47 protein-coding genes and 1 tRNA gene (1 of these 48 running past the window's edge) are annotated in these 57,671 nt (G+C 65.7%); 24 read left to right on the plus strand and 24 right to left on the minus strand.

Annotated features, from left to right (window positions below; genetic code table 11):
- The 7 genes from CBY09_RS20550 to CBY09_RS20580 form a co-directional block, all read right to left on the minus strand.
- Nucleotides 1–1,118: the 5' portion of a Yip1 family protein gene (locus CBY09_RS20550; RefSeq protein ID WP_094291422.1), read on the minus strand. It extends 115 nt beyond the left edge of the window; the window shows 1,118 of its 1,233 coding nt (coding positions 1–1,118); its start codon is at nucleotides 1,116–1,118; its stop codon lies off the left edge, out of view.
- 205 nt (nucleotides 1,119–1,323) lie between these two features.
- Nucleotides 1,324–2,061, minus strand: a complete 738-nt coding sequence (locus tag CBY09_RS20555) for a lysophospholipid acyltransferase family protein (protein ID WP_094291423.1) — start codon at nucleotides 2,059–2,061, stop codon at nucleotides 1,324–1,326.
- 27 nt (nucleotides 2,062–2,088) lie between these two features.
- Nucleotides 2,089–3,384 (minus strand): dihydroorotase, encoded by a 1,296-nt coding sequence (locus tag CBY09_RS20560; RefSeq protein ID WP_094291424.1) that lies wholly within the window; start codon nucleotides 3,382–3,384, stop codon nucleotides 2,089–2,091.
- A 79-nt stretch (nucleotides 3,385–3,463) separates the two neighbouring features.
- Nucleotides 3,464–4,426, minus strand: coding sequence for an aspartate carbamoyltransferase catalytic subunit (locus tag CBY09_RS20565; protein ID WP_094291425.1), 963 nt, complete (start codon nucleotides 4,424–4,426; stop codon nucleotides 3,464–3,466).
- 2 nt (nucleotides 4,427–4,428) lie between these two features.
- Nucleotides 4,429–4,950 (minus strand): bifunctional pyr operon transcriptional regulator/uracil phosphoribosyltransferase PyrR, encoded by a 522-nt coding sequence (gene pyrR / locus CBY09_RS20570; protein WP_094291426.1) that lies wholly within the window; start codon nucleotides 4,948–4,950, stop codon nucleotides 4,429–4,431.
- Entirely contained in the window at nucleotides 4,947–5,378 is a 432-nt protein-coding gene (gene ruvX / locus CBY09_RS20575) for a Holliday junction resolvase RuvX (RefSeq protein WP_094291427.1), read from the minus strand. Before ruvX ends, pyrR begins: the two co-directional genes overlap by 4 nt.
- The gene (locus CBY09_RS20580) at nucleotides 5,375–5,974 is read right to left on the minus strand and encodes a YqgE/AlgH family protein (RefSeq protein ID WP_094291428.1); all 600 of its coding nucleotides are present in this window, start codon (nucleotides 5,972–5,974) and stop codon (nucleotides 5,375–5,377) included. The genes ruvX and CBY09_RS20580 overlap by 4 nt, the downstream gene beginning before the upstream one ends.
- Before the next feature lie 21 nt (nucleotides 5,975–5,995).
- On the opposite strand from CBY09_RS20580, the gene CBY09_RS20585 reads away from it, so the two are divergent.
- A complete protein-coding gene (locus CBY09_RS20585; protein WP_094291429.1) occupies nucleotides 5,996–7,498 on the plus strand; it encodes a cryptochrome/photolyase family protein in 1,503 nt (500 codons plus the stop codon).
- Nucleotides 7,499–7,540: 42 nt separating this feature from the next.
- Here the strand turns inward: CBY09_RS20585 and CBY09_RS20590 are convergent, their stop codons facing one another.
- From CBY09_RS20590 to CBY09_RS20620, 7 genes are all read right to left on the minus strand, one after another.
- Nucleotides 7,541–8,713, minus strand: coding sequence for a PilT/PilU family type 4a pilus ATPase (locus CBY09_RS20590; protein WP_205734181.1), 1,173 nt, complete (start codon nucleotides 8,711–8,713; stop codon nucleotides 7,541–7,543).
- A gap of 158 nt (nucleotides 8,714–8,871) precedes the next feature.
- Nucleotides 8,872–15,135, minus strand: a complete 6,264-nt coding sequence (locus CBY09_RS20595) for a hybrid sensor histidine kinase/response regulator (RefSeq protein ID WP_094291430.1) — start codon at nucleotides 15,133–15,135, stop codon at nucleotides 8,872–8,874.
- Nucleotides 15,136–15,183: 48 nt separating this feature from the next.
- Nucleotides 15,184–17,475 carry a methyl-accepting chemotaxis protein gene (locus tag CBY09_RS20600; RefSeq protein ID WP_094291431.1) on the minus strand — a complete coding sequence of 764 codons (2,292 nt, stop codon included), beginning with the start codon at nucleotides 17,473–17,475 and terminating at the stop codon, nucleotides 15,184–15,186.
- 21 nt (nucleotides 17,476–17,496) lie between these two features.
- Nucleotides 17,497–18,024, minus strand: a complete 528-nt coding sequence (locus CBY09_RS20605) for a chemotaxis protein CheW (RefSeq protein WP_094291432.1) — start codon at nucleotides 18,022–18,024, stop codon at nucleotides 17,497–17,499.
- Nucleotides 18,025–18,039: 15 nt separating this feature from the next.
- The gene (locus CBY09_RS20610; RefSeq protein WP_010459520.1) at nucleotides 18,040–18,405 is read right to left on the minus strand and encodes a response regulator; all 366 of its coding nucleotides are present in this window, start codon (nucleotides 18,403–18,405) and stop codon (nucleotides 18,040–18,042) included.
- A complete protein-coding gene (locus CBY09_RS20615; RefSeq protein ID WP_005796099.1) occupies nucleotides 18,405–18,803 on the minus strand; it encodes a response regulator in 399 nt (132 codons plus the stop codon). The genes CBY09_RS20610 and CBY09_RS20615 overlap by 1 nt, the downstream gene beginning before the upstream one ends.
- Nucleotides 18,804–18,862: 59 nt before the next feature.
- Complete coding sequence (locus CBY09_RS20620; RefSeq protein WP_082836248.1) at nucleotides 18,863–19,036, minus strand: rubredoxin; 174 nt, start codon at nucleotides 19,034–19,036, stop codon at nucleotides 18,863–18,865.
- Between the two features lie 93 nt (nucleotides 19,037–19,129).
- Between CBY09_RS20620 and thiD the strand changes: the two genes are divergently transcribed.
- Both thiD and hemL read left to right on the plus strand, forming a co-directional pair.
- Nucleotides 19,130–20,092, plus strand: coding sequence for a bifunctional hydroxymethylpyrimidine kinase/phosphomethylpyrimidine kinase (thiD, locus tag CBY09_RS20625; protein ID WP_094291433.1), 963 nt, complete (start codon nucleotides 19,130–19,132; stop codon nucleotides 20,090–20,092).
- On the plus strand, nucleotides 20,076–21,380 hold the full coding sequence (hemL, locus tag CBY09_RS20630; protein WP_094291434.1) for a glutamate-1-semialdehyde 2,1-aminomutase: 1,305 nt from the start codon (nucleotides 20,076–20,078) through the stop codon (nucleotides 21,378–21,380). The genes thiD and hemL overlap by 17 nt, the downstream gene beginning before the upstream one ends.
- A 73-nt stretch (nucleotides 21,381–21,453) precedes the next feature.
- Here the strand turns inward: hemL and CBY09_RS20635 are convergent, their stop codons facing one another.
- Complete coding sequence (locus CBY09_RS20635) at nucleotides 21,454–22,245, minus strand: IclR family transcriptional regulator domain-containing protein (RefSeq protein ID WP_094291435.1); 792 nt, start codon at nucleotides 22,243–22,245, stop codon at nucleotides 21,454–21,456.
- Nucleotides 22,246–22,361: 116 nt separating this feature from the next.
- Between CBY09_RS20635 and pobA the strand changes: the two genes are divergently transcribed.
- Nucleotides 22,362–23,546, plus strand: coding sequence for a 4-hydroxybenzoate 3-monooxygenase (gene pobA, locus CBY09_RS20640; protein ID WP_094291436.1), 1,185 nt, complete (start codon nucleotides 22,362–22,364; stop codon nucleotides 23,544–23,546).
- A gap of 84 nt (nucleotides 23,547–23,630) precedes the next feature.
- Here the strand turns inward: pobA and purH are convergent, their stop codons facing one another.
- The 4 genes from purH to CBY09_RS20660 form a co-directional block, all read right to left on the minus strand.
- On the minus strand, nucleotides 23,631–25,232 hold the full coding sequence (gene purH, locus CBY09_RS20645) for a bifunctional phosphoribosylaminoimidazolecarboxamide formyltransferase/IMP cyclohydrolase (protein ID WP_094291437.1): 1,602 nt from the start codon (nucleotides 25,230–25,232) through the stop codon (nucleotides 23,631–23,633).
- A 98-nt stretch (nucleotides 25,233–25,330) separates the two neighbouring features.
- Entirely contained in the window at nucleotides 25,331–25,564 is a 234-nt protein-coding gene (locus CBY09_RS20650; RefSeq protein ID WP_063458953.1) for a Fis family transcriptional regulator, read from the minus strand.
- Nucleotides 25,561–26,607 carry a tRNA dihydrouridine synthase DusB gene (dusB, locus tag CBY09_RS20655; RefSeq protein WP_094291438.1) on the minus strand — a complete coding sequence of 349 codons (1,047 nt, stop codon included), beginning with the start codon at nucleotides 26,605–26,607 and terminating at the stop codon, nucleotides 25,561–25,563. Before dusB ends, CBY09_RS20650 begins: the two co-directional genes overlap by 4 nt.
- Nucleotides 26,608–26,759: 152 nt before the next feature.
- Nucleotides 26,760–27,371: a M15 family metallopeptidase gene (locus CBY09_RS20660; RefSeq protein ID WP_094291439.1), complete on the minus strand. Its 612-nt coding sequence runs from the start codon at nucleotides 27,369–27,371 to the stop codon at nucleotides 26,760–26,762.
- Nucleotides 27,372–27,526: 155 nt separating this feature from the next.
- Between CBY09_RS20660 and CBY09_RS20665 the strand changes: the two genes are divergently transcribed.
- On the plus strand, nucleotides 27,527–28,009 hold the full coding sequence (locus CBY09_RS20665; protein ID WP_094291440.1) for a YqaA family protein: 483 nt from the start codon (nucleotides 27,527–27,529) through the stop codon (nucleotides 28,007–28,009).
- Between the two features lie 30 nt (nucleotides 28,010–28,039).
- Here CBY09_RS20665 and CBY09_RS20670 read toward each other — a convergent pair whose 3' ends face one another.
- The 4 genes from CBY09_RS20670 to CBY09_RS20685 all read right to left on the minus strand — a co-directional run bounded on the left by CBY09_RS20670 (nucleotide 28,040) and on the right by CBY09_RS20685 (nucleotide 32,517).
- Nucleotides 28,040–29,281: a GGDEF domain-containing protein gene (locus tag CBY09_RS20670; RefSeq protein WP_094291441.1), complete on the minus strand. Its 1,242-nt coding sequence runs from the start codon at nucleotides 29,279–29,281 to the stop codon at nucleotides 28,040–28,042.
- A gap of 178 nt (nucleotides 29,282–29,459) precedes the next feature.
- On the minus strand, nucleotides 29,460–30,338 hold the full coding sequence (gene rarD / locus CBY09_RS20675; RefSeq protein WP_094291442.1) for an EamA family transporter RarD: 879 nt from the start codon (nucleotides 30,336–30,338) through the stop codon (nucleotides 29,460–29,462).
- A 128-nt stretch (nucleotides 30,339–30,466) separates the two neighbouring features.
- The gene (gene ychF / locus CBY09_RS20680; protein WP_094291443.1) at nucleotides 30,467–31,561 is read right to left on the minus strand and encodes a redox-regulated ATPase YchF; all 1,095 of its coding nucleotides are present in this window, start codon (nucleotides 31,559–31,561) and stop codon (nucleotides 30,467–30,469) included.
- Nucleotides 31,562–31,644: 83 nt separating this feature from the next.
- The gene (locus tag CBY09_RS20685) at nucleotides 31,645–32,517 is read right to left on the minus strand and encodes an MOSC domain-containing protein (protein WP_094291444.1); all 873 of its coding nucleotides are present in this window, start codon (nucleotides 32,515–32,517) and stop codon (nucleotides 31,645–31,647) included.
- Between the two features lie 94 nt (nucleotides 32,518–32,611).
- Here CBY09_RS20685 and CBY09_RS20690 point away from each other — a divergent pair, with 94 nt between their 5' ends.
- The 13 genes from CBY09_RS20690 to CBY09_RS20750 all read left to right on the plus strand — a co-directional run bounded on the left by CBY09_RS20690 (nucleotide 32,612) and on the right by CBY09_RS20750 (nucleotide 47,827).
- Nucleotides 32,612–33,751, plus strand: coding sequence for an FAD-dependent monooxygenase (locus tag CBY09_RS20690; RefSeq protein ID WP_094291502.1), 1,140 nt, complete (start codon nucleotides 32,612–32,614; stop codon nucleotides 33,749–33,751).
- Between the two features lie 56 nt (nucleotides 33,752–33,807).
- Complete coding sequence (locus tag CBY09_RS20695; protein ID WP_094291445.1) at nucleotides 33,808–34,539, plus strand: DsbC family protein; 732 nt, start codon at nucleotides 33,808–33,810, stop codon at nucleotides 34,537–34,539.
- Nucleotides 34,540–34,565: 26 nt separating this feature from the next.
- Nucleotides 34,566–36,398 (plus strand): M61 family metallopeptidase, encoded by a 1,833-nt coding sequence (locus CBY09_RS20700; RefSeq protein WP_094291446.1) that lies wholly within the window; start codon nucleotides 34,566–34,568, stop codon nucleotides 36,396–36,398.
- A 62-nt stretch (nucleotides 36,399–36,460) separates the two neighbouring features.
- On the plus strand, nucleotides 36,461–37,240 hold the full coding sequence (locus CBY09_RS20705) for an enoyl-CoA hydratase (protein ID WP_094291447.1): 780 nt from the start codon (nucleotides 36,461–36,463) through the stop codon (nucleotides 37,238–37,240).
- 26 nt (nucleotides 37,241–37,266) lie between these two features.
- Nucleotides 37,267–37,343: transfer RNA gene (locus tag CBY09_RS20710), tRNA-Met, on the plus strand.
- Nucleotides 37,344–37,481: 138 nt separating this feature from the next.
- Nucleotides 37,482–37,922: a hypothetical protein gene (locus CBY09_RS20715; protein WP_094291448.1), complete on the plus strand. Its 441-nt coding sequence runs from the start codon at nucleotides 37,482–37,484 to the stop codon at nucleotides 37,920–37,922.
- Between the two features lie 101 nt (nucleotides 37,923–38,023).
- Nucleotides 38,024–39,370: a tRNA (N6-isopentenyl adenosine(37)-C2)-methylthiotransferase MiaB gene (gene miaB, locus CBY09_RS20720; RefSeq protein WP_094291449.1), complete on the plus strand. Its 1,347-nt coding sequence runs from the start codon at nucleotides 38,024–38,026 to the stop codon at nucleotides 39,368–39,370.
- An 11-nt stretch (nucleotides 39,371–39,381) separates the two neighbouring features.
- On the plus strand, nucleotides 39,382–40,839 hold the full coding sequence (locus CBY09_RS20725; RefSeq protein ID WP_094291450.1) for a sensor histidine kinase: 1,458 nt from the start codon (nucleotides 39,382–39,384) through the stop codon (nucleotides 40,837–40,839).
- Between the two features lie 130 nt (nucleotides 40,840–40,969).
- Nucleotides 40,970–41,539 carry a hypothetical protein gene (locus CBY09_RS20730; protein ID WP_240515800.1) on the plus strand — a complete coding sequence of 190 codons (570 nt, stop codon included), beginning with the start codon at nucleotides 40,970–40,972 and terminating at the stop codon, nucleotides 41,537–41,539.
- An 11-nt stretch (nucleotides 41,540–41,550) separates the two neighbouring features.
- The gene (locus CBY09_RS20735; protein ID WP_094291452.1) at nucleotides 41,551–42,969 is read left to right on the plus strand and encodes a sigma 54-interacting transcriptional regulator; all 1,419 of its coding nucleotides are present in this window, start codon (nucleotides 41,551–41,553) and stop codon (nucleotides 42,967–42,969) included.
- Between the two features lie 238 nt (nucleotides 42,970–43,207).
- Nucleotides 43,208–44,743 (plus strand): glucan biosynthesis protein G, encoded by a 1,536-nt coding sequence (locus CBY09_RS20740; protein ID WP_094291503.1) that lies wholly within the window; start codon nucleotides 43,208–43,210, stop codon nucleotides 44,741–44,743.
- Nucleotides 44,716–46,728: a glucans biosynthesis glucosyltransferase MdoH gene (mdoH, locus tag CBY09_RS20745; protein ID WP_094291453.1), complete on the plus strand. Its 2,013-nt coding sequence runs from the start codon at nucleotides 44,716–44,718 to the stop codon at nucleotides 46,726–46,728. Before CBY09_RS20740 ends, mdoH begins: the two co-directional genes overlap by 28 nt.
- 265 nt (nucleotides 46,729–46,993) lie before the next feature.
- Nucleotides 46,994–47,827: a C13 family peptidase gene (locus CBY09_RS20750; RefSeq protein ID WP_240515801.1), complete on the plus strand. Its 834-nt coding sequence runs from the start codon at nucleotides 46,994–46,996 to the stop codon at nucleotides 47,825–47,827.
- 119 nt (nucleotides 47,828–47,946) lie between these two features.
- On the opposite strand, the gene ffh is transcribed toward CBY09_RS20750, so the two are convergent.
- A complete protein-coding gene (ffh, locus tag CBY09_RS20755) occupies nucleotides 47,947–49,326 on the minus strand; it encodes a signal recognition particle protein (protein ID WP_094291455.1) in 1,380 nt (459 codons plus the stop codon).
- A 101-nt stretch (nucleotides 49,327–49,427) separates the two neighbouring features.
- Between ffh and CBY09_RS20760 the strand changes: the two genes are divergently transcribed.
- From CBY09_RS20760 to CBY09_RS20785, 6 genes are all read left to right on the plus strand, one after another.
- A complete protein-coding gene (locus CBY09_RS20760; protein ID WP_094291456.1) occupies nucleotides 49,428–50,225 on the plus strand; it encodes a cytochrome C assembly family protein in 798 nt (265 codons plus the stop codon).
- Nucleotides 50,222–50,452 (plus strand): PP0621 family protein, encoded by a 231-nt coding sequence (locus tag CBY09_RS20765; RefSeq protein WP_094291457.1) that lies wholly within the window; start codon nucleotides 50,222–50,224, stop codon nucleotides 50,450–50,452. The genes CBY09_RS20760 and CBY09_RS20765 overlap by 4 nt, the downstream gene beginning before the upstream one ends.
- 3 nt (nucleotides 50,453–50,455) lie before the next feature.
- Nucleotides 50,456–52,159, plus strand: coding sequence for an ATP-binding protein (locus tag CBY09_RS20770; protein WP_094291458.1), 1,704 nt, complete (start codon nucleotides 50,456–50,458; stop codon nucleotides 52,157–52,159).
- Between the two features lie 11 nt (nucleotides 52,160–52,170).
- Nucleotides 52,171–53,679 (plus strand): sigma-54-dependent transcriptional regulator, encoded by a 1,509-nt coding sequence (locus CBY09_RS20775; protein WP_094291459.1) that lies wholly within the window; start codon nucleotides 52,171–52,173, stop codon nucleotides 53,677–53,679.
- Complete coding sequence (ampD, locus tag CBY09_RS20780; RefSeq protein WP_094291460.1) at nucleotides 53,663–54,274, plus strand: 1,6-anhydro-N-acetylmuramyl-L-alanine amidase AmpD; 612 nt, start codon at nucleotides 53,663–53,665, stop codon at nucleotides 54,272–54,274. The genes CBY09_RS20775 and ampD overlap by 17 nt, the downstream gene beginning before the upstream one ends.
- A 380-nt stretch (nucleotides 54,275–54,654) precedes the next feature.
- Nucleotides 54,655–57,600 carry a ribonucleoside-diphosphate reductase subunit alpha gene (locus CBY09_RS20785; RefSeq protein ID WP_094291461.1) on the plus strand — a complete coding sequence of 982 codons (2,946 nt, stop codon included), beginning with the start codon at nucleotides 54,655–54,657 and terminating at the stop codon, nucleotides 57,598–57,600.
- Nucleotides 57,601–57,671 lie beyond the last annotated feature (71 nt).

Consider the following 57,671-nt stretch of genomic DNA (forward strand, 5'->3'; position numbering starts at 1 on the left):
TTCTTCAGGATGGTCTTGAACTCGGCATGGCTGCCGTCCTTCTCGTAGCGGGTGTGCAGCGTGCGGCCGCCCTCCTGCCAGGTCTTCTCGGCGCTGGTCTGGTCTTCTTTTTCGCCCTGGGCCATGCCCATGGCCATCGCGGCCATCTGGCCCAGGCCGCCAATGTCCACGATCTCCAGGCGCAGCTGCTTGTCGTCGTTGCCATATTGCGCGCTGGCCTGGCTGGTGGGCAGGCCCTGGGCCGCGCCGTCCTGCACGTCAAAGCCGGTGCGCGGCAGGCCCGCCAGCTTCTCGGGCAGGGCCGCCTTGAGCGCCTGCGCCGCAATGGCCTGGCCGCCGCCCAGCATGCCCGCAGCGGCCTTGGCGGCGTCGCCCGTGGCAGCTGCGATGGCGGCAGGGTCCTGGCTCTTCTGGGCCTCTTCCATCTTGCGGGCGGCTTCTTCCATCTTCTTGCCCGCAGCTTCCAGGCCCGCCGTGTCGATGGACACCTTGCCGCCGGGCGTGTTCATGGTGATGGCCGGGGCCCCGGCACCGCCAAACAGCGCACCGCTGCGCGGCATGAACAGCGCGCTGACGGCACCGATGACCACGCCCATCACGATGGCGGCAACGATGACCACCACGGTGTAGCCCACCGACTTCTCGGGCGCGCTGCGCATGAGCACGGGCAGGCCCGTATAGAGCAGGTAGATGGAATACAGCGCCGCCAGCAGCCCCAGCATGGACAGCGCGGGCAGCAGGCTGAAGATGCCGCCCAGCAGGGCCGCCGTGCTGGCGTACACCGCCACCTTCACCGCCTGGATCTGGTTCTTCTGGCCGCCAAAGGTGGGCGCCAGCGCATCGATGATCAGGCCCAGCACGAAGATGCCGACGAGACTGAGCACGTACGAAATGACCATGTTCATCAGGCCCGAGACAAAGGGCACACGGATGGTGACGCCAAAGCCCCCAAAGCCGATCAGCGACATGCCGATGAAACCGCACACGGCGGGAATGGCCGCGAGGACCATCGCATAGCGCGTGAACAGCGTGGCCACATCGGTGCTCTCGCCATCGATGGTGGCCCAAGTGTCCTTGGGTTGCAGAAGAATGCTCTTGGTGCGTTCGATCAGGTTCATGGTGCCCTCCCGGCAATGTGGATGGGCCTGCCAATGCGTTTGCATGCGCTGGCAGGCCGAAAGTCGCGGACGATACGGGAAATTGCGCGGCGTTGGCGTGGGATGCGCGGCCCACGCAGCCACAAACGTGCAATATGCACGCTTTTGCGCACCGAAACCAGCGTGGACAGGAACCCGCTGGCGCACAGCGCCTCAGCGAAGTGGCTCAGGCCTTGCGCAGTTGGTCCACGGTGTCGTGCAGGTGCTGCGTCCAGGTGCGCCGGTCGCGCTCACCCGCCAGCTCGGGCAGGCCGTAGTGCACCACGGCCTCGATGGGCGGGGCGCTGAGCGTGCGCCAGATGGACCCCACCAGGGTTTCGTCGCCGATGTAGCTGGGCGCAAAGCTGGTCGCGCCCGTGGCCTGGTCGGCAAAGCGCAGGCCCACGGGCTGCACCGGCGCCTGCGCGGCCACGGCGGCCTGCAGCAGGTTGGCGTGGAAAGGCAGCATCTCGCGGCCATCGCCCGTGGTGCCTTCGGGGAACACGGCCAGCACCTCGCCGCGCTCCAGCGCCTCCTGCATGGACCGCACCATGCGCAGCGCGTCGCGGCGCGAGCTGCGTTCGATGTAGAGCGTGCCTGCGGCCGTGGCCAGGGTGCCGATCAGCGGCCAGCCCTGCACGTCGGACTTGGAGACAAAGCGGCAGTGGCGCGCCGCGTGCATCACCGGGATGTCGAGCCAGGAGATGTGGTTGGCCACCAGCATCACCGGCCCGGCGACGGGCGGCTGGCCCAGGATGCGCAGGCGGATGCCGGCGTGTGCGAGCAGCTCCAGCGACCACGCCTGCACGCGGGCGTGCTGCTGGTCGGGCGACAGCGCAGGAAAACGCAGCGCCACGATGGCCAGCCCTTTGACGATGTGGCCCAGCAGGCGCAGCAAACGCCAGCTGGCACGTAAAGACTTCACCGCAGGGCCTCGCAGCGTCGCACCACCTCAGCCTCGGTCAAAGGCGATCTGGCCACCCACCAGCGTCATGCGCACGCGGCCGGGCAGTTCGTAGCCCGAGAAGGGTGTGTGTTTGCCCTGGCTGCGCAGCGCATCGTCCTGCACGGTCCACGCGGCCTGCGGGTCGAAGATGCACAGGTCACCCACGCCGCCTTCCACGATCTGGCCCACGCTGGCCTGCAAGGTGCCCAGCGCGTTGCCCAGCACGCGTGCGGGCTCGGCTGTGACCACTGCCAGCGCGCGCTGCAGGGGCACGCCGCTGTCCCGCGACCACTTGAGCGCGAGCGACAGCAGCAGTTCCAGCCCCGTGGCGCCGGGCTCGGCCTCGGCAAACGGCAGGGTCTTGGCGTCTTCATCCACCGGGGTGTGGTCGGACACCAGCGCGTCGATGGTGCCATCGAGCAGCGCTGCGCTCAGGGCGTCGCGGTCGCGCTGCTGGCGCAGCGGCGGCGTCAGGCGCGCGCGGCTGTCGAAGAAGCCGATGTCCACATCGGTGAGGTGCAGCGAGTTGATGCTCACATCGGCCGTGACCTTCAGGCCCTCGGCCTTGGCGCGGCGCACCAGCTCCACGCCCGCAGCGCTGGAGAGGCGGCACAGGTGCACGCGGGCGCCGGTGGTCTTGAGCAGCTCGAAGATGGTGTGCAGCGCAATGGTCTCGGCCGCCACGGGCACGCCCGAGAGGCCCAGGCGCGTGGCCAGCGGGCCGCTGGCCGCGACACCCTTGCCCAGGTGCATCTCCTGCGGGCGCAGCCACACGGTGTAGCCATACGTGGCGGCGTACTGCAGCGCGCGCTGCAGCACCTGCGTGCTGGCCAGCGGCACCTCGGCCTGGCCGAACCCCACGCAGCCGGACTCGGTGAGCTCGGCCATCTCGGTCAGCACCTCGCCCGCGAGGCCGCGGGTGAGTGCGCCCAGCGGGAACAGGCGCGACTGGTGCAGCTTCTCGGCGCGGAACTTGAGCATCTCGACCAGACCGGGCTCGTCGAGCACGGGGTCGGTGTCGGGCGGGCACACCAGGCTGGTCACGCCACCGGCCACGGCGGCGGCCATTTCGGACTCGAGCATGCCTTCGTGTTCGTGGCCGGGCTCACGCAGGCGCGCGGCCAGGTCCACCAGGCCGGGCAGCACGATGCAGCCGGTGGCGTCCACCACGCGCTTGGGCGCGAAGTCGGGCGGCACGCGGTTGACCCCCACGATGCGGCCCGCCGCCAGCGCGATGTCGCAGGTCTGGTCAAGGCCCGAGGCGGGGTCGATCACACGGCCGTTCTGGATCAGTATCTTCATGATTTCAAGCCAAATTGGCTGCTAGCGCTTGATTTATAAGCACGAGCAGCTATGAAAACAGGAGTATTCATCCTCAAGGTCACGCCTCGTTCCCTGCGACGATGGACATGACAGCCATGCGTACCGCGATGCCGAAGGTCACCTGCGGCAGGATCACGCTCTGCTTGCCATCGACCACGGCGGAGTCGATCTCCACGCCACGGTTGATGGGGCCGGGGTGCATCACGATGGCGTCGGGCTTGGCCAGCTGCAGCTTCTCCTGCGTGAGGCCGAAGCTCTTGAAATACTCCTGGCTGGACGGCAGCAGTGCGCCGCTCATGCGCTCGTTCTGCAGGCGCAGCATGATGACCACGTCGGCATCCTTGATGCCCTCTTCGAGCGTGTGGCACACGCGCACACCCATCTGCGCCATGTCGCCCGGCACCAGCGTGCGGGGCCCCACCACGCGCACCTCGGCGCAGCCCAGGGTGGTGAGTCCGTGGATGTCCGAGCGCGCCACGCGCGAATGCAGCACGTCGCCCACGATGGCCACGGTGAGGTTGCTGAAGTCCTTCTTGTAGTGGCGGATGGTGTACATGTCCAGCAGCCCCTGCGTGGGGTGGGCATGCCGGCCATCGCCCGCGTTGATCACATGCACATGGGGCGCCACATGCTGGGCAATCAGGTAGGGTGCGCCGGACTCGCTGTGCCGCACCACGAACAGGTCGGCGGCCATCGCGCTCAGATTGGCGATGGTGTCCAGCAGCGACTCGCCCTTGCTCGCGGAGCTGCGCGCGATGTCGAGGTTGATCACGTCGGCCGACAGGCGCTTGGCCGCGATCTCGAACGTGGTGCGTGTGCGCGTGCTGTTCTCGAAGAACAGGTTGAACACGCTCTTGCCGCGCAAGAGCGGGACCTTCTTCACCTCGCGGTCGTTCACGCTCACGAAGTTGGCCGCCGTGTCCAGGATGTGCGTGACGATGTCGCGCGGCAGCCCTTCGATGGACAGCAGGTGGATCAGCTCGCCATTCTTGTTGAGTTGGGGGTTGCGCTTGTGCAGCACGGTCAGGCCTCTTTGACTTGGAATTGGAAATTGCCGCTGTCGTCACGCGCCAGGGCCAGCGACTGGGCAACCGGCAGGGCCACGCGGGCGGCGGCAAAGTCGGCCTGCACGGGCAATTCGCGGCCTCCCCGGTCCACCAGCACGGCCAAGCGCACGCTGGCAGGGCGGCCATAGTCGAACAGCTCATTGAGCACGGCGCGGATGGTGCGTCCGGTGTAGAGCACGTCGTCGAGCACCAGCACATCGGCGCCGTTCACATCGAAAGGCAATGCAGTCTGCGCGCTGGTAGACAGGCCGCGCTGGGCAAAGTCGTCGCGGTGCATCACCGACGAGAGCACGCCCGCCGGGCCTTCCAGGCCCAGGTCTTTTTGCAGGCGCTCGGCCAGCCAGGCGCCGCCGGAGGCAATGCCTGCCAGGCGCGTGGTGGGGGTGAGCATGCTGCGCACGCCGCGCAGCAGTTCGCGGTACAGCGCCTCGGCGTCAAGCACCAGGCTGCCGGACATTCCGGGGGATGGGGTGGTCATGGGAGATTCCTCAAAAACTGTTCCAGGATGATGCAGGCCGAGGCGGCATCGGCATCCTTGGCACCACCGGCGATGGCTTCGGTGGTGCTGTAGCGCTCATCCACCTCGAACACCTGCAACCCGAATCGGCCGCGCAGCTGGCGGCCGAATTTGAGAGCCCGCGCAGTGTTCTCGTGGCTCGCGCCGTCGGGGTGGTAGGGCACGCCGATCACCAGCGCGTCGGGCTGCCATTCTTTGATGCGCTCGGCCACCTGGGCAAAACGGGCATCGCCCTCGGCCTGGATGGTGCGTTGCGGCGTGGCGCTGCGCAGCATGCGGTTGCCCGACGCCACGCCTGTGCGCTTGAGGCCAAAGTCAAAAGCGAGAAAGGTCTGGAAATGCGCAGGAACGGCTGGCGGCTGGATCGACTGAACGGGCGAACCGGTCATGCGTGCCCCGCCTCGGGCGACAGCATCCAGGCCTTCAGGCCCAGCAGCGACAAGGCCCGGTCGTAACGCTCGGGCACAGGGGTGTCGAAGATCACCGACAAATCCGCCGCCACGGTGAGCCATGCGTTCTCGGCCAGCTCCGATTCGAGCTGCCCCTCGCCCCAGGACGAGTAGCCCAGCGTGATGAGCACGCGGCGCGGCCCGGCGCCGGTGGACAGGGCTTCAAGCACGTCCTTGGAGGTGGTCATCTCCAGCCCGCCGGGGATGGTCATGGTGGATGCATAAGCCGACTCGTCGGTCTCGGCCTTGTCCATGAGCATGGGTTCATGCAGCACAAAGCCACGCTCGGTCTGCACCGGGCCGCCCTGGAAGACGGGCTCCCGGGTGAGGTCTTCGCGCCGCAGCGACAAATCGACTTTGTCGAACAGGCTTTTGAGGGTGATGTCGGAGGGCTTGTTGATGATGAGCCCGAGTGCGCCACGTTCGCTGTGCTCGCACAGGTAGACCACACTGCGCGCAAAAGACTCATCTTCCAGGCCGGGCATCGCAATCAGGAAGTGATGCGTCAGGTTGATGGGCGCAGAATCGAAAGACATTCCTCAATTTTAACGGTGAACATGGCGCCCTCTTCCAGGCCTTGCGGACCTTCCGAGTCTTCTTACCTCAGCGGCCTTGTCTGGTTCCGCCGCGACCTGCGCACAGCGGACCACGCCGCCCTGTACCGGGCGCTGACGCAGTGCGAGCAGGTGCACTGCGCCTTCGTGCTGGACCGGGAGATTCTGGACGGCCTGCCCCGCAGGGACCGGCGGGTGGAGTTCATCCTCGCGTCGCTGGAGGAACTGGATGCCTCGCTGCGCGCCCTGTGTGGCCACCCGCAGGGCGGGCTCATCGTGCTGCATGCCGTGGCCAGCGAGGCGATCCCGGCCCTGGCGCACAGCCTGGGCGTGCAAGCGGTGTTTGCCAACCACGATGACGAGCCCCAGGCGCTGGCACGCGACAGCCTGGTGCGCACCCGTCTGGCGGTTGCGGGCAAGGCGTTCCACACCTTCAAGGACCACACGATTTTTGAACGCAGCGAGGTGCTGACGCAGACCGGCAACCCCTACAGCGTGTTCACGCCCTACAAAAACGCCTGGCTCAAGAAAATCGACGCATTCCAGCTCCAAAGCTACCCGGTAGAGCGCCACGCACACCGCCTGGCGCCGCGCCCCCAGGAGCACTGCCAACCCGTGCCCGCGCTGGCCTCACTCGGGTTCGAGGCCAGTGTGTCACCAGCCCCCGGGCTGCCCACCGGCGCCCGTGGCGCGCAGCAGCTGTTCGACGACTTTCTGGGCCGCATCGAGCGCTACGACCACGCGCGCGATTTTCCTGCCGTCAAAGGCCCCAGCTACCTCAGCGTGCATCTGCGCTTTGGCACCATCTCGCCACGCGTGCTGGCACGCACCGCAAACGGGCTGGCCCAGGCAGGCAACCCCGGCGCCGCGACATGGCTCAGCGAGCTGATCTGGCGAGACTTTTACTTTCAGATCCTGCACCACCACCCCCATGTGGTGGGCCACAGCTTCAAACCCGCCTACGACGCCATCCAGTGGGAAACCGGCCCCGAAGCCGACGCCCTGTTTGCCGCGTGGTGCAAGGGCAGCACCGGCTACCCGCTGGTGGATGCCGCCATGGCGCAAATCAACCAGACGGGCTACATGCACAACCGCCTGCGCATGGTGGTGGCGAGTTTTCTGGTGAAGGATCTGGGCATCGACTGGCGCCGGGGCGAGGCCTACTTTGCCACCCACCTCAATGACTTCGACCTGGCCGCCAACAATGGCGGCTGGCAGTGGGCCAGCTCCAGTGGGTGCGATGCCCAGCCCTACTTCCGCATCTTCAACCCGGTGAGCCAGAGCGAGAAGTTCGACCCCGAGGGCAAATTCATCCGCCGCTACCTGCCTCAGCTCGCAGCGCTCCCGACCAAGGCACTCCACGCCCCCTGGCTGGCGCGCCCGCTGGAGCTGCAGGAAGCGGGTGTGCGCCTGGGAGCCACCTACCCCTTGCCTGTGGTGGAGCACGATGCCGCACGGCAACGCACGCTGGAGCGGTATGCCGTGGTGAAAACGGCTGCAGGGTAGCGACACACGGCTCTGCGGATTGAAGCAGGCCGCCGCCGTGCATTAGCGATGCGCCATGGGCGGTGGGTCGCCCTGTGGTGGTTCCTCAGGCGACATCTGCATGCCCTCGCCACCCAGCGAGGCACCGGCTGCGAGCCGCAGGCGCAGACGCACATCGGTGCGGTTGTCGGCATTGGCTATCGCTTCTGCGGGTGAGATGACACCCAGTTCGACCATGGACAACAGGGACTGGTCGAAGCTCCACATGCCCTGCTCCCCGCTGCGGGTGATGGCTGTCTTGAGTTCGTCAATCTGGCCTTTCTGGATCAGTTCGGCCACGTAGGGGGTCAGCAACATGATCTCTGTGGCGGGCACCAGGCTCCCGGCCAGCCCTGCGACGAGCCTCAAGGCCACCACCGCGCGCAGATTGAGCGACAGGTCCATGAGCAGCTGGCGGTGGGCATCCTCGGGGAAAAAATTCAGGATGCGCTGCACCGCCTGGTTGGCATTGTTGGCGTGCAGGGTGGACACGCACAGGTGCCCGGACTCGGCATAGTGCAGCGCGTGCTGCATGGTGGCCCGGTCGCGGATCTCGCCGATCAGGATCACATTGGGGGCCTCGCGCATGGCCCGCCGCAGGGCCTCGTCATAGGACAGCGTATCAAGCCCTACTTCGCGCTGGGTGACCAGCGACTTCTTGTGGGTGTGCAGATACTCAATCGGGTCTTCCACGGTCAGGATATGCCCGCCCGCGTGGGTGTTGCGGTGGTCCAGCAATGCGGCCAGCGTGGTGGTCTTGCCCGAACCCGCAGCCCCTACCGTCAGCACCAGACCGCCTTTGAGAAACGCCAGTTGTTGCAGCACCGGGGGCAGGCCCAGCGTCTGCAGGTCGGGTATCTGCGCAATCACATGCCGTATCACCATGCCCACCTGTCCACGCTGGCGGTGCACATTGACGCGAAAACGCTCGCCCTCGGGGGTCTGGAACGACAGGTCGCACTCCATGGTGGTCTCGAACTCCTGCCGTTGGGCATCGCGCAAGATGGAGTAAGCCATCTGCCGCACGTCGTCCGCCGACAGCACCTGCTGGGCAATCGGCGCGAACGCGCCCTGCCGCTTGATGGTGGGCGGGGCACCCGCCAGCAGAAAAAGATCGGAGGCACGCTCCCTGGCCGCAAAGGCCAGGCACGCCAGCAAGCGAGGATCGGCAGTGTGCGACAGCGCTGCCGGGTCCATCAGCACACCTGCCATCTGCGAAAGGCGGGCTGCGGCGAATCAGCCCATGGACGCGCTTCACCACCTGCCATAGCGCCACCCATCACGGAAACATGGCACCCCAAAAAACCACAGCCCCGCCGGTGAAGGACGGGGCTGTGGGTGCTGCACATGGTCTTTCAGGCCTCGGCCGCTGCCGCGATGCGGGCGTAGTGCTGAATCAGGCTCAGCAGCTCCTCATCCGAGTACGGCTTGCCCAGGTAGTGGTTCACACCCAGCTCCATCGCATGCTCACGGTGCTTCTCGGCGATGCGCGAGGTGATCATGATGATCGGCAGGTCGCGCAACGCACCGTCCGCACGGATGTTGCGCGCCAGGTCGAAGCCGTCCATGCGGGGCATTTCGATGTCGGACAGCACCACGGTCGGGCGCTCCTCCTGCAGCCGCTCCAGGGCCTGCAGGCCGTCGGCCGCCAGGGCCACCCGGTAACCTTCGCGCTGCAGCAGGCGCTGCGTGACACGGCGCACGGTGATGGAGTCGTCCACCACCAGCACCAGCGGCACCTGGCTGGTGCCCGCCAACTGGGGCGAGACCACCTGCTTGCCACCACCAGCGCCACCTTCCACCGCTTCCGGGGCAGGCGCCATGCCCACACTGGCAGCGCGCACCTGGTCGCCGTACACCGTGGCCAGCGCCACCGGGTTGTAGATCAGCACCACGGCACCCGAGGCCAGCACCGACATGCCGGCCAGGCCTGGCAGGCGGGACAGCTGGGGGCCGAGGTTCTTCACCACGACTTCCTGGTTGCCCAGCACTTCGTCCACGTGCATGGCCACACGCTGCGCCGCGCTGCGGAAGATCACCACGGGGCGGGTCTTGCCTGCGGGCTCATGGCTGCGCGCAGACGCCTGCAGCAAGGCACCGGACCAGAAGAAGGGCACCTTCTCCATCCCGTCGTCAAACACGCCGGTGCGGTAGGCTTCCTCCAGGTCGGCCGCAGAGGTGCGGCGCACGATTTCCACCACGTTGGCAGGCACGCCCACCGCCAGATCGCCAGTGCGCAGCATCACCACCTGCGTTACCGCCGTCGTCAAAGGCAGCACCATGCGGAACGCCGCGCCCTTGCCAGCCTCGGTCGAGGTCTCGATGCGCCCCCCCAGGGCGTTGATTTCGGCACGCACCACGTCCATGCCGATGCCGCGTCCAGCCAGGCCGGTCACTTCGGATGCCGTCGAGAAGCCCGGCATGAAGATCAGATTGGCGGCCTCGGCATCGCTGAGTTCCACACCGGGTTCCACGATGCCCTGGGACAGGGCCTTTTCGCGGATGCGCGGCAGGTTCAGGCCCGCGCCATCGTCGCGGAACTCCACCGACACGTCGTTACCTTCGTGGTGCAGATCCACGGTGATCGTGCCGGAGGCAGGCTTGCCCGCCGCCACCCGCACTTCGGGGTCCTCGATGCCATGGGCCACGCAGTTGCGCAGCAAGTGTTCGAACGCCGGAGTCATGCGGTCCAGCACGCCACGGTCCATTTCGATGGAACCGCCGGTGATGTCCAGCTTGATCTGCTTGCCGGTCTCCTTGGAAGCCTGGCGCACCACGGCGTAGAGGCGTTCGGCAATGCCTTCGAACTCCACCATGCGGGTGCGCAGCAGGTCGCGCTGCAGCTCACGCGCCTGACGACCCTGGGCGATCAAATCGTCTTCCGCGCCTTCCATGGCGCGTTGCAGATTGCGCTGCACCGTGGCCACGTCGTTGACCGACTCGGCCATCATGCGGGTGAGTTCCTGCACACGGGTGAAGCGGTCGAACTCCAGCGGGTCGAAACCGGCGGCCGAATCCTTGGACAAGGCCAGACGCGACTGCATCTGGGACTCTGCCTGCACCTCGATGTCGCGCAATTGCTGGCGCAAGCGATCCAGGTTGCCCGAAAGGTCGGAAAGCGAGCTGCGGAACTGCCCCAGGCGCACATCCAGGCGCGAACGGCTGATCATCACCTCGCCCGCCTGGTTCACCAGGCGGTCCAGCAACTGGGCTCGCACACGCACCGACTGGCTGGCGGCCACACGCAAGGGCGCCAGTTGCGACGGGCCTGGCAGCCGGACTGCCGGAGCGGCTGGTGCGGCCGCAGCGGCACCCGCCACAGCTGCAGCAGGCGCCGTGGCCTGTTCTGCGACATCCGGACGGCCATGGGCGGCTTCGACGGGCAGTGTGACCACCGTGTCGGCAGGCGTCTGGCCAATGGCACGCAGGGCGTCGAAGTTTGCCTGCAGACCGTCAAAACTGCCCTGCAAGGGGTCGATCTGGTCGGCAGTGACGGTCTCGGCATCGAGCTGCTCGATGGCCGACTCCAGCCGGTGGGCCATTTCGCCCAGGCGCATGGCACCAGCCAGTCGCGAGCTGCCCTTGAGCGTGTGCAAGGCGCGCAGCACTTCGCTGCGGGCACCCAGGTTGTCGGGCCGTGCAGCCCATTGGCGCAGGGCGCCCCCCAGTTGGGGCAACAGCTCGGCAGCCTCTTCCTCGAAGATCGGGAAAAGGTCGGGGTCGATGACGTCAATCGCATCGATGTCGTCATCCACATCCGGAGACAGCGCCACGGCGTGGGCGATCGCGTCGTCGATCAGTTGGTCCTGATCGTGGGCCACCACCGACAGCGCGGGCGCCACATGGCCCTGCGGGATGATGAGCGGTGCAGGCTCCAGCGTCGCCTCGGCAAACGCCTCGGGTTCGTCGGCTGGTTCCATGGCGGGCGCGGGTTCCGACACCGACACTGGCTCGGTGGCCACAGGCTCCACCATCTCGATCGGGAAGGCTTCGGCAGCATCCTCTTCGGGCGGCGACAGGGTGGGAACCACCTCGGCTTCCAGGATCTGGCGCAGCTGCTCCAGAACCTCCTCGTTGGGCTCCTTGAGGAAACCCGCAGCAAATTGGTGCAGAAGGCGGCGGATGTCTTCGGCCGCACCCATGAAGGCCTGGGCCTGCTCCTGCGTGCCACCGGATTGCAGCTGCACATGCTGCATCGCGTGTTCCAGTGCCCGAGCCAACTCCGACAGGGCGGTGAAACCGACCGTGGCAGAACTTCCCGCCAGCGAATGTGCCAGCGCCACCGCCACGTCGGGCAGGGGCTCATGCAGCTCCAGCGACCACTCCTGGAGACAGGTCACCAGGCGGCGCGACCATTCGTCGGCCTCGTTCAGATAGACGTTGTACAGCGGGATGCTGATGCGCAGGGTATCAATCACCTTGACCGCATCGTCACTGGCGCCGCTGTCCTCTTGCGGCAGGGCGTCCAGAAGCTCGGCCATTTCAGAGTCCAGCTCGACATCGGCAGGTGCAGCCGCCTCATGGGCCTCAGCCACCACCGGCGCCTCCGCAGCAGCCGCTGCGGACTCTGCTTCCAGCAACCGTTCCAGGGCTTCGACATCCAGCGACGCCAGAGCATCCGATGCCTCTGGCACTTCAGCGTCGATGTCTGCGGGTACGGCGGTTTCTGGGGCTGCGCTCACTTCAGCTTCAGGCACAGCGGACGCTTCGACCGGAGCGTCCAGCAGCGGCTCCGGTGCGGCGGCCACGGCCGCAACCTCGGCAACAGGCGCCACATCGGGCAGGTCCAGATCGGGCAACTCCAGGTCGAGCACAAAATCTGCGCTGGACGGATCCACCACGGGCGCTGGGGCCGAGTCTGCATTCAGGGCGGCAGTGAAGACGGAGAAATCAATGTCCTCAGCCACCTCTGCCACGCCCGGTGCAGCGGCCAGTTCAGGCGCAACGGGCGCCTCAGCGGCTGCAGGCGGTTCAGGAACATGCTCCGAAATCTCGGTCGCCTGGAAGTCCATCAGACCCAAATCGTCATCAGGGGCCTCGGCCACTTCGGCCACCACGGCACCGGCAGGCACGCTGGCCGTTTCGGGCTCCAGCTCCACCAGGGCATCGATCTCCGAAACAACCGCCAGGGGCTCACCGCTCTCGGAGGGCACCACCAGAGGCAGCAGCGTGCCATCCAGGCGCATGGCATCTGCGGATTTGCGGAAGGACTCGGGGTCCCAGCCAGTTGCACGGCCTGCCGCAATGTCGTCGGCCCATCGGCCAAAGGCCCGCAAGGCGTCCGAGGACAGTGTCAACAAACCCGGTTGCATGGGCTTCTGTTCAGCCAGCCAGGCGTTGAGGATCTGTTCCATCGACCAGGCGGCCTCGCCAAAGTCGTTGAGGCCCACCATGCGAGAACTGCCCTTGAGCGTATGGAAGGCACGGCGCAAGGTGGTCTGTTCGCTCAGATTGCCAGGCTCTTCCTGCAGCAGGTCGGTGGCGGCCAATCCGTTGACCACCACTTCGCGTGCTTCTTCCAGGAAAACTTCCAGCAGCTCGTCTTCCACATCGGGCACGGCCGCCTTGGCCGTGGAGGCGGGGGCCTCCGCAGCAGTGACAGCCGACGCAGGTGTAGCAGGTGCAGCCACATCAAAGGAAATGTCCGGAGCGAGGCTTTCAGGCTCTGCCGGAGCCACGGGCTCGCTGGCTGGGGCAGCCCCCAGATCCAGGATAGGGGCAAAGTCCGTGGGTTCGCTGACCGGCTCTGGCACAGGGAAACGCGGCAACACGTCAGGCACCAGCGTGTCGGTGCGCTCCTCCAGTTTGGCGGGCGCTTCCTCCATGGCATCCGATGCGCGCGCACGGGTCTTGCCCATGAGGATGCGCAACTCGCCGAGGTTCTCGTCATAGACAAAGAGCTTGCGCGCCATCGTGCGCTGGTAGCTCAGCATGTCGATCAGGAAACCCAGCGCACCCAGGCTGTTGCCGAGCTTCTCGAAAACAGCCTGGCGACCTTCTTCGGGCACTTCATTGATAAGCAGGCGCTCCACCGTGTCGCGCATGCGCACCACCGCCAGGGAAGCTTGGTCCAACCCGAGAACCGACAACACGCCGCGCATCTGGGCCAAGTGCCCGGGCACCGTGGCCAATACGGCCGTGTCCTGCGAATTGCGGAAAAACTGGTCCAGTGCCTTCTCGGCCTCGCCCAAGGTCAAACGCAACTCGTCCACCACACTGCCCATGGTCTGGTTGTCGCTGACCCTGCGGTACAGCTCTTCCATCCAGGGCTCCAGAGGCTCGGGTTCGGCTCCCGCAGTCACCGCATCCAGGCGCTCCGCCAGTCGGGTGGCCCGCACCTCCATCTGGTCGTCCGCCGCATCCAGCTCCTCAAACGCTGCCTGCAGGTACAACACCGAGGTCGCTACCTCCATCGCCAAGGCGGCCGAGGGCGGCTCACCCGAGCGGGTGGTGAACTCCATCGCCCGCGTCAGCGCCTGGGCCAGGTTTTCGCTACCGGGGTGCAACTTTCTCAGCGAATCACACACCAGACTGAACTGGTCTGCCGCCGGTTTGAGTTTGTTGCGATCACCGCCAGCCAGCGCTGACCAGGTCTCGGTAGCCGACGCGATGCGCTTGCGCGCCTGCGCCAGCACTGCTGGATCAAAACGCCCGAAGCGGGCGGTTTCGTAATCAACGGGCTTGAAACGGTCCAGGGAAAACGCCTGGCGCACCGCGCGCAGCGAAGGCGCTGCCTCAGCAGGCAGCTCAGACACCTTGGCCTGAGAGCAGAAAAAGAGCAGATCCTGCACCAGGCGGTCGGCGATGGTGGGATCCCCCTTGGCCAGGGTCGCGTACTGCATCAGCACCCGCGAGGCCACACGCTTGACGTACACGTCAGGCGCCAGCAAACCGGAACCAAATGCCTCGAAGAAGCCCGCGCAGATCTTCCAGAAGGCGCGTGCCTGGCGGTCCGTCTGGGCCGCCACAAAGCCAAGACAGGTGTCGCGCAGGTTCAGCGCAGCCCGGAGATCGCCGGACTTGACGATGCGCAGCACGGCCGCATCCAGCCGCGCCCGCGCCTCGGGGCCATAAGGCAATGGCGCAAGGGTCACCGTTCCTTCGGGCTCGCGGAAACGACGCTCCACAGGCCATAGGTCTGCGGGGTGTACACGGTCAGCACCCGCCAGGGCCTGGGCATCACGGTACTGGGGGAACAGGGCGACCGGAGACACCGACTTGCCTGCCAGCACGGTCTCCAGGTACTCAATCAGTGCAAAGCTTGCGCGCTCGATCACGGCCGCAGCATCGTCGCTGCAGGTTTCAGGCCGTTGCACAAACTTCTGGACGGCCGACTCCATGGAGCGCAGCACCAGCGCTGGCGGGCCCATGCCCACCATCTCCAGTGCACCACAGGCCTGGTGCAATTGCTGGCGCGCAATGCGCAGAGCCCCCGCATCCAGGGCCGCCAGATCGGATTCCCGCGCGACTTCCGCATCGCGCACAAAGCGGCGCATGGCCTTGACCGCACCGTCGAGTGACTTACGCAGTTCGTCAAGCACCCAAGCCAAAGGACCCAGGTCCTGATCTCCCTGGGTCCCTTCTGCGGCCGGTGCATTGTTGGCATCAATAGATGACATGGATTTGTCCCCGGCTGCAATGAGCCAGCTGGTTGATGACTACTGCTGTCAGGCGATCTTGAAACGTGCCACCGATTGGCGCAGTTCTTCGGCCATGTGCGACAACTCACGCACCTGTTGTGCCGTGGTGCGGGTACCTTCACCCGTTTGCTCGGTCACCGCAAAAATGTGCTGGATGTTGTCGGCCACTTCGTTGGCCAGAACGGCTTCGCGGGAAGTCGAAGACGAAATCTGCTCAATCAGTTCAGCAAGGCGGCGCGACACGCGGTCAATTTCGGTCAGTGCGGTGCCGGCTGAGTCGGAGAGGCGGGCCCCTTCCACCACACCCTGCGTGGAGCGCTCCATAGCGGCCACGGCATCCTGGGTGTCGGTCTGAATGGCCTTCACGAGTGCCGAGATCTGGCGCGTAGCGTCTGCGGAACGTTCAGCAAGGCGCTGCACTTCTTCCGCCACCACCGAGAAGCCGCGACCGGCTTCACCAGCGGATGCTGCCTGGATGGCTGCGTTCAGCGCCAGCACGTTCGTCTGCTCGGTAATGTCGGAAATCAGCTCGGTGATTTCACCGATCTCCTGCGACGACTCGCCCAGGCGCTTGATCCGCTTGGAGGTGTCCTGGATCTGGTCGCGGATGGAGTTCATACCACCGATGGCGTTCTGCACGGCCTGCAGACCCGAGTCGGCAGCTTGCAGCGATTGGCGGGCCACCGTGGCGGACTCTTGCGCCTGGGTGGACACCTCGTTGATTCGGGTTGCCATGTCCAGAACGGAGCGACCAGTTTCGCGAATTTCGCGCAGCTGCTCGGTCGATGCGGCCAGCAGCTCGGTGGAGGTGTTGTCCACCTGCGCCGTCGTCTGCGCCACACGGGTTGCCGTGTTCTGCACGCTGCCCACCAGCTGGCGCAGCTCTTCCACCGTGTAGTTCACCGAGTCGGCAATGGCGCCCGTGATGTCCTCGGTCACCGTGGCTTCCTGGGTCAAGTCACCTTCAGCAACCGACTGCAGTTCGTTCATCAAACGCAAAATGGCAGCTTGGTTGGCGTCGTTGACGCGCTTGGCTTCCTGCTCCTGGCGCTTGGCGTCCTTTTGCTGCGTTTCGGCAGCCGCCTGACGGCCCCGGCTGTCCAGCAGCTGAACGCGCGAAATGCCGATACCGCACAGCAGCACGAACAGACCTGCCAGTGCCAGGGCGGCAAACTGGCCAGCACCCAGACCGGTCTGGGCAGACAGCTTGCTCTGCAGGCCTTCCAACTGGCGGCGCAGCGGTTCGCTGTCGGCAATGATGGCGGATTGCGCTTCACGGGCAGACACCAGGCCTTGCAGGTTGCCCAGAATGGCGCTGGCCTGGGTACGCGTCTGTTCGTAGAGCTTGACCAGGGCTTCGAGTTGTTCGCGGGTCTGGGCGTCCTTGGTGGCGGCCAGGCGCAGTTCCGGGCTGCCGTCCAGCAGGCCCTGGGCGATTTCCTTGAACGAGTTCAAGTCCTTGCCCAGCAGGAACACGGCCTCGGGGCTCACGCCTTCCATGGTCTGGAATTCGTTGGCCGACTTGCCGATACGCTGGGTCAACATCACGAGCTGACCAGCGGCAGAAATTTCAGCTGCCGGGGCATTCTGCTGGAGCTTCAGCGAGGACACGGTTTCGGCGATTTCCAGCAGGTCGGAGGACTGGCGGTTGATGGTGCGCAGAGCGTCACCCACCTGGGTCAGGATCTTCTGCTGGCCCATCACCACACTGGCGTTGCGCTCGGCGCGCTCCATCAAGGGATTGACGGCATCCAGATCGGGCTTGAACGGCTCGCCCAGCGACTGCACACCCAGCTCGCTGTCACCCGCATTCAGGGCGCGCACGTTGCGCGCCAGCACGCCCGAGCTTTCCACCACATCCGGAAAGGCCTGGGGGCTGCCCACCAGAGCCTGCGACACCGACTTGGCCAGACGCTGCGACTGCATCAGCGATTGACCGGTAGCGGCAAGCTGCTGCGCGGAGCGGTCCGCCTGCTGCAGCACCCAGAACGCAATCGCACCCAGCACCAACACACCCACCAGCAGCAGGGCCAGCAGACGGCGTTGGTGGCCTGCGGCCGTAGACCGGCCCAGCAAGGGCAGGGAGATCAGCTCCTCGTCCGTTTCCGAAGCTGCCAGCTCGGAGGGATAACCACCATCCGGGTCCCCCTGAACGCTGTTCATGGCCTCTGCCTGATAGGCATCACGCAACTGCGCGCCATCCAGGGCGCCCGTGGCCAGGACATCCTGTCCATCGTCCGCCGTGCCAGCGGCTGCGCCTGCATCCGGCGTAGCGGGTTTCCGGTTGAACAGTTTTCCAAATTGATTGACGACGGACATGGTGCAGCCTTACAGAAAAACTCAAGCACTGATGCTCAGGAATGCGGGATGTTGGGACAGGATCTGCAGGTTCAGCTCCTGCCAGCGTGTGCCGCTGGAATCGATATAGGTGGTGCCGAAGAAGCTGGGCGCATCTTCAGCCGGCGGCTCGGACGACACAAAGGCGTCGGTTCCGCGCAGACCCGCCAGGCGGTCCACCAGCAATGCCGCGTTGACATCCAGCGCGGCATTGAAGGCCAGCAGGCTGGACTCGGCCAGGGCCTGTTCGGTGCGGGGCGCTGCCGATCCCAGCAGGCCCGCCAGGTCCACAACACCCACCAGCCCACCACGCAGGTTGGCAACGCCCAGAAACCAGCTTTGGGTATAGGGCACTGCCTGGACGGAGGCCCAGGGAAAAATCTCCCCGGACTGCCCCAGGGGCAACAAGTAGAAACTCCCGGCGGACTCGACAGCCAGCCAGGATGACACAGAGGTCCCTTCGGTTCTTGCAGCCTGCAGGCGGCTGGCAAGTCGGGTCTGCAGCTCTCGCAGGGCTTCGCGGTTGGCCATGAGCGCGCCGCAGCCTCAGTTCAGAGCGTCGATTTTTGCCTGCAATTCGGCGGGATCCACCGGCTTGGTGATATAGCCGCGCGCGCCCTGACGCATGCCCCAGACACGGTCGGTTTCCTGGTTCTTGCTGGTGCACATGATGATCGGCACATCGGCATACAGCGGGTCGCGGGTAATGGCACGCGTGAGCTGAAAACCATTCTGGCCGGGCATGACCACGTCCATCAAAATCAGGTCGGGCTTTTCTTCAGCGAGGCGGCGGAAGGCTTCGTCGGCATTTTCTGCAGTACGGACTTGCATGCCTTTTTTCTGAAGCAGGTCCGTCAAAAACATCAACTCGGTCTTCGAGTCGTCGACGACCAATACTTTCTGAATGGGCATTACATGGCTCCTTGTTGGGAATTGCCAAACTGTTGAACTGCCTGCAACAGCTGGTCTTTGGTAAATGGCTTGGTGAGATATTCCTGGCAGCCGACCATGCGCCCGCGCGCCTTGTCGAACACGCCGTCCTTGGAGGACAGCATCACCACCGGAGTATCTGCAAAACGGGCGTTGCGCTTGATGATGGCGCAGGTCTGGTACCCGTCGAGCTTGGGCATGAGGATGTCGCAGAAAATCAGCTGAGGCTGGTAATCGTTGACTTTGGCCAAAGCATCAAAGCCGTCGTCTGCCAACAAGACTTCGTGCCCCCCCTGCTTGAGAAAAATCTCGGCGCTTCGACGGATGGTGTTGCTGTCATCCACCACGAGCACTTTGAAAGATGCGCCTGTTGTAGTCAATTGTCACTGCTCCCGATGGAGAAAATAAACAACGCCGCAGCAAGTAGTGCCGGGGCGTCTCAGATCTGAACCATCTCGAAATCTTCCTTGCGGGCGCCACATTCAGGGCAGGTCCAATTCATGGGGACCTGATCCCAGGGCGTGTTGGGTGCAATGCCGTGCTCAGGGGACCCCTCTGCCTCGTCATAAATCCAGCCGCAAATCAAACACATCCAAGTTTTAGAGTCGGTCACAGCTTAAAGGGCCTTCACATAGAATGCAACGATTGTATCTAGTCATCTCCATGGGCTGCGGCTTCGGTGCCCCCCTCAAGCAGGATCTGGTCCATGACCATCAAAGCGTCTCCTCCCCCCTCAGAAATCACAGAGATCGACGATGACGGTGCGGAGGAAGCAAGCCCTGCCTGTGTGCTTGTCTTCAATGCCAGCGACCCCAGCGGCGCAGGCGGGCTGACCGCCGACATCACCACCATTGCGTCCGTCGGCGGGCACCCGATTGCCGTGGTCACAGGCGCTTACGCCCGCGACACGGCAGAGATTTTTGACCACTTCGGCTTTGACGACGAGGCCGTGGCCGAGCAGGCCCGGGCCGTGCTGGAGGACCTCCCGGTCCAGGCCATCAAGGTCGGCTTCGTGGGCAGCCCCGAGAACATCAGCACCATCGCCGAAATAACTACGGACTATGACGAAGTCCCGGTGATAGCTTACATGCCCAACCTTTCCTGGTGGCGCGACGAGCTGATCGACGAGTACCTGGACGCCTTCCGCGAATTGTTGTTGCCCCAGACCTCAGTGTTGGTTGGAAACCACAGCACCCTGTGGCGCTGGCTGCTGCCCGACTGGAGCGGTGAGCGCAACCCCACGGCCCGCGACATCGCCCGGGCTGCGTCCGAAATGGGTGTGCCCTACACCCTGGTCACCGGCATCCCCCTGCCAGAGCAGTTTGTCGAGAACGTGCTGGCCTCTCCCCAGACTGTGCTGGGCAGCGGCAAGTTCGAGCTGTTTGACGCCACGTTTGCAGGCGCGGGCGACACCCTCTCGGCCGCACTCACCGCCCTGGTGGCGGCAGGCAACGACCTGGGCGAAGCCACCAGCGAGGCGCTGAGCTACCTGGACCGCTGCCTGGACGCCGGTTTTCGCCCCGGCATGGGACACATCGTGCCCGACCGCATGTTCTGGGCCCAGCCCGAAGACGGCGAGCCCGGCGTGGACGAAGAAGAAGAGACTCCGATCGACGAAGCACAGGCCCTGGAAGGCTTTGTGATGCCCCCCCATGACACCAAGCACTGATCTCAACATCCCCCTCTTCGAACGCGCCAAGGCGCTCATCCCCGGCGGCGTGAACTCGCCAGTGCGGGCCTTCAAGGCCGTGGGCGGCACGCCCCGCTTTGTGAAGCGCGCGCAAGGCGCCTACTTCTGGGACGCCAACGACCAGCGCTTCATTGATTACATCGGCTCCTGGGGCCCGATGATCCTGGGCCACGGCCACCCAGCCGTGCTCGAAGCCGTGCAGAGCGCCGCGCTGGAAGGCTTCAGCTTTGGCGCCCCCACCGAGCGAGAGGTGGAGCTGGCCGAAGAAATCCTGAGCCTAGTCCCCTCCATGGAGATGATCCGCCTTGTCAGCTCGGGCACCGAGGCGGGCATGAGCGCCATCCGCCTGGCACGTGGCGCCACGGGCCGCAGCAAGCTCATCAAGTTCGAGGGCTGCTACCACGGCCACGCCGACTCGCTGCTGGTCAAGGCTGGCTCAGGCCTGGCCACCTTCGGCAACGCCACCAGTGCAGGCGTGCCACCCGAGGTGGTGCAACACACCATCGTGCTCGAATACAACAACGTCGCCCAGCTCGAAGAAGCCTTTGCCCTGCACGGCAAGGAACTGGCCTGCGTGATGATCGAGCCCATCGCGGGCAACATGAACTTGGTGCGCGCAAGCGTGCCTTTCATGAAGCGCTGCCGCGAGCTGTGTACCGAATATGGCGCGCTGCTGGTGCTCGACGAGGTCATGACGGGCTTCCGCGTGGCGCTGGGCAGCGCCCAGAGCGTATACGCCAAGAGCATCCCGGGCTTCAAGCCGGACCTTACCGTGCTGGGCAAGGTGATTGGCGGCGGTATGCCCCTGGCAGCCTTTGGCGGGCCACGCGCCATCATGGAGAACCTCGCACCGCTGGGCGCCGTGTACCAGGCCGGAACGCTGTCGGGCAATCCCGTGGCCACCGCCTGCGGGCTGGCCACGCTGCGCGAGATCAAGAAGCCGGGCTTCTTCGACGCACTGTCGGCCACCACACGCTCCCTGGTTGATGGCCTCGCCGCTGCGGCGGCGGCTGAAGGCGTGCCCTTCAGCACCGACAGCGAAGGCGGCATGTTCGGCTTCTTCCTGATGCCCGAGCTGCCCCAGAACTACGCCCAGGTGCTCCAAACCGACAGCGCGCGCTTCAACCAGCTCTTCCACGGCCTGCTGGACCGGGGTATCTACATTGCCCCGGCCCTGTACGAAGCGGGTTTTGTGAGCGCCGCCCACACGGCCGACGACATTGCCGCCACCGTGGCGGCCGCCCGCGAAGTGTTCAAAACACTATAAAAACAATAGCCAACAGCGCTTAACCATAGCGCGGTAGCTGCCTTTTTTGTTCATATTTTCGACGGTAGGGTGGTCACAACAGCCCGCGCAGCTCCCGGGCCGCGTCCTGCAACAGCGGCAGCATGTCGCGCTGCAGGCTGCCTTCATCGATCTGCTTGGGCGACGCCACCACGTTGAGCGCCGCCACTGTGTGCCCCTGCAGGTTGCGCAGCGGCACGGCCAGTGCGTGCACACCCAGCTCGTGCTCCTCCACCGCCAGACAGTAGTCATCGCGGCGCGCCTTGGCAATCACCTGCCGCAGCGGCCCGACCTGGGTGATGGTGTGGGGCGTGAGGCGTTGCAGCGTGTGGCCCTTGAGCCATTGCGTGAGTTCCACTGGCGGCAACGCCGCCAGCAGCACCCGCCCGGTGGACGTGGGGTGTGCAGGCAACCGCGCGCCCAGGTGCAGGCCATAGGCCAGCACACGCGACGGCGCGCCATACACCCCGCTGCGCGCCACGATCACCACCTCGTTGCCATCCAGCACCACAGCCGAGAAGGACTGCTGCGTCTGCGCCGCCAGCCGGTTCAGCGTGGGCTGCAGCACACGCGGCAGGCGGGCGGAGGCCAGGTAGCTGCCGGAAAACCGCAGCACCTTGGGCGCCAGCCAGAAGTAGCTGCCATCCGTCTCCAGATAGCCCAGGTGCGCCAGGGTGAGCAGATGCCGCCGCGCCGCCGCCCGCGTGAGCCCGGTGCGCTGCGCGGCCAGCGTGGCATTGAGCCGCTGGCGCTCGGTATCAAAACTCTCCAGCACGGCCATGCCTTTGGCCATGCCTTCGATGAAATCTGCCTTGGCGATGGGGGCGGCGGCCTGCACGATGGTCATTGCGCGATGATCGCACAACACGACCGACAATCGCACGCAACCGCCACGGCGGCCCGCTCTCTTGACGCAGATCAACCTACGCTTGGCAGCATCGAACTTCACGAGATTGCCCCACCATGCGTACCCAGGTTGCCATCATCGGCGCAGGCCCCGCCGGCCTGCTGCTCGGCCAGTTGCTCTACAAGTCCGGCATTGACGCCGTCATCATCGAACAGCGCAGCCCCGACTACGTGCTGGGCCGCATCCGCGCGGGTGTGCTGGAGCAGGTCAGCATGGACCTGCTGGACAAGGCCGGTGTCGGGGCCCGCGCCCATGCCGAGGGCCTGCCGCACGACGGCATCGAGCTGCTGTTCAAGGGCGCGCGCCACCGCATCGACCTGCACGACCTGACCGGCGGCAGCCGCGTCACGGTGTACGGCCAGACCGAAGTGACGCGCGATCTGATGGACGCGCGCGCGGCAGAAGGCTTGACCACCGTGTACGACGCGCAGAACGTGCAAGTGCACGACTTCGAAGGTCAAAGCCCCCGCGTGACCTACCAGAAGGACGGTCAGACGCACGAGCTGGCCTGCGACTTCATCGCCGGCTGCGACGGCTACCACGGCGTGTGCCGCGCCAGCGCCCCGGCCAACCTGCTCAAGACCTACGAACGCGTGTACCCCTTTGGCTGGCTGGGTGTGCTGGCCGATGTGCCGCCCGTCTCGCACGAACTGATTTACGCCAACACCGAACGCGGCTTTGCGCTGTGCAGCATGCGCAGCGCCACGCGCAGCCGCTACTACGTGCAGGTGCCCAGCACCGACAAGATCGACAACTGGACCATCGACCAGTTCTGGACCGAGCTGGGCAACCGCCTGGACCCCGAGGCGCGCGCGAACCTGGTCACCGGCCCAGCGCTGGAGATGAGCATTGCCCCACTGCGCAGCTTTGTGGCCGAACCCATGCGTTTTGGCCGCATGTTCCTGGCAGGCGACGCGGCCCACATCGTGCCGCCCACGGGCGCCAAGGGCCTGAACCTGGCGGCCAGCGACGTGGGCTACCTGTGGACAGCGCTCACCGAGTTCTACACAGAGAAATCCGCCGTGGGCATCGACACCTACTCCGACCGCTGCCTGCGCCGCGTGTGGCGGGCAGAGCGCTTCTCGTGGTGGTTCACCTCGCTGATGCACCGCTTTCCCGAGACCGGCGAATTCGGGCAGAAAATCCAGGAGGCCGAACTGGACTACCTGGTGAACTCACGCGCTGCTTCGGTGTCGCTGGCCGAGAACTACGTGGGGCTGCCGATGAATTTCGGCACCTGAACCTCAACTTCATCCTGACAACGGACATAAAAAAAGCGGCTTCCTTGGAAGCCGCTTTTTGTTGGGTGCCCGCCGCCGGTCGAATCAATGGCGGAAGTGGCGCACGCCACTGAACACCATGGCTACGCCGCGCTCGTTGGCGGCGTCGATCACTTCGTTGTCGCGCATGGAGCCACCGGGCTGGATCACGCAGGTGGCGCCTGCATCGACCACCACATCGAGGCCGTCGCGGAAGGGGAAGAACGCGTCGCTCGCCACCACCGTACCTTGCAAGGTCAGGCCAGCGTGGCCTGCCTTGATGCTGGCGATGCGGGCCGAGTCCAGGCGGCTCATCTGGCCAGCGCCCACGCCCATGGTCATGCCGCCCTTGCAGAAAACGATGGCGTTGCTCTTGACGTACTTGGCGACCTTCCAGGCGAACAGCAGGTCTTCCATTTCTTCCAGCGTGGGCTGCTTCTGGGTCACGACCTTGAGGTCGATAAGCGACAGCTCGTGGTTGTCGGCCGTCTGCAGCAGCAGGCCCGAGCCGATGCGCTTGGCGTCCATGGCGTTGCGGCCGCGTTCCCAATCCGTCTTGCCGCCGTGTGCGGGCAGGGCAATCTTGAGCAGGCGCACATTGGCCTTGGCCTTGAAGATCTCCAGCGCCTCGGCGGTGAAGTCGGGGGCCATCAGCACTTCGACAAACTGCTTGCTGACCTGGGCTGCGGCCTGGCCGTCCACCACGCGGTTAAAGGCAATGATGCCGCCGAAGGCGCTGGTGGGGTCGGTCTGGAAGGCCTTGCTGTAGGCGCTCAGCGCATCCAGGCCCACGGCCACGCCGCAGGGGTTGGCGTGCTTGACGATCACGCAGGCCGCGGCGTCAAAGCTTTTCACACATTCCCAGGCGGCATCGGCATCGGCGATGTTGTTGTAGCTCAGTTCCTTGCCCTGCAGTTGCACGCCGGTGACCAGCGAGCCGGGCGCGGGGTGCAGGTCGCGGTACAGCGCGGCTTGCTGGTGGCTGTTTTCGCCATAGCGCAGGTCTTGCACCTTGGTGAAGATGCCGTTGCTCTGGCCGGGGAACTGGGTGCGCGTAGGCACGTAGGTTTCCGACAGCTTGTCTTCTTCGAACGTGACGGACGAGAGGTAGTCGCTGATCGCGCCGTCGTACTGGGCGATGCGGTTGAAGGCGGCCACCGACAGCGCAAAGCGCAGCTTGTCGCTCAACTTGCCACCGGCCTTGAGTTCAGCCAGCACGGCCTCGTACTGGTCGGCCGAGGTGATCACGCCCACGTCCTTCCAGTTCTTGGCGGCGCTGCGCACCATGGCGGGGCCGCCGATGTCGATGTTCTCGATGGCGTCGGCCAGCGTGCAACCGGCCTTGGCCACGGTGGCTTCAAAGGGGTAGAGGTTGACCACCAGCAGGTCGATGGTGTCGATGCCGTGTTCCTTCAAGGCGGCCATGTGTTCGGGCAGCTCGCGGCGCGCCAGCAGGCCACCGTGCACCTTGGGGTGCAGCGTCTTCACGCGGCCATCCAGCATCTCGGGGAATTGGGTGACTTCGGCGACTTCGGTCACGGGCAGGCCCTTGTCGGCCAGCAGCTTGGCGGTGCCGCCGGTGGACAAGAGCTTGATGCCCAGCGCGTGCAGCGCTTGTGCAAATTCGACAATGCCGGTCTTGTCGGAGACGGAGATGAGTGCGTTCATGGCAGTGGTGGTGGGGAGGTTTTGAATAAAAAGGGGCCCTTGCGCCTGTCCATCAAGGGCTAATAGCTACAAATTAGATAGCAAACAGCACGACGGCATCAGAGCAGCTTGTGCTCGACCAGCTTCTTGCGCAGGGTGTTGCGGTTCAGACCCAGCCATTCGGCCGCGCGCGACTGGTTGTTGTCCGCATGGGTCATCACCACTTCCAGCAGCGGTTTTTCGACCACACGCACCAGCATGTCGTACATGCCATCGGGCGTCTCGCCGCCCAGGTCGCGAAAGTAGCCCTGCAGGCTCTCGCGCACGCATTCTTCTATGTGTTTCTTGCTCATGCAGCCAATCCCTCTTGTTCTTCTGGTTCTGCGTCCACGCCCGTGGCGGCAGGCAGCCGGTCCATCTGTTGCCCGAGGGCATCCAAGTAGTCGGCCACGGCCTGCCACTGCGTGGTGCAGTCTTCGATCGTGTTGATGTGTTGCCTGAAGGCCTCGCCACCCGGCAACGCGCGCAGGTACCACGCAATGTGCTTGCGCGCACTGCGCACCCCGGTCAGCTCGCCGTACAGGCTGTAGTGGTCTTGCAGGTGGTCCAGCAGCAGGCGGCGCACCTCGGCCACCAGCGGTGGCGCCAGGTGCTCGCCCGTGGCCAGAAAGTGGCCGATCTCGCGGAAGATCCACGGGCGGCCCTGGGCGGCGCGGCCGATCATGATCGCGTCGGCACCGGTGGCGGCCAGCACATCGCGCGCCTTTTCGGGCGAGGTGATGTCGCCGTTGGCTACCACGGGCACCTTCACCGCCGCCTTGACGGCGGCGATGGTGTCGTACTCGGCATGGCCCTTGTAGCCCTGCTCGCGCGTGCGGCCGTGCACGGTGAGCATCTGGATGCCCACGCTTTCGAACTGCCGCGCCAATGCGACGGCGTTCTTGTGCTCCTGGCACCAGCCGGTGCGCATCTTCAGCGTGACGGGCACGTTGAAAGGCGCGCAAGCCTCGACCACGGCAGCGGCAATCTCCACCGCCAGGGCTTCGTTCTGCATCAGCGCAGAGCCCGCCCATTTGTTGCAGACCTTCTTGGCCGGGCAACCCATGTTGATGTCGATGATCTGCGCGCCGCGTTCCACGTTGTAGACCGCAGCCTCGGCCATCATCGGTGCATCGGTGCCGGCAATCTGCACGGCGATGGGCCCGGGTTCCCCTTCATGGTTGGCCCGGCGCGAGGTCTTGAGGCTGTTCCACAGGTCCTTGCGCGAGGTCACCATCTCGCTGACCGCATACCCCGCGCCCAGCGCCTTGCACAGTTGGCGGAACGGCCGGTCGGTGACGCCCGCCATGGGGGCGACGAACAACCGGTTCGCCAAAGGAATGTGGCCGATGTGCATGGGAGGGGTGCGGGAGGGGGCGACAGCGAATGCTGAAAAAGGAGGCGGGATTGTACCTGCTCAAAATTTCAGCAAATGAAATGTTCCGGCAACGCTGGCTATCCCCGCGCAGGACCCCATTGGCGATGCACAAAACAGACTTTGAACAGGTTCTAGCGGGCCGCGAGATCGGCACCACCGGCTGGCTCAAGGATGGTGTCGCCATGGCGCTGCGCAAAATGCCACCAGGCATCCGGCAGGTTGTCGAACTGGTGGTGTGCCATGAGGGCGCGCAGCCACTGGCGGTTGTGCACCACGTCGGGCGAATGGCCCGTTGCCGTGGCCGCTGCCCCGGCTTGAAATCTGCCGGATGGCGTCCCCATGTCCACCGCCTGGCCATCGGCCAGCGGCCCCCGCACCACTTGGCGGGCCTTCATGCCGTCTACCACCAGCACCTGCACCACCCAGCCGCCGGGGGCCAAGCAGGTGGCTTGCAGCGCCAGGCCCTGGGCCAGCAGCGCGTGGGCAGCGCGTCCGAGCTCTGCGCGGGTGGCGGGCTCGTCCCGGCACAGCGCCCTGTCTTGCGCGGTGTTGATCGCCACAGCTGGGCTGCCTGACCCGGTGGGCCCGGCATTGGACGCCCCTGCCTGCGGATTGTGCGCACAAGCCGCCAGCGTCAAGGCGGCGATGCCCCCTGCGCAGCCCACCACGCGGGGCCAGGGGGCGAAGCTGCCGGAGTGGCCGGAGCGCGGGCGGGTCTGAGGGGATGCAGCAGTGGCGGGCATGGCGTACTCCTGTCGCGAGATTCGGGGGTGACCAAGCTGCACCTTACAAAACCCCTGCACCCTCGCCCATGCCGGGACAGCGCAGACTGCTGTAGGACAGTGCGCCGGTGCCCCCGCATCGCCGTCGGCCGGGAGCCGCACCCTACACTCCCCCCATGGAAATCTGGATGCACCAGCTGCTGGAATGGCTGGCCCTGCCGCAATTTGGCCTGAGCACGGTCTTTGTGGTGTCGTTCGTGTCGGCCACACTGCTGCCCATGGGCTCTGAGCCCGCCGTGTTTGGCCTTGTCAAGCTCAACCCGGACCTGTTCTGGCCCGCCATCGCCGTGGCCACCGTGGGTAACACGCTGGGCGGCGGCGTGAGCTGGTGGATGGGCCTGGGCGCACACCGGGCCGTGGACAGGGCACGCGGCAATGCCACGGAGCTGCGGGCACTGAACTGGCTCAAGCGTTTTGGCCCCCGCGCCTGCCTGCTGAGCTGGCTGCCGGGGGTGGGCGACCCGCTGTGCGCCGTGGCGGGCTGGCTCAAGCTGCCCTTCTGGCCCTGCCTGGCCTACATGGCGGTGGGCAAGTTCCTGCGCTACCTGGTCATGACCACTGCGCTGCTGTACTTGATGCCGGGGCAGGTCGGGACGTAGGACAGCAGAGGCGGTCTTCCCCGGACCAGGCTACAAAAACGCGTGGCCGCTGTGTTCTGAGAGCAGGGAGTCCCCCTTGGCGATGGGCTCTTCCACCACCACCTGGTTGCGGCCCCCTTCTTTGGCCATGTACATCGCCGTGTCTGCGCGCGAGAAGAACTCCAGCACCGACTCGCCCAGCACGTACTGCGTCACACCAATCGACACCGTCACGCGGCCCTTGAGCAGGCCGCTCCAGGCATGTGTCTCCACCTGGGCGCGGATCCGCTCGCAGGTGTTGAGCGCGGGCAGCAGCGAAGTGGCAGGGAAGATCAGCAAGAACTCCTCGCCGCCATAGCGCCCGAACAGGTCGCCCCCCCGCACACCCTGCTGCGCAATGCGTGCAAAAGTGCGCAGCACCTCGTCCCCGCCCAGGTGGCCCAGCTCGTCGTTGATGCGCTTGAAGTGGTCGATGTCGAGCACGGCCAGGCACAGCGGGATGCCACTTTCGTCGGCCAGCTGTTTCTGCTCCTCCAGGGCGGCCAGGATGTAGCGGCGGTTGAAGCAGCCCAGCAGCGTGTCGCGCTGCGCGTCCTCCTGGATGTTCTTGATCTTGCGGCTGGCCCGGTACAGGCTGCGGTACAGGTGCTGTACCCGGCCCATGAGAACAATGAATGCGGGCACCGACACCGCCAGCGCCAGCAGGTGCAGCAGCTCCAGGCGCAGCAGCGCGGCATTGTGCTGGTGGCTATGGTGCAGGCCGATCACCGCTGCATAGGCCACCAGTACCACGGCGGTCAGCGCCAGCAGCGTACGGCGGGGCACGGTAAAAATGCCATACGCCACCGCCACAAACATGAAGGGTGCAAACAGTATCTGCGTGACAGGGGCGAGATAGAACACCACCAGCATGCCGCCAATCGCGGTGGACACGATGGCCAGCTGCAGGTGCCGCAGCCGGATCTTCTGCTGCACGTCGGCACGGAGCACAAGCCAGAACGCCACGAAACCCACCACCACCATCGCCGCCAGCACCGCCAGGGCTTCGCCCGCCACCATGTCCAGGACATAGAAGCCCAGCAGGGCCAAGGCGTAGAGGCTGATCAGACCTCCAACGGCCCACCACTTCTTGCGCTCATGCCAGTCTCCCCGGGGCCCCAGGCCGTCCAGGGCCCGGCGCCCGGGCCGCACGGCGGTTGAGGCTGCAGACGACGAGTCGTCGAACTCCAGCACGGCGTCGGTCAGGGGGAAAGCGTCTGTCGCCGAGAACAGGTTTTTGCGTGCAAAGAACATGCGGGGGCAGGCACATGCCTGGGTTTGTTCGGAAAACAGGGGGCCGAATGGCGAAGGGCCCAGGCGCGGATCCTCAGCACCGTGCAGACGATCTCTTGGAACCGCGCGCGATCTTACGTGGAACTGACACAAACAATCTGCGCGTTTTCCAGTAGCGCCACCGCTTGCCCCGCCCCGTTCAGGCAGCCGCCACCCGCTGGCGCATCCACCAGCCTTCGAGGCTGTAGACCACCAGTGCCCCCCAGATCAACACGAAACCCACCAGCCGCGCGGGCTCGAAGGCTTCGTGAAAAATCCAGACCCCCAAGGCGAACTGCAGGCTGGGCGAGATGTACTGCAGGATGCCCAGCGTGGACATCGGGATCAGGCGCGCGCCCGCTGCAAACAACAACAGGGGCACGGCCGTCATGGGGCCCGCCAGCACCAGCCAGCCAATGGCGGCGGCGTCGCCTTGTACCAAGGCCCCCTGCCCTTGCCAGGCCCACCAACCCAGCACGGCAGCAGCCACCGGCGCAAGCATCAGGGTTTCCAGCGCCAGCCCTTCGAGCGCGCCGAGCACTGCCACCTTGCGCAGCAGGCCATAGAACCCAAAGCTCAGCGCCAGCACCAGCGCGATCCAGGGCAAGCGCCCGGCTTGCAGCGTGAGCCAGAGCACACCCGCAGCCGCCACGGCCACGGCCAGCCACTGGCCCGGGCGGGGGCGTTCGTGCAGGAACACAAAACCCAGCGCCACATTCACCAGCGGCAGAATGAAGTAGCCCAGGCTGGCATCCACCACGTGCTGGTTCTGCACGGCCCACACATAGGTCAACCAGTTGCCGGACAACAGCACGGCCGACAACGCAAAGGCCCCCAGCACGCGGGGCTGACGCACCACGGCAGCCATCCAGGCCCAATGCCTGCGCACAGCCAGGAGCCCCAGCACCACCACCAGCGACCACAGCGTGCGGTGCATCACGACCTCCAGCGAGGGCACATCCGCCACCTGCCGGAAATACAAGGGAAACAGGCCCCAGGCGATGTAGGCAAGCGCGGCGTAGAGAATTCCGGTGTTCATGGGCAAGCCCGCTGGGAAGTGGAAAGAGAGACGCAGAGAGGGCCGAAAAAAATCCCTGCCAGCCAAGCAGCCGGACAGGGACGGGGCCATGGACCCATTCGCGGGCCCGCAGGCAGGTCAGGGGTGGGTCACACGTTGAACAGGAAATTCAACACATCGCCGTCCTTGACCACATACTCCTTGCCTTCGGCACGCATCTTGCCCGCATCCTTGGCGCCTTGCTCGCCCTTGTAGTGGATGTAGTCATCGAAGGCGATGGTCTGGGCGCGGATGAAGCCGCGCTCGAAGTCGCCGTGGATCACACCGGCCGCCTGGGGCGCCGTGTCGCCCACATGGATGGTCCAGGCACGCACTTCCTTCACACCGGCCGTGAAGTAGGTCTGCAGGCCCAGCAGCTTGAAGCCTGCGCGGATCAGGCGGTTCAGGCCGGGCTCTTCCAGACCCAGCTCCTGCAGGAACATGTCGCGGTCTTCGTCTTCCATCTCGGCCATTTCGGCTTCGATCTTGGCGCAGATGGCCACCACCGGCGCACCCTGGGCCTCGGCATAGGCCTTGAGCTTGTCCAGCAGCGGGTTGTTCTCGAAACCGTCCTCGGCCACGTTGCCCACAAACATGGCGGGCTTGGCCGTGATCAGGCAGAACTGCTTGAGCAGGGGCGCATCTTCCTTGCTCACGGCAATCGTGCGCGCGGGCTTGCCCTGGTCCAGCGCAGCCTGGATGGGGGTGAGCAGCGCAACGATCTTGGCGGCCTCCTTGTCGTTGCCGGACTTGGCCGCCTTGCTGTAGCGGTTGAGCGCCTTCTCGACCGTGGCCAGGTCGGCCAGGCACAGCTCGGTCTGGATGACTTCGATGTCCGCAATCGGGTCCACGCGGCCCGCCACGTGGATCACGTTGGGGTCTTCAAAGCAACGCACCACGTTCACGATGGCATCGGTTTCGCGGATGTGCGCCAGGAACTGGTTGCCCAGGCCTTCGCCCTTAGAAGCGCCCGCCACCAGGCCGGCAATGTCCACAAACTCGACGATGGCGGGCACGATGCGCTCGGGGGAAATGATCTGGGCCAGCTGCTGCAGGCGCGGGTCGGGCACTTCCACCACGCCGGTATTGGGCTCGATGGTGCAGAAGGGGTAGTTTTCGGCGGCAATGCCGGCCTTGGTCAGCGCGTTGAAGAGGGTGGACTTGCCGACGTTGGGCAGGCCCACGATGCCGCATTGGAGGCTCATGGCAGGGCTTTCTGGAATTCGGAGACAAACCGCCGATTTTACGGGGCTGCCAGCTCCCCCTTCCATCGCCCCCGATTACTGCGTCACTCGAACCGCAAATCGGCCGCCACGCGCTGCCCCACACGCAGCACCTGGCCCGCGCCTTGGCGCACGATGGCGTTCATGCCAAAGGTGATGGCGCCATCCACGCGCTTGTCCTGGCGGTAGGTGCGCAGGGTGTCGCCCACCTCGGGGCTGGAAGTCGCCGTGGCCGGATCGATGTCGGGGATGGGGCAGCGCGCGCAGGGTTTGACCGGCTGCAGGTGAATTTCGCCGTCCGCGCCCCCGTCCACACGCACCAGGTCCACCCGGTCTTCATCGTGGGCATCAATGCCAGCCAGTACCACGTTGGGCCGGAAGCGTTCAATGCCCACTGCCGTATGGCCTGCAGCGGCCAGCCGTCCATTGAGCTCCTCCATCGAGGCCTCGCTGGCCACCAGGATGGGGAACCCGTCTGCAAACTGGTTGGGCACCTCCAACCCGTTCGTCCACTCCAGGCTAGACAAGCGCCGGTGCTCGGGGTCAAACCGCACCAGCCGGCAGGGTTGCCCGAGGAAGTCCGTGAACCACTGGGCAGCGACGGCCCCCATGTCCCAGGCGGGTACAGTGTCGCGCCACACGGTCACGGTGGCCGGTGCCTCGACGGCGTCCACCGCCACATGCAGGGCCAGCATGCCGGGCGCACGCAGCACCATCTCGTCGCTCTTGAGCTGTGGCCGGATCAGCGCCATGCGCGGCAGGGCGCGCTGGGTCAGGAACATGCCGTCGGCATCCACCACCATCCAGGCCCGGTCCAGGTCCAGCCCGGTGTCCGTGAGCAGTGCTTCCTGCACCTCGATGCCCGCACAGGACTTGATGGGGTACACAAACAGCCGCGCAATGGTGCCGGACAAATCGGAATCGGGGTTGAAGCTCACAGCCAGGGGTTCCTCTTGAGAAATGGCGACAGGGCAGAAACCGCAATTCTGCCTTGTGGCTTTGGGGTGCAGGCGCCCTCCTACAATGGCCGCCATGGCCCAAACCTTTGATATCTGTATACGCGGCGCCGGCATTGTGGGCAGGACCTTGGCATTGTTGCTGGCACGCGAGCGGCTGAAAGTGGCCCTGGTGCCAGCCCCCGCCCCGGTCAGCAAGGCGGCCGACGTCCGGGCCTATGCCCTGAACACCGCGTCGCGCCAATTGCTCGAATCCCTGCGCAGCTGGCCGGATGCCGAGCACGCGACGGCCGTGCGGCAAATGCAGGTGCAGGGAGACCAGGGCGGCGCCGTGGTGTTTGACGCTGGGCCGCAGGGCGTGGACGCGCTGGCCTGGATCGTGGATGTACCCGCCCTTGAAGCCCGCCTTGCCGAGGCAGTGCGGTTCCAACCCCAGGTCGAGGTGGTAGACGCCCCGGTGGCCGCGCCACTGACCGTGGTCTGCGAGGGCCGCGCCAGCAGCACCCGGGCCGAGTTCGGTGCCCGTTTCGAGGTCACGCCCTACGCCCAGCATGCCATCGCCACCCGCGTGCGCTGCGAACACCCCCATGGCCAGGTTGCGCGCCAGTGGTTCCTTCCCGATGGCATCCTGGCTTTTTTGCCCCTGGATGGCGCCGAGGGGAACTCTGTGGCCGTTGTGTGGTCCGTCCCACAGGAGCAGGTCGCATCCTTGATGGCCCTGCCCCCCGAAGATTTCACCCAGGCGCTGCAAACCGCCAGCCAGCAAGTGCTGGGCACGCTGACCTTGTGCGCAGATCGTGCCAGCTGGCCTTTGCAGTTGGCCAAGGCAGACCGCTGGTGTGGCAGCACGCTCGCTGCCGGGGCCAGCCCCCGCAACGAGGGCAGTTGGGTGTTGGCAGGCGATGCAGCCCACAACGTGCATCCCCTGGCGGGGCAAGGGCTCAACCTGGGGCTGGCCGATGTGCAGGCCCTGGCCGAGGTGCTGCGCACGCGTGACTACTGGCGCAGTGTGGCCGACTTGCGGCTGCTGCGGCGCTACGAACGCGAGCGCAAGGCGGCCCTGGTTGCTATGGGTTTGGCCACAGACGGACTGCAGCAGTTGTTTGCACGCCAGGAAGCCCCCTGGCAGGCGCTGCGCAACTGGGGCATGAAGGGCTTTGAACGCAGTGGCCCGCTGAAGGATTTTGTGACCCGCCGGGCCATGGGGATGCGCTGAAAACACGTTGGGACGCCCATGCGTCCTGCAAGGTATCGAGACTGAACGAGAACACCATGAAACTGACCAACTGCCTGCTGGCCATCGCCGCCATGACCCTGAGCCTGAGCGCGACAGCGCAAGAGGCCACCATCCGCAAGGCGCTGGCTGAGCGCATTCCCCAGATGGACAAGATCGACGAGGTCCGGCCCACGCCCATGGCGGGGCTGTTTGAGGTGCGCATCGGCACCGACCTTTTCTACACCGACGCCAAGGGCAACTATGTGATCCAGGGCGAGCTGATCGACACCAAGGCGCGCCGGAACCTCACGGAAGACCGCATCGCCAAGCTCACGGCCGTCGACTTTTCGGCCTTGCCGCTCAAGGACGCGTTCACCATCGTACGCGGCGATGGCAAGCGCAAGGTGGCAGTGTTCGAAGATCCCAACTGCGGCTACTGCAAACGCTTTGAGCGCGACATGCAGAAGGTGGACAACGTTACGGTGTACCTGTTCCTCTACCCCATCCTGAGCCCCGACTCTGCCGAAAAATCACGCAACATTTGGTGCTCGAAAGACCAGGCGGGTGCCTGGCAGGACATGATGGTGCGCGACAAGCCTGTCGCCTCGGCCAGCTGCGACACCAGCGCCCTGCAGCGCAACCTGATGTTCGGCAAGAAACACAAGATCACCGGCACGCCAACGCTGATCTTTGCCAATGGCTCCCGCGTGCCTGGCGCCATCGGTACGCAAGAAGTGGAAAAACGCCTGGCGGAAGCCAGCAGCGAGACCTCTGGCACAACCAACTGATTCCGAGCACCTCCGCCCCGCCGCCCATGCCCTCCCCACGCAGCACCCAGCCCGCCGAGGTTCACTACCGTATCACTCCATCCGACCTGCATGCGCACCTGTTCCGCGTCTCGCTGACCATCGCCCGCCCTGCAGCGCTGCAGGAGCTGTCCTTGCCCGTCTGGATCCCGGGCAGCTATCTGGTGCGGGAGTTTGCGAAAAATCTGCAGGAGCTGGGCGCGCGCCAAGGCAAACGTGCATTGCCCCTGGCTCAACTTGACAAGCACCGCTGGCAAGTGGCCTGCACGCCGGGCAAACCGCTGGATCTGACTTACACCGTCTGCGCCTACGACAACTCGGTGCGCACGGCCTGGCTGGACGCCTCGCGTGGCTTCTTCAACGGCACCAGCCTGTGCCTGCGCGTGCATGGCCAGGAAAAGCACCGCCACACGCTGGACATGGCCCGCACCGCTGCCACCGCGCAGTGGTCCGTGGCCACGGGGCTCCAGGCGCTGGCCACCGACAAGCAGGGCTTTGGCCTGTATGGCGCTGCCGACTACGACGAACTGGTGGACTGCCCTGTAGAACTGGGCCCGTTCTGGGTGGGCCGCTTCAAGGCCTGCGGCGTTGCCCATCAGTTTGTGGTGGCCGGTGCGGCCCCCTCTTTTGACGGCAAGCGGCTGCTGGCCGACACCCAGAAGATCTGCGAGACCGCCATCCGTTTCTGGCATGGCGCCGAGGGCAAGGCGCCGTTCAAAAGTTACGTGTTCATGCTCAATGCCGTGGCGGACGGCTATGGCGGGCTGGAGCACCGCAACTCCACGGCCTTGATTTGTGGCCGCCGCGACCTGCCCCGCCAGGGAGAGCCCCGGGCCAGCGAGGGCTACACCACGCTGCTCGGGCTGATCAGCCACGAATACTTCCACACCTGGAACGTCAAGCGCCTGCGCCCTGCCGAGTTCGCCACGTACGACTACAGCCGGGAGAACTACACCGAGCTGCTGTGGTTCTTCGAAGGTTTCACCAGCTACTTCGACGATCTGCTGCTGCGCCGCGCCGGGCTGATCGATGACGCCACTTATCTCAAGCTCATCACCAAGACCATCAACCAGGTGCTGCAAACCCCGGGCAGGGCCGTGCAAACCGTGGCCCAGGCCAGCTTCGATGCCTGGGTCAAGTACTACCGCCAGGACGAAAACACGCCCAATGCCACGGTGAGCTACTACACCAAAGGCTCGCTGGTGGCCCTGTGCCTGGACCTGGCCCTGCGCCGCGAAGGCAAGACTACCCTCGATGCCGTGATGCGTGCCCTGTGGGCCCGCACGGCAGGCGGCCCGATGGCCGAGGCCGACCTGCGGGCGGTGCTGGAACAACTGGCGGGCCGCTCCTTCGATTCGGAGCTGGCGCAATGGGTGCACAGCACCTCTGAGCTACCGTTGGCCGATCTGCTGGCCGCTCACGGCGTGACCCTCAAGGCCGAAGCCCCCCAACTGGCCCAGCGCCTGGGCCTGCGCGTGGCAGAGAACCACAGCGTGCAGGTCAAGACCGTGTTGCGCGGCGGCGCGGCCGAAAAGGCCGGCATGGCGGCAGGCGACGAGTGGCTGGGCCTGGAAGTGCAAGGCCAAGGCTGGCGCATTGGCAAGCTGGATGACGTCACGTTCTACGCAGGCACCGAGACGGCCTTGACTGCCATCGTGGCCCGGGACGGGCGCCTGCTGCGGCTGCCGCTGGCACTGCCCTCCACCGCTGGCGGCAAGGCTGGTGAGGCTGCCACCAGGACGCGCGGCAAAGCCGCCCCTGCGCAGTTGGCACAGCCTGCAGTGGACACGGTCAGCCTGACCCCCACCGATACGGCGGCGCTGGCGCGCTGGCTGGCCTGACGGCGTGACCGGGTTGGGTATATTCCCTGCGCTGTCACAACAATCCATACACAGGAGATTTCATGGCCTACGAAACCATCGAGGTTCGCGTTGAAGCGGACAAGGTCGGCGTCATCACGCTCAACCGCCCCAAACAGCTCAATGCCCTGAACGACCAGCTGATGAACGAGCTGGGCGCAGCCCTCAAGGCGTTCGATGCCGACGAGAACATCGGTTGCATGATCGTCACGGGCAGTGAAAAAGCCTTTGCAGCGGGCGCCGACATCGGCGCGATGGCCAAGTACAGCTTTGCCGACACCTACAAGGGTGACTACATCACCCGCAACTGGGAGACGATCCGCTCCATCCGCAAACCCGTGATTGCCGCCGTGAGTGGCTTTGCACTGGGCGGTGGCTGCGAGCTGGCCATGATGTGCGACTTCATCATCGCCGCCGACAACGCCCGCTTCGGCCAGCCAGAAATCAAGCTGGGCGTGATCCCCGGCGCTGGCGGCACGCAGCGCCTGCCCCGCGCCGTGGGCAAGTCCAAGGCCATGGACATGGCCCTCACCGGCCGCATGATGGACGCCGCCGAAGCCGAACGCGCCGGACTGGTCAGCCGCGTGGTGCCTTACGACAAGCTCATGGACGAGGCCTTGGGCGCGGCCATCATCGTGGCGGGCTTCTCGCAGATCGCCGTGATGGCCGCCAAGGAGTCGGTGAACCGGGCGTTCGAAGGCACGCTGTCCGACGGCGTGATGTTCGAGCGCCGCCTCTTCCACGCGCTGTTTGCCACCCAGGACCAGAAGGAAGGCATGGACGCTTTCATGAACAAACGCACAGCCAACTTCACACACCAATAATTTTTGTTCTATAATATTGGTCTTGCGGTCGTATAGCTCAGTTGGTTAGAGCGCAGCATTCATAATGCTGATGTCGGTGGTTCAAGTCCACCTACGACCACCATATCGAAACCCACAGTGCGGCAACTCACTGTGGGTTTTTTCTTTGAGGTACCGGCTTTCGCAGCCCGACAGTCTGCCGGTGGGACCTGCCCGCACCGCCTCCCCCTACAATCGTGACTTCAGCCCCTGGATGTAAACCATGAACCGCTGCAACACTCCCACCTCAGCCCCCATCTCCCGCCGTCAGCATACATGGCTCGTAGCCCTGGCCTGCGGTGCCCTGATGTCTGTCGTCATGCCAGCGGCCGCCCAGGTGGAGCCCGGACTCGGCATGAACCGCCCCTTCCCGGAAGCCGCGCTGCGCGGCACACTGACCCTCTCGACCACTGCCGAAGCCGTGCTCAACGGCAAATCCATCCGCATGGCGCCCGGGATGCGGCTGTTCAGCCCCCAGAACACCCTGGTCATGGCGCACACCGTGCTGGGCCAGACCTTCAAGGTCAACTACGTGCTGGAAGCCAGCACCGGCATGCTGCACGCGGCCTGGATCCTGACCGAGCGTGAGGCGGCGCAACCCCGCAAGGGCAGCGACAGCACAACCAGCAACATCACGACCGGCTCTGGCGCCGTTCTGAAGTAATTCCTGTGGGTGCGGCCCTGGCGGCCACGCCCTTGCGACCTCCACAGCCCCTCTCCGCGCCCTGCTGGCGACGGTGACCATTTGCTATTTGCGACATTGCCATGGCCAAAAAAGTCTTTATCAAAACCTTCGGCTGCCAGATGAACGAGTACGACTCGGACAAGATGGCCGACGTGCTCCATGCCGCCCAAGGCTACGAGCCCACCCAGAACGTGGACGAGGCCGACCTCATCCTCTTCAACACCTGCTCGGTGCGCGAAAAGGCGCAAGAGAAAGTGTTCAGCGACCTGGGCCGCATCAAGCACCTGAAGGCACGCGGCGTGAAGATTGGCGTGGGCGGCTGCGTGGCCAGCCAGGAAGGCGCCGAGATCATCAAGCGCGCCCCCTATGTGGACGTGGTGTTTGGCCCGCAAACCCTGCACCGCCTGCCCGAGATGTTGAACCAGCGCGAGCAACTCGATAAGCCACAGGTAGACATCAGCTTCCCCGAGATTGAAAAATTCGACCACCTGCCGCCCGCCCGCGTCGAGGGTGCCAGCGCCTTTGTGTCGATCATGGAAGGCTGCAGCAAATACTGCAGCTACTGCGTGGTGCCCTACACCCGTGGCGAAGAAGTGAGCCGCCCGTTTGACGACGTGCTGGTGGAAGTGGCGGGCCTGGCCGACCAGGGCGTGAAGGAAATCACCCTGCTGGGCCAGAACGTGAACGCCTACCTGGGCAAGATGGGGGGCACGGCCGAGATTGCTGACTTTGCGCTGCTGCTGGAATACGTGTCGGACATCCCCGGCATCGAACGCATTCGCTACACCACCAGCCACCCCAACGAGTTCACACCCCGGCTGATCGATGCCTATGCCAAACTGCCCAAGCTGGCGAGTCACCTGCACCTGCCCGTGCAGCACGGCTCTGACCGCATCTTGATGGCCATGAAGCGCGGCTACACCGCCATGGAATACAAGAGCACGGTACGCAAGCTGCGCGCCATCCGACCCGACCTGGCCATGAGCAGTGACTTCATCGTGGGCTTCCCCGGCGAGACCGAGGACGACTTCAACAAGATGATGAAGCTGATCGACGACATCCACTTCGACAATAGCTTCAGCTTCATCTTCAGCCCCCGCCCCGGCACACCCGCTGCGGGCCTGCACGACGACACGCCGCACGACGTGAAGTTGCGCCGCCTACAGCACCTGCAGGGCGTCATCAACGCCAACATCAAGTCCATCAGCGAAAGCCGCGTGGGCACGGTGCAGCGCATTCTGGTGGAAGGCGCCTCCAAGCGCGACGCCACCGAGCTGATGGGCCGCACCGAGTGCAACCGCGTCGTCAATTTTGTGGGCCAGCCCCGCCTGGTGGGCCAGATGGTGGATGTGACCATCACCGAAGCCAAGGCCTACACCCTGCGCGGCGAGGTGCTGGTGCGTGAGGGCGCCGCCCTCCCGGCCTGACCCCTCGTCGCATGGCCCCAAACCCCACGAGCCCTCCGCAGGCTCGCCCACACGGCCCATCGTTTCAGCAACTGCTGCTGCTCGCGTTCTTGCTGATTGCGGCTGTGCTGGGCGCCAGTGCCCTGCGGGCAGTGTTCACCCTCGAAGCCTTGATGGGCCAAAGCCAGGCCAGCGCCGCCCAGGCGGCCGCGCTGAACGTGGCGGCGCAGGCGCTCAACCAGCGCGGCCAGGCCATGGAGCGGTCGGCCCGGCAGTCGCTGGTACTGAACGACCCCCTGCTGCGCCAAAGCTTTGACGACATGGCCGCCGATGCCCAGGGCATCGTGCGCCAGCTGAGCGACGCGGGCCTGCCGCCCGCCCAGGCACAGCAGTGGCAGGCCCATATGCAAACCGTGCACGACTTGCTGCGCGCCCCGCCCTGGCAGTCGCTGGAAAACGAACGCAGCGTGGCCGAAGAGTTCGTGGCGCTCGACTCCCTGCATGCAGCCATCACGCAGTCGGTGCAAGAACTCAACGCCCGCCAGGCCAGCGAACTGCAGGCGCGGGTGGACGCCAGCCGCCGCACCGTGATGCACCAGCTGGTGGGGGCGATTGTGCTGGCGCTGGTGCTGGCGCTGTGGCTGGGCATCTGGCTGGCGCGCCCCTTCAAGCGGCTGGAGCGTGCCATTCGCCGCCTGGGCGAGAACCAGCTGGAACAACCCGTGGCCATCACCGGCCCTGCCGACGTGCGCCGCGTGGGCCAGCAACTGGAGTGGCTGCGCCTGCGGCTGGTGGAGCTGGACGCCGACAAGGCGCGCTTCTTGCGCCATGTCTCGCACGAACTCAAAACCCCGCTGGCCGCACTGCGCGAAGGCGTGGCCCTGCTGCAAGACGGCGTGACCGGCGCGCTCAGCGAGGGCCAGAAAGAAGTCACACAAATCCTGCACCAGAACACCCTGGTGCTGCAGGGCGAGATCGAGGCGCTGCTGCGCTTCAACGCCGCCGCGTTCGAGGCCCGCCAGCTGCAGCGGCGCGAGACCGACTTGGTCGCCCTGCTGGAAGACCTGGTGGAGGCCCAGCGCCTGCAATGGCAGGCCCGCAGCCTGCGGGTGGAGGTGAGCGGCGAGCGCACCGTGCTGCTGCTGGATGCGGAGAAAATCACCTCGGCCATGGGCAACCTGCTGTCCAACGCCATCCGCTTCTCGCCCGAGCAAGGCACCGTGCGCATGGCCGTCTCGCGCGCCCCCGGCCAGGTGCGGGTGGATGTGACCGATGAAGGCCCCGGCGTGGCCCCCGCCGACCGGGCCCATGTGTTTGAACCCTTTTACCGGGGCGAACGTCAGCCTGAGAACGCCGTGCGCGGCACCGGCATCGGGCTGTCCATCGTGCAGGAATACATCCATGCGCATGGCGGCCGGGTGCAGGTGCTCCAGATGCCAGGCGACGCTCCCCGCTCTTTTTTCCGGATTGAATTGCCCGATGTTTCCTGAACCACAAGCCTCGCCGACCCACCGCCCAGCGTACCGGGGGATGCCCTGGTGCCTGCGCGCCGCCCTGTGCGTGGGTGCAGCATGGCTGGCTGGTTGCGCCACAGCCCCTACACCGCCGGATGGGGCCCCGGTGGCGACAGCTGCCCCTGCGGTTGAGCCGGCCCCGGAGCCCGCTGCCACCCCACCCGAGCCACTGGCACCTGAAAGCGATGAGCCCGCCACACCGCCCAAAGACCTGCTGCGCGACACTCTCGCCTATGCCGACCGCACCCTGGGCGCGAGCGGCATCGAGCTGGCACGTGAGGCCGCCCGCCTGTCCGACCTGGACGAGAACAAGCCCTCACGTGCGCTGCGCCTGGCGCTGGTGCTGGCCCAAAGCCGCCAGCCCGCAGACACGGCGCGCGCTCTGGGCCTGGTGCAGCGCACCCTGACCAACCCTGCCGCCCAAGACCTGCACCCGCTGGCCCGCCTGCTGGAGGCGCGCCTGACCCAGCAGCGCCGCCTGGAAGAGCAGCTGGAACGCCAGGCCCAGCAGCTGCGCGACGCCCAGCGCCGCAACGACCAGCTGAGCGAACGACTGGAGGCCGTGCGCGCCATCGAACGCAGCCTGACCACACGCCCCGCACCGGCAGCCCCGGCCACACCGCCCCCTGGCGCAGCGGCCGGCGGCGCGAGCAACAACGGCAACGCCAAACCCTGAGGCACCACGCCATGCCAGCATCCAGACGCCCATCCGAGCCGCGCAGCACCGCGCACCGCATCCTGGTGGTGGATGACGATGCCGACATGCTGCGCCTGCTGTCGCTGCGCCTGAAGGCAGCCGGGCACGAGGTGGTGGCCGTGGGCTCGGCCGAGGCCGCGCTGGCGCAACTCGACATGGCCCGGCCCCAGCTGGTGCTGAGCGATGTGCGCCTGCCGGGCAAGGATGGCCTGGCGCTGTTTGACGAGGTGCACGCGCGCCACCCTTCGCTGCCAGTGATCCTGCTCACGGCGCACGGCACCATCCCCGATGCGGTCGAGGCCACATCGCGCGGTGTCTTCACCTACCTGACCAAGCCCTACGACGGCAAAGAGCTGCTGGAAAAAGTGGCGGAGGCCCTGGCCCTGAGCGCCCCTGCCCTGCACCAGGCCCATGCCAACGAAGTCTGGCGGGCCGACATCGTGAGCCGTTCGGCCCGCATGACCGACCTGCTGGCCGAGGCCTACCTGGTGGCCCAGTCGGACGCCAGTGTGCTGCTCCTGGGCGACAGCGGCGCCGGCAAAGAGCTGCTGGCCCAGGCCATCCACCGGGCCAGCCCGCGTGCCAGCAAACCCTTCGTGGCCGTGAACTGCGGCGCCATCCCCGAGGCGCTGCTCGAATCCGAGCTGTTCGGCCACGTAAAGGGCGCATTCACCGATGCGGTCAGCAACCACAAGGGCCTGTTCCAGGCGGCCGAGGGCGGCACGCTGCTGCTGGACGAGATTGGCGACATGCCACCCGCCCTGCAGGTCAAGCTGCTGCGTGTGCTGCAAGAACGCGCCGTGCGGCCCGTGGGCGCGAGCCAGTCCATCCAGATCAATGTGCGCATCATCTCGGCCACACACCGCAACCTGGAGGCGGCCATGGCCGCAGGCCAGTTCCGCGAAGACCTGTACTACCGCCTGAACGTCGTGACCTTGCAGCTGCCCACACTGGGCGAACGGCGCGAGGACATTGCGCTGCTGGCCAACCATTTTCTCGACAGGCTGGCCCGCAAGTACGACAAGCGCCTGTCGGGCTTTGCGCCCGAAGCCCTCAAGGCGCTCACGGCCGCCGCCTGGCCCGGCAACGTGCGCCAGTTGTACAACGTGGTCGAGCAGGTGTGCGCCCTGTCCACCACACCGCTGGTGCCGCTGTCGCTGGTGCAGCGCGCCCTGCGCATTCCCTCGGCGCAGGTCCTGAGCTTTGCCGAGGCGCGCCAGCGCTTTGAGCGCGAGTATCTGGTGGACCTGCTGAAAATGACCGACGGCAATGTGGCCGATGCCGCGCGCCTGGCGCAACGCAACCGCACCGAGTTCTACCGGCTGCTGCAAAAACACGCGCTCACGCCCGGAAACTTCAAGACCGACGCGCCTGAATCCGACGACGTCGCCGATGAGCGACACGATTAAGTCATTGATTTTTCTGAGTTTTCTCTGGTGATGTCTCCATGCCGTCGCCAGATGGCGACAAAAAGATCGATTTTTGGCGGCTACCAGTACCCCGCACAACTGCTTACGTGCAGATGGCAGCGTAAGCCACTGATTTAAAACAGTTTTCTCAAGCTGGCACAGGGTTTGCCCTAGTGCCGGCATGCAAGCTGTTTTTTCCTGCCGCCTACGTGCCACTGGCCACTCCCTGTGGACTGCGGTGGTGCTGCTCACCACCCTGCTGACCGGGGTAGCCCAGGCACAGACACCGGGCCCGGCCTTCGATTTCGACACCGTCACCCGCATCGCACGCGAGCGGGCCGAAAAGCCCTACCAAGCCGCCAGCGACACGCTGCCTGCAGACCTCGCGCAGCTCGACTACGACCAGGTGCGCGACATCCGCTGGCGCCCCGACCGCGCCCTGTGGCGCGCCGACAAGTTGCCGTTTGAAGCGATGTTCTTCCACCTGGGCCTGTACCAGAAAGAACCCGTCCTGATCAACGAAGTCACGCCCCAGGGCGTTCGCCACATCAGCTACCGCAGTGCCGACTTCGACTACGGCAAAAACAAAGTGCGACCCGACGCCTGGGGCGACCTGGGTTTTGCGGGCTTTCGCCTGCACAACCACCTCAATACCAGCGCCTACAAGGATGAGCTGGTGGTCTTCCAGGGCGCCAGCTACTTCCGCGCTTTGGGCAAAGGCCAGCAATACGGCCTGTCGGCCCGGGGGCTGGCCATCGACACCGTAGGGGGCAACGGTGAGGAATTCCCACGCTTCACCGAGTTCTGGCTGGTGCGGCCCGACCCGCTGGCCACCCAGGTCACGGTGTATGCGCTGCTGGACTCGCCCCGCGCCACCGGGGCCTACCGCTTTGACATCCAGCCCGGCACGCAAACCACCACCACGGTGCGCAGCCGCATCTTTGTGCGCCCCCCCACGGGCAACGGCAGCGCCAAGTCCATCGCCACGCTGGGCATTGCGCCGCTGACCAGCATGTTCTTCTTTGGCGAGAACCAGCCCCGCAAGGGCGACTTCCGACCCGAGGTGCACGACTCCGACGGCCTGATGGTGGCCACGGGCGACGGCGAATGGCTGTGGCGCCCGCTGCAAAACCCGCAGCAGACGCTGGTCACCTCGTTCGCCACCCACAACCCCAAGGGCTTCGGCCTGATGCAGCGCGACCGCCAGTGGGCCAGCTATGAGGACGTGGAGGCCCGCTACGAACGCCGCCCCAGCGCCTGGGTGCGCCCGCTGCACGACTGGGGCGCAGGCCGCGTGGAGCTGGTGCAGCTCAACACCCCCGATGAGACGCACGACAACATCGTGGCGTACTGGGTGCCCGCCCAGATGCCGTCACCCGGCCAGCCGCTGGAGTTTGCGTACGAGCTGAGCTGGCAGGGCGATACGCAGCAGCGCCCGCCCAGCGCCTGGGCCACGCAATCGCGGCGCGGCATGGGCTACTCCAAACAGCCCGCCGAAGCACTGCGCCAGCAGGTGCAGTACGTGGTCGATTTCGACGGCCCGGCCCTCCAGGCCCTGCCCGCCGACGCCACGGTGAAGGCGGTGGTGACCAGCGATGCCAATGGTCAGGTGCTGGAAAACATCGTCTACCGCAACCCAGCCACCAGCCAGTGGCGCATGACCGTTCGCATCCAGCGCCAGCAGGCCGACCGGCCCATCGAGCTGCGCGCTTTTCTCCAACACGACAACCACGCTGTGAGTGAAACATGGACGCACATCATTCTTCCCGAGTAAGCCCCCCGGTGCCCGCCCATCCGCCCCGCAGCCCCCTGCGCGAGGAGCGGCACCCCAATGCCGTCACCGCGCCACCACTGCAGCGAGGATCCATGGTGCCCCTGCCCTGGCGCGGGTTCTGGAACAGCGTCGGCACGGCACTGCTGCTGCAGCTGACCGGCCGGGGCCGCAGCAATGCTCCCCACGCATCGCAGGCCGACAGCCCCCCACAGGCCTGGGAACAGGCAGCGCAGCGCCGCCGCTGGACCTTTGCCCTGCTCACCGTGCTGGCCACGGCGCTGGCGAGTTTTCTGTTTGCAGGCGTGCAGCCCGACTACGACAACGCCTGGCTGGGCTACGGCCAGATTGCGCTATTTGCACTGCTGTCGGCCTGGGTGGTCACCGGCTTTCTCACCGGGTTGATGGGCTTCTGGGTGATGTTGCGTGGCGACCCCCATGCGCTGTCGGTGCGCAGCGTGGCAGGGCATGCGCTGGCCCCGGAGGCACGCACTGCGATCATCATGCCGATCTGCAACGAGGATGTGGCCACGGTGTTTGCCGGGCTGCGGGCGACCTGCGAGTCGGTCGCATCCACCGGCCACGGCGCCAGCTTCGACGTGTTCGTGCTTTCCGACAGCAACGACCCCGCCATTGCCGCCGCAGAGCGCGCGGCCTGGGAGGCCCTGCGCAGCGCCCTGGCCCAGCACAGCCCACAGCCCCAGGTGCAGGTGTACTACCGCCTGCGCACACGGCGCACGCACCGCAAGGCGGGCAATGTGGCCGACTTTTGCCGCCGCTGGGGCAAGGACTACCGCTACATGGTGGTGCTGGACGCCGACAGCGTGATGAGCGGTTCCTGCATCGTCTCCATGGCCAAGCTGATGGAGGCCAACCCTTCAGCCGGCATCATCCAGACCGCCACGCAGGCCATTGGCCACGTCACGCTGCATGCCCGCGCGCAGCAGTTTGCATCGCGCGTCACGGGCCGCCTGTTCACGCTGGGCATGCAGTACTGGCAGCTGGGCGAGTCGCACTACTGGGGCCACAACGCCATCATCCGCGTGGCGCCCTTCATGCAGCACTGCGCGCTGGCGCCTATCCCCGGCAAGGGGGGCCTGGCCGGCGGCATCATGAGCCACGATTTTGTCGAGGCCGCGCTGATGCGCCGTGCGGGTTACCACGTGTGGCTAGTGTCCGACCTGGTCGGCAGCTACGAGCAACAGCCGCCCGACCTGCTGGCCGAGCTGCAGCGCGACCGCCGCTGGTGCCAGGGCAACCTGCAGAACGCGCGCCTGATGGCCGAGCCCGGCATCCACCCCGTGCACCGCTCCATGTTCGTCACCGGAGCCATGGCGTACCTGTCGGCGCCGCTGTGGCTCGCCTTCCTCACGCTGGGCACGGCGCTGTGGCTGTCGGGCGCCAAGCTGGTGGCCGACTGGCACATCCTGCCCGCCGAATTGCTGGCGCTGTGGGCGTGGACGCTGTGCCTGCTGTTCCTGCCCCGCATCCTGGGCGTGGCCGCCGTGTTCATGCGGCGCGAGCAAAAGGAATACGGCGGCACCTTCAGCCTGCTCAAAAGCGCTGCGCTGGAGAGCGTGCTGGCCATCTTGCAGGCCCCCATCCGCATGCTGGCGCATTCGCTGTTTGTGCTGATTGCGCTCACCGGCCTGAAGCTGGAATGGAAGTCGCCCCCGCGCGAAGCCCATGCCGTGCCCTGGCGCCACGCGGTGCGCCAGCTGGCACCGATGAGCGGGGTGATCGGCCTACTGGCCCTGGGCGTGGCCATGATCGACAGCAGCGCCCTGCTGTGGCTGATGCCCGTGGGCCTACCGCTGGCGCTGGCGATTCCGCTGGCAGTCTGGACCAGCCAGATCGCCCTGGGCCAGGCCTTGCGTGCGCAGCGCCTGCTGCTGATCCCCGAGGAATCCTGGTCGCCCCCGGTGTTGCGCCGCGCCTGGCTGCACGCCAGCCGCCTGGCCCGGCCCGCGCCGCTGGCCGTTTTGTGACAATGTGAAAAATCAGGCACAAACCACAAGCCGGTTTCCACACCGGCTTTTTCGCATTTGCTATATATTTGATAGCAACAAAGTGTTCACCATCGCGCGCAGATGCCTTAGAAACCTTCAAACTTTGGGCCTCTATGCTGTGTAACCCGTGCCTGGCAAGTCGTTACGATGCGTGTCCTTTTCACCTGGCCCCTGCGCCCAGACCGTTCTGCCTGACGGTGGTCTGCGGCACTGCGCGGCCCCGCTATCGATGCCACCTCTTCTGTTGTTCCCTGCCGCCCGCTGGCGGCTGATCCAGGCCAGCGCACTGGCCCTGACCCTGGCCCTGGTGGGCTGCGCCCAGCCCGCCCCGGCGCCGCCCCACAAGCCCGTCCCGATCGCCACCCCGGCGCCCCCACCTCCGCCCCCCGAACCGCCCGGGCGTATCATCTTTGCGGGCTTTGCGATGCACTCGCAGGCCAAGGCCTTCCGCAACGACGTGCTGCTGGCCGAACAGCGGGTCAAGGAGATCGACCCCAACGCGCTGATGCTCAAGCTGGCCAACCCGGCGCGCGACCAGCCCACCGACTGGCCCCAGGCCACGGCAGAAAATTTTGCACTGGTGATGTCCAAGACGGCCGAGGTGGCGCGCCCGCGCGACCGCGTGCTGCTGTTCATATCGACCCACAGCAACCCCGGCCTGCTCAACATCAGCGCAGGCGGCAAAAACCTGCAGCCCCTCACGCCCCAGGCCCTGAGCGATGCGCTGGCACCGCTCAACAAGGTGCCCGTGCTGGTGGTACTGTCCGCCTGCTACAGCGGCGCCTTTGTCGAGCCCCTGAAGGCACCGAACCGCGTGGTCATCACGGCCACGGACGCACGCCGCACCAGCTTCCAATGCAAATACGGCGGCAACCACACGCCCTTTGCCGAAGCCTTGTTTGGCCAGGCGGGCGGAGCCAGCCTTTCGGTGTCCGACTGGATGGGCGAGGCGCAAAAGTCCATCGCTGCACAGGAAAAGCGCCGCAAGCTCCCGGCCTCCCAGCCCCGCATCTTTGTGGGCGAAGAGGCCAAGGCGTGGGCGAATCAGCCGCTCAAGCACTGGCTGCAGGCGCCATAAGTAGATCCGGGCGCCCAGCCCCCAGGCAGGTGGCGCTGCTGCCGCCCTGAATACAAAAGCCCTGAAGAGGCCACGCCTCTTCAGGGCTTTTTCAAACCGACGCCAGGAGACTCGGACCGTCAGAACGGCATCTTGGGCATGCCACCACCGCCCAGGCCTTTCATGCCGCCCATGCGCTTCATCATCTTCATGAGGCCGCCGCCCTTCATCTTTTTCATCATGCCCTGCATCTGCTCGAATTCCTTGAGCAGGCGGTTGACCTCTTGCACATGCACGCCCGCCCCGTTGGCGATGCGTTTCTTGCGCGTGGCCTTGATGAGGTCGGGCTTGCGGCGCTCCAGCGGCGTCATGCTCTGGATGATGCCTTCCTTGCGCTTGATGTCCTTCTCGGCCTTGTCCATGTCCAGGGCCCCGGCCTTGGCGGTGAGCTGCGACGGCAGCTTGTCCATCAGGCTGGAGAGGCCGCCCATCTGCTTCATCTGCTGGATCTGGGCCAGGAAGTCGTTCAGGTCAAAGCCGTCACCGCTCTTGACCTTGGCCGCGAGTTTTTGCGCAGCCTCCATGTCCACCCCGGCCGTGACCTGCTCGACCAGCGCCACGATGTCGCCCATGCCCAGGATGCGGCCCGCGTGGCGCTCGGCATCGAACACCTCCAGCCCGTCGATCTTTTCCGAGACACCGGCAAACTTGATGGGCGCGCCGGTGATCTGCCGCACCGACAGCGCTGCACCGCCGCGCGAGTCGCCGTCGAGCTTGGTCAGCACGATGCCGGTGAGGGGCAGCGCCTCCTTGAAGGCCTTGGCAGTGTTGATCGCGTCCTGCCCTTGCATCGCATCGACCACGAACAAGGTTTCGACCGGGTTCAACGTGGCGTGCAGATCCTTGATTTCCTTCATCAAGGCTTCGTCAATGGCCAGGCGGCCGGCCGTATCGACCAGCAGCACGTCGAAATAGTGCTTCTTGGCGTAGTCGAGCGCGGCACGCGCAATATCCTGCGGTTTCTGGTCGGGCGTGCTGGGGAACCATTCTGCGCCCGCCTGCTTGGTGACGGTCTTGAGCTGCTCGATGGCGGCCGGGCGGTACACGTCGCCCGAGACAGTCAGCACCTTCTTCTTGCGCTTTTCGATCAGGTGCTTGGCCAGCTTGGCCGTGGTGGTGGTCTTGCCCGCACCCTGCAGGCCCGCCATGAGGATGATGGCCGGGGGCTGGGCGGCCAAGTTGATGTCGGAGATGCCCTCGCCCATGGTGGCAGCCAGCTCGCGATTGACGATGGAGACCAGCGTCTGTCCGGGCTTGAGCGAGCCCAGCACCTCCTGGCCCAGCGCCTTGTCCTTCACGCGGGCGATGAAATCGCGCACCACCGGCAGGGCCACGTCGGCCTCCAGCAGGGCCATGCGGACCTCGCGCAGCATGTCCTGCACGTTGGATTCGGTGATGCGGGCCTGGCCGCGCATCTCCTTGACGAGGCGCGAGAGTTTGTCGGTAAGGGCGGAGGCCATAGGGGAAGTTCCGGTGTTGCCTGCGCGCGATCAACACAAGGTCGGGGCGGACAGGCCCGCCAGGGCGCTGGCGGTGGGGGCAAAAGGCTAAACTGTGACCCATGATTTTAGCGAGTAGCTCCCCCATCAGCTGGCTGCTGGCGTTGGCCGCCGCGGTGGCATATGCCGTGCCAGCCGCCGCGGCCTCGCGCCTGGGCGCCACAGCCGCCCGCAACGCCCTGCTGGTGGCCTGGGTGCTGCACGGTGCGGTGCTGGTGTGGGGCCTGTGGGGCGACACCCCCCGCTTTGGTTTTGCACCGGCCTTGTCGATGACCGCCTGGCTGGTGCTCACTGTGTATGCGGTGGAGCGACAGTTGTTTCCGCAAATGCAATCCCGCTGGGTGCTGGCGGGCCTGGGCGCCGCGGCCATCGTGCTGGCCATGGTCTTCCCGGGCCAACCCTTGCATGTCGCGGCATCCGCCTGGTTGCCGCTGCACCTGGCTCTGGGCATTGCCTGCTATGGCCTGTTTGCGGCGGCCGTGGTGCACGCCTGGCTCATGACCCGCGCAGAGCGCCACATCCGCCAGGCAGAAGACCCGCACAGCGGCATCCCCTTGCTCACCCTGGAGCGGCTGACCTTCCGCTTCGTGACCGCTGGTTTTGTGCTGCTCACCGCCACCCTGCTGGCGGGATGGCTGTTTGGCGAGGCCCTCTATGGCCGCAGCTGGCGCTGGGACCACAAGGCCATCTTCTCCCTGCTGTCGTGGCTGACGTTTGCCACCTTGCTGCTGGGGCGCGCACGGTTTGGCTGGCGCGGACGCAACGCGGTGCGGGTGCTGTATGCCGGATCGGCCCTGCTGCTGCTGGCCTATGTGGGCTCGCGGTTTGTGCTGGAAGTGGTTCTGGGGCGCAGTGCATGAAGTACCTGGTCTTGTTCTTGGTCCTGGCCGTGGCCATCGGTATCTGGCGCAGCCGCCGCGCGCCGGACGATGCCGTGCCCAAGCCATCGTCTCCCTCGCCACGCGCGTTGCCGCAGGACATGCTGGCCTGCGCGCATTGCGGCGTGCACATCCCTCAGGCAGAGGCCGTGATGCTCGGCAACCAGGCCTACTGCAGCACTGAACACCGGCAGCTGGGCCCGGCCTGAGCCATGCAAACCCTGCCTGCTGGCAACTACCTGGCCACGGTGGATGCGCCTTTTGTGCGCATGTGGCGTGGGTTCCTCACCGGCCGCCTCATGGTGGCGCTCGCCCTGCTGGTCCTGCAAGGAGCGGGACAAATCATCAACCAGGTGGCGGACCCCACGGTGCTGGCGCTGTGTGTGGCGTATCTGGTAGCCACCGTGGCCCTGCGCGTGCTGGCTCGGCAGGGCCCTCCTTCGCCGGGCGCGGGCCCCCAATGGCTCCCGTCCATCGGCATTGACCTTGCAGCCATCACGGCCCTGCAGCTGCTGCACGCAGGCACCATGAACTTCACGCCCCTGTTCGGCCTGCCCATCCTGATGGCGGCCGTGCTGGGCACACTCACGCTGGCGCTGGGCACCACGGCGGGCGTGACCCTGCTGCTGCTGGGCTGGGCCTGGTGGATGGGTGCACGCACGGGCGATGACGATGCACAGCGCTACCTGCAAAGCGCACTCACCGGCACGGGCTACTTCATCGTGAGTTATCTGGTGCACCAACTGGCGACCCGGCTGGCGCGCGAACAGGAAGTGGCGCAGCAAAGCCAGATTGCGGCCCGCGTGCAGACCCAGGTCAGTGCCCTGGTCATCCAGAACCTGACCGATGGTGTGCTGGTGGTGGACGAGAACGATGTGGTGCGTGTTGCCAACCCGGCCGGTCTGCAGTTGCTGGCCAGTGGTGCCCTGCCCGACCTTCCATTGACCCTGCAGTCCGCCTCCCCCTGGAAGCCATTGCTGATCCTGGCCCGGCGCACTTTTCGCCACGAACTACCCCAGACAGCGGATGTGGACCTGCTGCACCCGGGCCAAAGCCCGACCGGCCTGCATGTGCGCACCTGGCTCACATCCACCCGGGAGGCCGCCCGAGAGGCCCACACCGAGCGGCTGTGTGTGATGTTTTTGCACGATCTGCGCGAAATGGAAGCCCGCCTGCGCACCGAAAAACTCGCAGCCATGGGCCGCATGTCTGCGGCCGTGGCCCATGAAATCCGCAACCCCCTGGCGGCCATCGTGCAGGCCAACGCGCTGCTGGAGGAAGACCTGCACGACCCGGCACAGAAACGCCTAGCCCACATGGTCCAGCAAAACGCCGACCGGCTGGCACGCATTGCCGAAGAAGTGCTCGATATCGCCCGTGTCCAGCACCAGATCAGCCACGCGCCCGCGTCCACCCTGCAACTGGACGAGACCATTGCCCAGATCTGGCACGACTGGCAGGCCCAGGACCCGGTGCAGCGCCGTGCCGTGGTCATGCTGGACACCCAGGCCACACAGGTGGAGTTTGATGGTGAGCACCTGCGCCGTGTGCTGGTGAACCTGCTGGACAATGCCCTGCGCTACATGGGGCCGGAGCCTGACTCCCTGTGTGTTGCGACACGCACCACCCCGGCGGGCCAGGTCAGCCTGCAGGTGTGGAGCGACGGTGCCCCCATGGATAAATCCGTGGAGCGCCACCTGTTCGAACCGTTTTTCTCGTCCGAGAGCCGCTCCAGCGGCCTGGGCCTTTATATTTGCCGCGAACTGTGCCAACGCCATGGAGCGTCCATCAGTTACCAGCGGCTGAACCGCACCACGCTGCGGGGCGAGACCGGAGGCAACGCGTTCACCGTGGGCTTCCGCCGCACCACCCGCCCTGCCGACGCCGCGACGCTGTTTGACACCATCGTGGTCTGAACCGGATTGCCATGAACGCCCCTGCCGCCTCCATCCTCGTCGTTGATGACGAACCCGATCTGCGCACCTTGTACGAACTGACCCTGCTGCGCGAAGGCTATCGCGTGGAGACGGCGTCCAGCGTGCAGGAGGCGCGCGACCAGCTCAAGGCCCACCGCTTTGATGCCGTGATCACCGACATGCGGCTGCCTGATGGCTTTGGCATGGAGCTGCTGCAGGACCTGCGTGACCAGCAGCGCCGGGAGCGCTGCGTGGTCATGACCGCCTACGGCTCAGCAGAAAACGCGGTCGAGGCGCTGCGCTCAGGCGCCTTCGACTACCTGACCAAACCGGTGGACCTGAAGCAGTTCCGCTCGGTGGTGGCCTCGGCAGTGCAAGGCACCGGTGGGGTGCCCGCCCCCCGGGCCGCCCGCAGCCCCGGACAACAACGCCAATCGGCCACGGCGGCCGAGCACGCATCGGGCAACGCGGCGCTGGACAAGCTGGTGGGTGCGTCGGAAGCCATCCGCAACGTCAAGCAGCGGGTGGCCAAGGTGTCGCGCGGCATGGCGCCGGTTCTCATCCATGGCGAGTCAGGCACCGGCAAGGAGCTGGTGGCCCAGGCGCTGCATGCCAGCAGCCAGCGGGCCGACGGCCCCCTGGTGGCTGTGAACTGTGGCGCGATCCCGGAGAACCTGCTCGAGGCCGAATTTTTTGGCGCCCGCAAGGGCTCGTACACCGGCGCCACACAGGACCGGGACGGGTACTTTCAGGCCGCACGCGGGGGCACCCTGTTCCTGGACGAAATCGGCGATCTGCCCCTGGCCATGCAGTCGAAGCTGCTGCGCTCCATCCAGGAGCGCAGCGTGCGCCCGCTGGGCTCCACCCAGGAAGAGACCGTGGATGTGCGCATCGTGAGCGCCACCCACCGGGACCTGGCGGCCGATGTGCAGTCCGGTCGCTTCCGGCAGGACCTGTACTACCGGCTCAATGTGATCGAGATCGTGATCCCGCCGTTGCGGGAGCGGCGTGAGGACCTGCCTGCGCTCTGCACGGCGCTGCTGTCCCGCATCGCTCAGGAATCCGGCATGCCCGTGCCCGCCCTCACCGACCGTGCACTCGCCGCCATCGCCGCCCACCCGCTCACGGGCAATGTGCGGGAGCTGGAGAACCTGCTGCACCGCGCAGTGGCGCTCAGCGATGGCGATGAGCTGCATGTGGACTGGCCCACCGGTGCCACCGACCCACAGGCAGTGCGCCCGGCGGCATCGCCTGGGAGCCCCCCCCAGACGCAAGCCGCCGATGCCACCGCTTCGCCCCCGCAAAGCACCACCTGTGCCGCGCCCCTGCCTAGCGACCTACAGGCCTGGCTGGACCAGCAAGAGCGCGAGATACTGATCCGCGCGCTCAAGGAGGCCGGGTTCAACCGGACGGCCACCGCCGCGCGGCTGGGCATCAGCCTGCGCCAGATCCGCTACCGCATCGCGCGCCTGAACATCGCCGTCCCGAACGACCAGGACCCGCATGACGACATGGGATGACGCGCAGCGCGCCGCTGTCTGGGATGGCGGCTGGCACCGAGGCGCGCGCCGTCTGGAATCGCCCAACCACGGTGCACGCCCGGTAACCGCCCAGGCAGTGGATCTCATCGTGGTGCACTCCATCAGCCTGCCACCGGGAGAATTTGGCACGGGCGCCGTGCAGCAGCTGTTCACCAACACCCTGGACTGGGATGCGCATCCCTATTACCAGGGCATCCGGGGTCTGCAGGTCTCTGCCCATTTTTTCATCGACCGCCTGGGGGTGCCATGGCAGTTTGTGGACTGCGACCTGCGCGCCTGGCACGCGGGGCAGTCGTTCTACCGGGGGCGCGCCCAATGCAACGACGACTCCATCGGCATTGAGCTGGAGGGTCTGGAAGGCCTGGGCTTCGAGCCCCCTCAGTACCAGACCCTGGCCCGGCTGTGCCAGGACATCGCATTGCGCTATCCCATCGCCCATGTGGCAGGGCATGAACACATTGCCCCAGGGCGCAAGCAGGACCCTGGCCCCGGATTCGACTGGACCGCCCTGCAAAAAACGCTGGACTGGCCACGCCACCAGTTTCCCAGCGCCACACAGCCCCCTGCGCTTTAGCAGCACTGAAAAACGCTGTCGCATTTGAGCGTCAGCCCGGTATTTTTCTTTGTGCATCTGCACATTTTTTTTCTTCCAGTCGCCACGCGGCCCCGAAGGGACAATCCGCCGCCAGCACCCACCACTGCTGGGTTTGCTGAGCCCATCGCAGCACCCGCAAGGGCTTCACGCCGGGTGCTCCACCCGTGTACCGGGGGCCTAACACAGCTTGTTTCCCTTTTTCAGACCGGTTCAGGCGGTACACTACCGGTAGTGTCTTGAACACACATGACACACCATATATAGTGTGCGACAGACTGAAGTCCGGCGCACCACTTCCCCATCGCGGCGCCCACTTGCGCCGCTCTCCCACTCCAGACAGCCCAAAGAAGAGGACACCCATGCAAGCTGCTTTGAACACGCCTTCCACCGCCCAGCCCGGCCCGGCAGACTCCAATGAATCCCAGGCCAACCCGGCGGCAACAGCCGGCAATGAGTTCGCACACCACCAGATCATTCGCCGCAATGGCGCTGTGGTGCCGTTCGAACCGCAAAAGATTGCAGTGGCAATGATGAAGGCCTTTCTGGCAGTGCATGGAACGCAGGGGGCAGCATCCGCCAGCGTCCGCGAAGTGGTGGACACCCTGACCCACAACGTGACCCGGGCACTGGTGCGCTCGCGCCCCGGTGGCGGCACCTTCCATATTGAAGACGTGCAGGACCATGTGGAGCTGGGCCTGATGCGCGGCGGCCACCACGAAGTGGCCCGCGCCTACGTGCTGTACCGCGAACGCCGCACCCAGGAGCGCGCTCGCCAGAGCGAGCAGCAAGCCCCTGTGGCATCCGCCCCGCTGCTGCACGTGCTGGACGGCGATGCACGCATTGCCCTGGACCTGGGCCGCCTGCAGGCACTGATCGAGTCCGCCTGCGTGAACCTGGGTGCGGACGTCAAGGCCGACCCCATCGTGGCCGAGACCATGCGCAACCTCTATGACGGCGTGCCCATGGATGAGGTCTACAAGGCGTCCATCCTGGCCGCGCGCACGTTGATCGAAAAGGACCCCGACTACACCTACGCCACGGCCCGCCTGCTGCTGCACACCATCGTGCGCGAAGTGCTGGGCAAGGAAGTGACCCAGACCGAGATGGGCCAAGCCTATCTCGAATATTTCCCTCAGTTCATCAAAAAGGGCGTGGACAACGAGCTTTTGGACGAACGCCTGCTGCAGTACAACCTTCAGCGCCTGGGTGCCGCCCTCAAGGCCGACCGCGACCTGAAGTTCGACTACCTCGGCCTGCAGACGCTGTATGACCGCTACTTCCTGCACGTCAAGAAGACCCGCATCGAGCTGCCCCAGGCCTTCTTCATGCGCGTGGCCATGGGCCTGGCACTGAACGAAACCGACCGCGAAGCCCGCGCCATCGAGTTCTACGAAGTGCTGTCGTCGTTCGACTTCATGTCGAGCACGCCCACGCTGTTCAACAGCGGCACGCTGCGCTCGCAGCTGTCCTCGTGCTACCTGACCACCGTGCCCGACGACCTGGACGGCATCTACGAATCCATCAAGGAAAACGCCCTGCTGTCCAAGTTTGCTGGTGGCCTGGGCAATGACTGGACCCGCGTGCGCGCCCTGGGCTCGCACATCAAGGGCACAAACGGCGAATCGCAGGGCGTGGTGCCCTTCCTCAAGGTCGTGAACGACACGGCCGTGGCCGTGAACCAGGGCGGCAAGCGCAAAGGCGCGGTCTGCACCTACCTGGAAACCTGGCACCTGGACATCGAAGAGTTCCTGGAACTGCGCAAGAACACCGGCGACGACCGCCGCCGCACGCACGACATGAACACGGCCAACTGGATCCCCGACCTGTTCATGCGCCGCGTGATGGAAAAGGGCACCTGGACGCTGTTCTCGCCCTCCAACGTGCCCGACCTGCACGACCTGTTCGGTGCCGACTTCGAGAAGGCCTACGTGGCCTACGAAGAAAAGGCAGCGCGCGGCGAGATCAAGCCCGCCAAGACGGTGCAGGCCACTGACCTGTGGCGCAAGATGCTGACCATGCTGTTCGAGACCGGCCATCCCTGGATCACCTACAAGGATGCCTGCAACGTGCGCTCGCCCCAGCAGCACGCCGGTGTGGTGCACTCGTCCAACCTGTGCACCGAAATCACGCTGAACACCAGCGACACCGAAACCGCCGTCTGCAACCTCGGCTCGGTCAACCTGCTGCAGCACTTGAAGGATGGTCAGATCGACCACGACAAGCTCAAGAAGACCATCACGGTGGCCATGCGCATGCTGGACAACGTGATCGACATCAACTACTACGCCGTGACCAAGGCGCGCGACTCCAACCTGCGCCACCGCCCGGTGGGCCTGGGTGTGATGGCCTTCCAGGACAGCCTGTACGAACTGCGCATTCCTTATGCCTCGCAGCAAGCGGTGGAGTTTGCCGACAAGTCGATGGAGGCCATCTGCTACTACGCCTACTGGGCATCCACCGAACTGGCCAAGGAGCGCGGCAAGTATTCCAGCTACAAGGGCTCGCTGTGGGACCGTGGCATCCTGCCCTTCGACACGCTCGACATGCTCTCCCAGGCCCGGGGCGGTTATGTGGAAGTGGACCGCTCGTCCACGCTGGACTGGGACGCCCTGCGCAAGAAAATCGCGCAGGACGGCATGCGCAATTCGAACTGCGTGGCCATCGCCCCGACGGCCACTATCTCCAACATCATCGGCGTGGATGCATCGATCGAACCATCGTTCGGCAACCTGTCCGTGAAGTCCAACCTTTCAGGTGAGTTCACCGTCATCAACGGCGGCCTGGTGCGCGACCTCAAGCGTCTGGGCCTGTGGGATGACGTGATGATCATGGACCTCAAGCACTTCAAGGGCTCGCTGCACCCCATCGACCGCGTGCCACAGGACATCAAGGCGCTGTACTCCACCGCCTTCGAAGTCGAGCCGCAGTGGCTGGTGGAAGCCGCATCGCGCCGCCAGAAGTGGATTGACCAGGCCCAGAGCCTGAACATCTACATGGCTGGCGCATCGGGCAAGAAGCTCGACGACACCTACAAGCTGGCCTGGATCCGTGGCCTCAAGACCACGTACTACCTGCGCACGCAGAGCGCCACGCACGTCGAGATGAGCACGGTGAACACACGCCAGCTCAACGCGGTGTCCTCGGGCAACGATGGCGGCGCGTCCGCAGCATCCGCCCCCGTGCAGGCACAGTCCAGCGCACTCGAAGCGGCGGCTGCCACCGCTGCTGCACAGTCCGCAGCGGTGCCTGCCACGGATGTGAAATTCTGCGCCATCGACGATCCTGGCTGCGAAGCCTGCCAATAAGGACTTCGCGCACAACACTTCGGACTGATCCGGGGTGTTGTGCCGGTGCTGTGAAGCAACAAAACGTTGCT

It is taken from the genome of Acidovorax kalamii, from assembly GCF_002245625.1.
GTDB classification, from domain to species: domain Bacteria; phylum Pseudomonadota; class Gammaproteobacteria; order Burkholderiales; family Burkholderiaceae_C; genus Acidovorax; species Acidovorax kalamii.

Excerpts from the sequence above, each read along its gene's own strand:
- CBY09_RS20560 (WP_094291424.1), bottom strand. The coding sequence starts at position 3,384 with ATGAAGATACTGATCCAGAACGGCCGTGTGATCGACCCCGCCTCGGGC.
- pyrR (WP_094291426.1), bottom strand. The coding sequence starts at position 4,950 with ATGACCACCCCATCCCCCGGAATGTCCGGCAGCCTGGTGCTTGACGCC.
- ruvX (WP_094291427.1), bottom strand. The coding sequence starts at position 5,378 with ATGACCGGTTCGCCCGTTCAGTCGATCCAGCCGCCAGCCGTTCCTGCG.
- CBY09_RS20580 (WP_094291428.1), bottom strand. The coding sequence starts at position 5,974 with ATGTCTTTCGATTCTGCGCCCATCAACCTGACGCATCACTTCCTGATT.
- CBY09_RS20585 (WP_094291429.1), top strand. The coding sequence starts at position 5,996 with ATGGCGCCCTCTTCCAGGCCTTGCGGACCTTCCGAGTCTTCTTACCTC.
- CBY09_RS20590 (WP_205734181.1), bottom strand. The coding sequence starts at position 8,713 with ATGGACCCGGCAGCGCTGTCGCACACTGCCGATCCTCGCTTGCTGGCG.
- CBY09_RS20595 (WP_094291430.1), bottom strand. The coding sequence starts at position 15,135 with ATGTCATCTATTGATGCCAACAATGCACCGGCCGCAGAAGGGACCCAG.
- CBY09_RS20600 (WP_094291431.1), bottom strand. The coding sequence starts at position 17,475 with ATGTCCGTCGTCAATCAATTTGGAAAACTGTTCAACCGGAAACCCGCT.
- CBY09_RS20605 (WP_094291432.1), bottom strand. The coding sequence starts at position 18,024 with ATGGCCAACCGCGAAGCCCTGCGAGAGCTGCAGACCCGACTTGCCAGC.
- CBY09_RS20610 (WP_010459520.1), bottom strand. The coding sequence starts at position 18,405 with ATGCCCATTCAGAAAGTATTGGTCGTCGACGACTCGAAGACCGAGTTG.
- thiD (WP_094291433.1), top strand. The coding sequence starts at position 19,130 with ATGACCATCAAAGCGTCTCCTCCCCCCTCAGAAATCACAGAGATCGAC.
- hemL (WP_094291434.1), top strand. The coding sequence starts at position 20,076 with ATGACACCAAGCACTGATCTCAACATCCCCCTCTTCGAACGCGCCAAG.
- CBY09_RS20635 (WP_094291435.1), bottom strand. The coding sequence starts at position 22,245 with ATGACCATCGTGCAGGCCGCCGCCCCCATCGCCAAGGCAGATTTCATC.
- pobA (WP_094291436.1), top strand. The coding sequence starts at position 22,362 with ATGCGTACCCAGGTTGCCATCATCGGCGCAGGCCCCGCCGGCCTGCTG.
- purH (WP_094291437.1), bottom strand. The coding sequence starts at position 25,232 with ATGAACGCACTCATCTCCGTCTCCGACAAGACCGGCATTGTCGAATTT.
- CBY09_RS20650 (WP_063458953.1), bottom strand. The coding sequence starts at position 25,564 with ATGAGCAAGAAACACATAGAAGAATGCGTGCGCGAGAGCCTGCAGGGC.
- dusB (WP_094291438.1), bottom strand. The coding sequence starts at position 26,607 with ATGCACATCGGCCACATTCCTTTGGCGAACCGGTTGTTCGTCGCCCCC.
- CBY09_RS20660 (WP_094291439.1), bottom strand. The coding sequence starts at position 27,371 with ATGCCCGCCACTGCTGCATCCCCTCAGACCCGCCCGCGCTCCGGCCAC.
- CBY09_RS20665 (WP_094291440.1), top strand. The coding sequence starts at position 27,527 with ATGGAAATCTGGATGCACCAGCTGCTGGAATGGCTGGCCCTGCCGCAA.
- CBY09_RS20670 (WP_094291441.1), bottom strand. The coding sequence starts at position 29,281 with ATGTTCTTTGCACGCAAAAACCTGTTCTCGGCGACAGACGCTTTCCCC.
- rarD (WP_094291442.1), bottom strand. The coding sequence starts at position 30,338 with ATGAACACCGGAATTCTCTACGCCGCGCTTGCCTACATCGCCTGGGGC.
- ychF (WP_094291443.1), bottom strand. The coding sequence starts at position 31,561 with ATGAGCCTCCAATGCGGCATCGTGGGCCTGCCCAACGTCGGCAAGTCC.
- CBY09_RS20690 (WP_094291502.1), top strand. The coding sequence starts at position 32,612 with ATGGCCCAAACCTTTGATATCTGTATACGCGGCGCCGGCATTGTGGGC.
- CBY09_RS20695 (WP_094291445.1), top strand. The coding sequence starts at position 33,808 with ATGAAACTGACCAACTGCCTGCTGGCCATCGCCGCCATGACCCTGAGC.
- CBY09_RS20700 (WP_094291446.1), top strand. The coding sequence starts at position 34,566 with ATGCCCTCCCCACGCAGCACCCAGCCCGCCGAGGTTCACTACCGTATC.
- CBY09_RS20705 (WP_094291447.1), top strand. The coding sequence starts at position 36,461 with ATGGCCTACGAAACCATCGAGGTTCGCGTTGAAGCGGACAAGGTCGGC.
- CBY09_RS20715 (WP_094291448.1), top strand. The coding sequence starts at position 37,482 with ATGAACCGCTGCAACACTCCCACCTCAGCCCCCATCTCCCGCCGTCAG.
- miaB (WP_094291449.1), top strand. The coding sequence starts at position 38,024 with ATGGCCAAAAAAGTCTTTATCAAAACCTTCGGCTGCCAGATGAACGAG.
- CBY09_RS20725 (WP_094291450.1), top strand. The coding sequence starts at position 39,382 with ATGGCCCCAAACCCCACGAGCCCTCCGCAGGCTCGCCCACACGGCCCA.
- CBY09_RS20735 (WP_094291452.1), top strand. The coding sequence starts at position 41,551 with ATGCCAGCATCCAGACGCCCATCCGAGCCGCGCAGCACCGCGCACCGC.
- mdoH (WP_094291453.1), top strand. The coding sequence starts at position 44,716 with ATGGACGCACATCATTCTTCCCGAGTAAGCCCCCCGGTGCCCGCCCAT.
- ffh (WP_094291455.1), bottom strand. The coding sequence starts at position 49,326 with ATGGCCTCCGCCCTTACCGACAAACTCTCGCGCCTCGTCAAGGAGATG.
- CBY09_RS20760 (WP_094291456.1), top strand. The coding sequence starts at position 49,428 with ATGATTTTAGCGAGTAGCTCCCCCATCAGCTGGCTGCTGGCGTTGGCC.
- CBY09_RS20765 (WP_094291457.1), top strand. The coding sequence starts at position 50,222 with ATGAAGTACCTGGTCTTGTTCTTGGTCCTGGCCGTGGCCATCGGTATC.
- CBY09_RS20770 (WP_094291458.1), top strand. The coding sequence starts at position 50,456 with ATGCAAACCCTGCCTGCTGGCAACTACCTGGCCACGGTGGATGCGCCT.
- CBY09_RS20775 (WP_094291459.1), top strand. The coding sequence starts at position 52,171 with ATGAACGCCCCTGCCGCCTCCATCCTCGTCGTTGATGACGAACCCGAT.
- ampD (WP_094291460.1), top strand. The coding sequence starts at position 53,663 with ATGACGACATGGGATGACGCGCAGCGCGCCGCTGTCTGGGATGGCGGC.
- CBY09_RS20785 (WP_094291461.1), top strand. The coding sequence starts at position 54,655 with ATGCAAGCTGCTTTGAACACGCCTTCCACCGCCCAGCCCGGCCCGGCA.